Origin of the sequence: Pedobacter sp. HDW13 (assembly GCF_011303555.1) — a bacterium.
Taxonomy (GTDB): Bacteria; Bacteroidota; Bacteroidia; order Sphingobacteriales; family Sphingobacteriaceae; genus Pedobacter.
Window position 1 is genome coordinate 6,054,217 of record NZ_CP049868.1, and the last position, 57,671, is coordinate 6,111,887.

The 57,671-nt window shown below is 41.3% G+C and carries 37 protein-coding genes (1 of these 37 running past the window's edge); 21 read left to right on the forward strand and 16 right to left on the reverse strand.

What is annotated here, in order from left to right; genetic code table 11:
* Together G7074_RS25140 and G7074_RS25145 are read right to left on the reverse strand one after the other, a co-directional pair.
* Window positions 1-2,692: the 5' portion of a SusC/RagA family TonB-linked outer membrane protein gene (locus G7074_RS25140; protein WP_166211965.1), read on the reverse strand. The gene continues 419 nt to the left of window position 1, outside the view; only the first 2,692 of its 3,111 coding nucleotides appear in the window; the start codon lies at window positions 2,690-2,692; the stop codon falls past the left edge of the window.
* Between the two features lie 76 nt (window positions 2,693-2,768).
* Window positions 2,769-3,653, reverse strand: a complete 885-nt coding sequence (locus G7074_RS25145) for an ROK family protein (protein WP_166211967.1) — start codon at window positions 3,651-3,653, stop codon at window positions 2,769-2,771.
* 284 nt (window positions 3,654-3,937) lie between these two features.
* Here G7074_RS25145 and G7074_RS25150 point away from each other — a divergent pair, with 284 nt between their 5' ends.
* From G7074_RS25150 to G7074_RS25180, 7 genes are all read left to right on the forward strand, one after another.
* Window positions 3,938-4,579 (forward strand): RNA polymerase sigma-70 factor, encoded by a 642-nt coding sequence (locus G7074_RS25150; protein ID WP_158674030.1) that lies wholly within the window; start codon window positions 3,938-3,940, stop codon window positions 4,577-4,579.
* Between the two features lie 52 nt (window positions 4,580-4,631).
* Window positions 4,632-5,654 (forward strand): FecR family protein, encoded by a 1,023-nt coding sequence (locus G7074_RS25155; protein WP_166211970.1) that lies wholly within the window; start codon window positions 4,632-4,634, stop codon window positions 5,652-5,654.
* A gap of 30 nt (window positions 5,655-5,684) precedes the next feature.
* Window positions 5,685-8,786, forward strand: coding sequence for a SusC/RagA family TonB-linked outer membrane protein (locus G7074_RS25160; RefSeq protein ID WP_166211974.1), 3,102 nt, complete (start codon window positions 5,685-5,687; stop codon window positions 8,784-8,786).
* 3 nt (window positions 8,787-8,789) lie between these two features.
* Window positions 8,790-10,388 carry a SusD/RagB family nutrient-binding outer membrane lipoprotein gene (locus G7074_RS25165; RefSeq protein ID WP_124559832.1) on the forward strand — a complete coding sequence of 533 codons (1,599 nt, stop codon included), beginning with the start codon at window positions 8,790-8,792 and terminating at the stop codon, window positions 10,386-10,388.
* Window positions 10,389-10,456: 68 nt separating this feature from the next.
* Entirely contained in the window at window positions 10,457-10,606 is a 150-nt protein-coding gene (locus tag G7074_RS25170) for a hypothetical protein (RefSeq protein WP_158674029.1), read from the forward strand.
* Window positions 10,607-10,833: 227 nt separating this feature from the next.
* Complete coding sequence (locus tag G7074_RS25175; RefSeq protein ID WP_124559831.1) at window positions 10,834-11,688, forward strand: helix-turn-helix transcriptional regulator; 855 nt, start codon at window positions 10,834-10,836, stop codon at window positions 11,686-11,688.
* 444 nt (window positions 11,689-12,132) lie between these two features.
* Window positions 12,133-13,458, forward strand: coding sequence for an amidohydrolase (locus tag G7074_RS25180; RefSeq protein WP_124559830.1), 1,326 nt, complete (start codon window positions 12,133-12,135; stop codon window positions 13,456-13,458).
* Between the two features lie 93 nt (window positions 13,459-13,551).
* Here G7074_RS25180 and G7074_RS25185 read toward each other — a convergent pair whose 3' ends face one another.
* Together G7074_RS25185 and G7074_RS25190 are read right to left on the reverse strand one after the other, a co-directional pair.
* The gene (locus G7074_RS25185) at window positions 13,552-14,193 is read right to left on the reverse strand and encodes a response regulator transcription factor (RefSeq protein ID WP_124559829.1); all 642 of its coding nucleotides are present in this window, start codon (window positions 14,191-14,193) and stop codon (window positions 13,552-13,554) included.
* On the reverse strand, window positions 14,186-16,198 hold the full coding sequence (locus tag G7074_RS25190; RefSeq protein ID WP_166211977.1) for a sensor histidine kinase: 2,013 nt from the start codon (window positions 16,196-16,198) through the stop codon (window positions 14,186-14,188). The genes G7074_RS25185 and G7074_RS25190 overlap by 8 nt, the downstream gene beginning before the upstream one ends.
* A gap of 172 nt (window positions 16,199-16,370) precedes the next feature.
* Between G7074_RS25190 and G7074_RS25195 the strand changes: the two genes are divergently transcribed.
* Entirely contained in the window at window positions 16,371-16,841 is a 471-nt protein-coding gene (locus G7074_RS25195; protein ID WP_166211980.1) for a hypothetical protein, read from the forward strand.
* Window positions 16,842-16,930: 89 nt separating this feature from the next.
* On the opposite strand, the gene G7074_RS25200 is transcribed toward G7074_RS25195, so the two are convergent.
* Window positions 16,931-18,235 carry a carboxypeptidase-like regulatory domain-containing protein gene (locus G7074_RS25200; protein WP_124559826.1) on the reverse strand — a complete coding sequence of 435 codons (1,305 nt, stop codon included), beginning with the start codon at window positions 18,233-18,235 and terminating at the stop codon, window positions 16,931-16,933.
* A 471-nt stretch (window positions 18,236-18,706) separates the two neighbouring features.
* Here G7074_RS25200 and G7074_RS25205 point away from each other — a divergent pair, with 471 nt between their 5' ends.
* The 8 genes from G7074_RS25205 to G7074_RS25240 all read left to right on the forward strand — a co-directional run bounded on the left by G7074_RS25205 (window position 18,707) and on the right by G7074_RS25240 (window position 31,067).
* A complete protein-coding gene (locus G7074_RS25205; RefSeq protein ID WP_166211983.1) occupies window positions 18,707-19,423 on the forward strand; it encodes a hypothetical protein in 717 nt (238 codons plus the stop codon).
* 505 nt (window positions 19,424-19,928) lie between these two features.
* The gene (locus G7074_RS25210) at window positions 19,929-21,332 is read left to right on the forward strand and encodes a S41 family peptidase (protein WP_124559824.1); all 1,404 of its coding nucleotides are present in this window, start codon (window positions 19,929-19,931) and stop codon (window positions 21,330-21,332) included.
* Window positions 21,333-21,400: 68 nt separating this feature from the next.
* Window positions 21,401-21,991 carry an RNA polymerase sigma-70 factor gene (locus G7074_RS25215; protein ID WP_124559823.1) on the forward strand — a complete coding sequence of 197 codons (591 nt, stop codon included), beginning with the start codon at window positions 21,401-21,403 and terminating at the stop codon, window positions 21,989-21,991.
* Between the two features lie 267 nt (window positions 21,992-22,258).
* Window positions 22,259-23,287 carry a FecR family protein gene (locus G7074_RS25220; protein WP_124559822.1) on the forward strand — a complete coding sequence of 343 codons (1,029 nt, stop codon included), beginning with the start codon at window positions 22,259-22,261 and terminating at the stop codon, window positions 23,285-23,287.
* Window positions 23,288-23,449: 162 nt separating this feature from the next.
* A complete protein-coding gene (locus tag G7074_RS25225; RefSeq protein ID WP_166211986.1) occupies window positions 23,450-26,701 on the forward strand; it encodes a TonB-dependent receptor in 3,252 nt (1,083 codons plus the stop codon).
* A gap of 381 nt (window positions 26,702-27,082) precedes the next feature.
* Window positions 27,083-28,384, forward strand: a complete 1,302-nt coding sequence (locus G7074_RS25230; RefSeq protein WP_166211989.1) for a hypothetical protein — start codon at window positions 27,083-27,085, stop codon at window positions 28,382-28,384.
* 97 nt (window positions 28,385-28,481) lie between these two features.
* Window positions 28,482-29,570 (forward strand): hypothetical protein, encoded by a 1,089-nt coding sequence (locus G7074_RS25235; protein ID WP_124559819.1) that lies wholly within the window; start codon window positions 28,482-28,484, stop codon window positions 29,568-29,570.
* 159 nt (window positions 29,571-29,729) lie between these two features.
* Complete coding sequence (locus G7074_RS25240; protein ID WP_166211992.1) at window positions 29,730-31,067, forward strand: hypothetical protein; 1,338 nt, start codon at window positions 29,730-29,732, stop codon at window positions 31,065-31,067.
* Window positions 31,068-31,190: 123 nt separating this feature from the next.
* On the opposite strand, the gene G7074_RS25245 is transcribed toward G7074_RS25240, so the two are convergent.
* From G7074_RS25245 to G7074_RS25295, 11 genes are all read right to left on the reverse strand, one after another.
* Window positions 31,191-32,093, reverse strand: coding sequence for a metallophosphoesterase (locus G7074_RS25245; RefSeq protein ID WP_124559817.1), 903 nt, complete (start codon window positions 32,091-32,093; stop codon window positions 31,191-31,193).
* Between the two features lie 375 nt (window positions 32,094-32,468).
* A complete protein-coding gene (locus tag G7074_RS25250; RefSeq protein WP_240916413.1) occupies window positions 32,469-34,325 on the reverse strand; it encodes an alkaline phosphatase in 1,857 nt (618 codons plus the stop codon).
* Window positions 34,319-35,842 (reverse strand): RagB/SusD family nutrient uptake outer membrane protein, encoded by a 1,524-nt coding sequence (locus G7074_RS25255; protein WP_124559816.1) that lies wholly within the window; start codon window positions 35,840-35,842, stop codon window positions 34,319-34,321. Before G7074_RS25255 ends, G7074_RS25250 begins: the two co-directional genes overlap by 7 nt.
* Before the next feature lie 13 nt (window positions 35,843-35,855).
* On the reverse strand, window positions 35,856-39,158 hold the full coding sequence (locus tag G7074_RS25260) for a TonB-dependent receptor (protein WP_124559815.1): 3,303 nt from the start codon (window positions 39,156-39,158) through the stop codon (window positions 35,856-35,858).
* 139 nt (window positions 39,159-39,297) lie between these two features.
* Entirely contained in the window at window positions 39,298-40,242 is a 945-nt protein-coding gene (locus G7074_RS25265; protein WP_124559814.1) for a FecR family protein, read from the reverse strand.
* A gap of 230 nt (window positions 40,243-40,472) precedes the next feature.
* Complete coding sequence (locus G7074_RS25270) at window positions 40,473-41,030, reverse strand: RNA polymerase sigma-70 factor (RefSeq protein WP_124559813.1); 558 nt, start codon at window positions 41,028-41,030, stop codon at window positions 40,473-40,475.
* Between the two features lie 465 nt (window positions 41,031-41,495).
* Complete coding sequence (locus G7074_RS25275) at window positions 41,496-42,986, reverse strand: TlpA disulfide reductase family protein (protein WP_124559812.1); 1,491 nt, start codon at window positions 42,984-42,986, stop codon at window positions 41,496-41,498.
* A gap of 78 nt (window positions 42,987-43,064) precedes the next feature.
* Window positions 43,065-44,453, reverse strand: coding sequence for a RagB/SusD family nutrient uptake outer membrane protein (locus G7074_RS25280; RefSeq protein WP_166211995.1), 1,389 nt, complete (start codon window positions 44,451-44,453; stop codon window positions 43,065-43,067).
* 10 nt (window positions 44,454-44,463) lie between these two features.
* Window positions 44,464-47,757: a SusC/RagA family TonB-linked outer membrane protein gene (locus G7074_RS25285; RefSeq protein WP_158674027.1), complete on the reverse strand. Its 3,294-nt coding sequence runs from the start codon at window positions 47,755-47,757 to the stop codon at window positions 44,464-44,466.
* A 285-nt stretch (window positions 47,758-48,042) separates the two neighbouring features.
* The gene (locus tag G7074_RS25290; RefSeq protein ID WP_166211998.1) at window positions 48,043-49,197 is read right to left on the reverse strand and encodes a FecR family protein; all 1,155 of its coding nucleotides are present in this window, start codon (window positions 49,195-49,197) and stop codon (window positions 48,043-48,045) included.
* A gap of 100 nt (window positions 49,198-49,297) precedes the next feature.
* The gene (locus G7074_RS25295) at window positions 49,298-49,891 is read right to left on the reverse strand and encodes an RNA polymerase sigma factor (protein WP_124559808.1); all 594 of its coding nucleotides are present in this window, start codon (window positions 49,889-49,891) and stop codon (window positions 49,298-49,300) included.
* Between the two features lie 159 nt (window positions 49,892-50,050).
* Between G7074_RS25295 and G7074_RS25300 the strand changes: the two genes are divergently transcribed.
* From G7074_RS25300 to G7074_RS25320, 5 genes are all read left to right on the forward strand, one after another.
* Complete coding sequence (locus G7074_RS25300; RefSeq protein WP_124559807.1) at window positions 50,051-50,728, forward strand: response regulator transcription factor; 678 nt, start codon at window positions 50,051-50,053, stop codon at window positions 50,726-50,728.
* A 136-nt stretch (window positions 50,729-50,864) separates the two neighbouring features.
* Window positions 50,865-52,097 carry a HAMP domain-containing sensor histidine kinase gene (locus G7074_RS25305; RefSeq protein ID WP_240916414.1) on the forward strand — a complete coding sequence of 411 codons (1,233 nt, stop codon included), beginning with the start codon at window positions 50,865-50,867 and terminating at the stop codon, window positions 52,095-52,097.
* A gap of 34 nt (window positions 52,098-52,131) precedes the next feature.
* Complete coding sequence (locus tag G7074_RS25310; RefSeq protein WP_166212001.1) at window positions 52,132-53,403, forward strand: TolC family protein; 1,272 nt, start codon at window positions 52,132-52,134, stop codon at window positions 53,401-53,403.
* Window positions 53,404-53,413: 10 nt separating this feature from the next.
* On the forward strand, window positions 53,414-54,505 hold the full coding sequence (locus G7074_RS25315) for an efflux RND transporter periplasmic adaptor subunit (RefSeq protein WP_124559804.1): 1,092 nt from the start codon (window positions 53,414-53,416) through the stop codon (window positions 54,503-54,505).
* A 28-nt stretch (window positions 54,506-54,533) separates the two neighbouring features.
* Entirely contained in the window at window positions 54,534-57,665 is a 3,132-nt protein-coding gene (locus G7074_RS25320; protein WP_166212004.1) for an efflux RND transporter permease subunit, read from the forward strand.
* Window positions 57,666-57,671: the final 6 nt, after the last annotated feature.

The following is a 57,671-nucleotide window of genomic DNA, read 5'->3' on the forward strand; positions in this document are numbered from 1 at the left end:
AAAGCACCTTACCACCAAACTTACCATCTACTAAAAAGCTTAAGCTGAAATTTTTATAGTTAAAGCTGTTATTCCAGCCCAACTGAAATCTTGGATTTGCATTGGCAATTAAGCTGTAATCGGTACTCTTGATTGGAAAATACGGATTAGCTGCAGTTCCATCGCCACTAAATACAATACGGCCATTGGCATCTTTTTGCAAGGTATATCCGTAAATATCACCATACGATCCGCCTGCGGCAATACGCGAAATATAAGCGTTGTTACCTCCACCAGTTAAATCAATTGAATTTAAGCCTTGTGATTCTGCTACATCGATAATTTTGTTTCTGTTTAACGATCCGTTAATGGCTGTATTCCAGTTCAGGCCATCTCCTTTTAATACATCGGCACCTAAAGTAAACTGAAAGCCCTGGTTCTGAACATCGCCCGCATTTAAATAACCCGTTGCCACAAGGCCCGATGGTGCAGGTTTAACCGGAATGTACTGGTTTTTGGTGTTGGTTTTGTAATAAGTAAAACTAAAGTTTAAACGGTTAGCCAGAAAACGCATATCCGTACCAATCTCGAAAGATTTTGTTCTTTCAGGCTTTAACTCTGCAAATGCACGGTTGGTATTAATGGTTAATGCACCTCCGTTACCCAAAGTGTTTTGAATAAAGGTTAAATAAGCTGGCACGGTGTTACCCACTTCGGCATAAGTACCTCTTATTTTAGCAAAAGTAATGGCTTCAGGTAGTTTAACCATCTGCGATACGATGAATGATAAACCTACCGATGGGTAGAAATAAGAAACATTAGGCGTAAATGAAAGGTTCGAAGACCAGTCGTTTCTGCCTGTTAAAGTTAAGAAAGCCCAATCCTTATACGAAATATTGGCATTCGCAAACACGGCCTGCAATTGGCTGTGGAAAGCGTCGCTGGCTTTTGTGGTGCTTAATACATCAGAGGTGTAGTTACCTGCAGTTGCTACAATCGTATTATTTGGGGTAAATAAATCAACAGCAGCAAGATCGCCGGCTAATGATAAACCCGAAGTTTTCTGATCGTTAATGCTACCACCAATTAATCCGTTAATTTTAAAGTCCGATCCTTTCATAGGTACAGTAACATTTAAAATCGCGTCGGCATATTTCTGAATAAAAGTTTGGGTGTTTTGCGATAAATAACCTCTTCCGTTAGAGTTGAAGTTTCCGTTGATACCCGAATAACGTCTGTTCTCAAAATCATCAGTACTGCGGTCAATATTACCCCTTACCTGCAGGTTTAACCACGATGTAAATTCATATTTAACGTTACCACTCAATAAAAAGCGGTTTCTGACGGCTGTATTCGGATTTAAATTGGTTAACCACCAGGGGTTCTGATTAATATCTGCACTTCCGCCCAACCAGTTCTGGCGCGCTGTACCCACATTGTTTGCCAACAGGTAATTGTTTTTATATGGGGTAATATCTACTCCACGAGGGAAAAGATACAAACCAACTAAAGGATTGTTGTACAAACCAATTGAAGGACTGTTGTTAATCCTTTGGTTAATGTAGTTCACGGTTCCATCAACCGTTAATTTATTGTTTAAAAACTTAGCTGTTTCACGTAGGTTAATGTTATGCCTGTTTAACTTGTTACCTTCCTGTATGCCACTTGCATAGGTATTGGCATAAGAAAAATAAGTTTGGGCAATTTCCGATCCGCCCGAGAAATTGATGGAGTTAGTGGCATTTGTTCCAGTTTGGAAAAACTGATCCAGGTTATCGGTACTGTTGCTGATAGCTCCACCCCAGCTGTCCCTTGTATTGGTAGATGCAGGGCCGTAACTATTTTGAAATTCAGGTTTGTAGGCAATTTTATCGAAAGTTAAACTCGAAGAAAAACCAATTTGTGTTTTGCCTGCCTTACCTTGTTTTGTAGTAATTAAAATTACACCATTTTGAGCCTGACTACCATAAAGTGCTGCCGCTGAGGCACCCTCTAATACAGTTAAGCTCTCAATATCGTCGGGATTTAGGTTTGATATACCATCTCCTCCATCCTGACCGCCACCAAACACGCTGTTTTGCTGCGCATTGGCATTACCGTTATTGCTAATCGGAACCCCGTCAATTACATACAAAGGCTGATTATTTCCACTTACCGAGCGGCTACCCCTTAAAATTACCTTGGCCGAGCCACCCACACCCGAAGTACTCGGACTGATCGTCATACCGGCAACTTTACCATTTAAGCTGTTTACCAGGTTAGGGCTTTTTACTTTGTTCAGTTCTTCGCCACCAAGCTGCTGTGTGGTATAGGTTAGCGATTTTTCCGAACGTTTTATACCTAAGGCCGTTACCACAACGGTTTCCAGTTCTTTCGAATCGTTGGCCAGGGTTACATCGATAGTTGTTTGCGTACCTACAGTAACTTCTTTGCTTTGGTAACCAATAAAAGAAAATACCAGCACATCGCCGGCTTTGGCAGCAATGTTATATTGCCCGTTGGCATTGGTTTGCGTATTTACCTGTGTACCTTTAATGTTTACCGTTACGCCCGGCACGGTTAAGCCCGATGCATCTTTTACGGTACCCTTAATCTGTTCCTGGTAATGCGCACTAAGCGAAGTTAGCGGCAATGCATTATTAACTGTTTCAGCGGCATATAAACCTGCCGATGCATACAGTAATAAGCATGTGAGTTGTAGTGATCTTTTCATACTCATTGTGATAAGATTTATTTATTATTTGGTTAATTGTTATGCTTTATAATATTTAGGCGTTCATTTTAAATTTTTAGCTGGTTACCGCCAGGTTTTCCCAGCAACTGGCTGCGCCGGCAATAGCAGCCCGCTCTTTCAGTTCTGAAATGCGCAGGGGTACCTCGATGCTATTGGCTTTAAACGCTTTCAATACGTTAGGTAAAAACCGTGGCCAGGCATTGCTGATATTACCACCAAGCACAATAACGTCGGCCTCGGTATCTTGTAAAAACAGCATTAAAAAGGCGGCAAGGTGCTGCGAAAATTCATCGAAAATGGTCCTGATGGTTTCGCTTTCATCGTACAGTTCGGTCAAACTTTTTACATCAATAATATTTACACCGGTAAGCTGGTAATACCGTTTTAAGAACCAGCGGGTAGACAGGTAATCTTCGGCAATGCCATCCTGAAACGATGAGCACCAGAGGTTGGCATCGCGGGTATTGCCATAAGCGGCCACAGCCGAACCCAGGCCAGTACCTAAGGTAATCCCAATCACGTTGGCATAATCTTTAACAGCGCCTGCAAACATTTCGCCGGCTAAAAAGCAGGCTGCATCATTTTTCATTAAAATATTGCCCGCCTCAATGCCTAAAGCGCCGGCCAGCATTTCTTTTACGTTTAAGCCGTAAAAAGCTTCGTATTTATCGTTACCGGCAATGTGCGATATCCCGTTTTCATAATCAAAAGGCCCTGGCATGGCAATCCCAATCTTATCTATCTCCAGTCCTGCTTTGCCGTAAGCTAAATCAATAGCCGCTTTCCAGTTGTTAATAATTGTTGCTGGTTTTCCATGCGCATCAATGCGGCAACGGGTATAAGAATCTTCAAGTATAAGCCTGCTTTCCATATCCATTACCGCCGCAGTAATGTGCGAGCCGCCGATATCTACACCCAGAACATATTTATTTGTTGTCATTTATTTTGTTTAATGAGGTAAGCAATTAAAAGTTTTAGCAACTTTGGTAAATCCTTTTACCAGTAAAGGGCCAATGTACCTTGCACGATCATTTTGCGCTTTATACATGATTAAGAGGGGTTTATATTGGTTAAAACAGTTTTACAATTAACATTAACCGCCAAAAACTTTAGCGGCATTATTAACAATGATCTGTTTTTACGAAAAACTGCCTACAGGCAAATGCATTTTTTGATAATTATTTTTATTATTACTTTATATTTAACCAAATAGCGTCGCAGAAATTGAAAGTAGCCAAGCCAGATTTTCTTGTTTTATGGACCAGGATTTGTCTCGAGGATGATATTAAATCTTTCGAAGCGCTCTACCGCCATCTGTATAACAGTCTGCATAAACTCGCGCTTTATTACGTGCGCGATCAGGAAGCTGCCGAAGACATTATAGCCGAAATTTTTGTGAAATGCTGGGAGAACAGAAAGGCAAGTACCCATGTACAGCAGCCCGAAAACTATTTCTTTGTAGCCGTTAGAAACCAATCGTTAAAATACCTCAAAAAAAACTCGGGGAACACTTTTATCGATCTGGCCGAAAATGAGGCACACCATCCCGTCGAAACCTATACACCTGAAAGTTTATTGGAGCGAAAAGAACTGCACCAAAAACTCGATAGCGCCATAGAAACACTGCCCGCACAGGCTAAACTGGTATTCAGGTTAATTAAAGAAAACGGTTTGAAGTATAAAGAAGTGGCCGATATTCTGGAGATTAGTCCGCGAACGGTACAAACCCAGCTGTTTAGGGCCATAGCCAAACTCAGGCTGGTTTTAAAAAGCGAAAAGCCAACTGGTTTCAATGCCGAAATAGGCGAAAAGCTCATTAGCGTAGTTATCTTATTGGGAATGATCACTTTTTTAAATATGTTGTAGGCAATTTTTAAATCTTTAAGTACTATATTAATACACAGAGGGTAAAACACAAATGACAGATCAAAGATTTACAGAATTGCTTGGCAAACAACTCGCTGGTGAAATTTCACCTGAAGAATCGACCGAATTTAAAACGCTGCTTGCATCAAACGAAAGTTATCAGCAGGAGTATCAATCTTTAAGTACTTATTTTTCGAAAAAAGAAGCGCCAGGCCAAAATGTCGACGAAGTTTTCAATCGCATCACTACAAAGATCAGCACGAAAGAAGGACCGGCAGTACAGCCCTTAAAAGCTTCAATGAATTACAGCATTTGGTTAAAAGTTGCAGCTGTAATCGTATTAATCGCTTGTGGTTTCTTAGCTTATAAAACCTTTTTAACTACAACCCAACCTGCTGCTGAGCTGGTTTGGAAGTTGGCCAACACACCTGCCAAATCGGTTAAAAAGCTTACCCTGGCCGATGGTACCACAGTAACCTTAAATGCCGTATCCGAACTAAAATACCCTGCAAACTTTACAGGTAATACCCGCGAGGTATACTTAACAGGTGAAGCCTTTTTCGATGTACACAAAGATGCAACACACCCTTTTATTATCCATACCGATAAAATACAGGTAAAAGTTTTAGGAACTGCCTTTGATGTTAAAGCCTATAAAAACGATGCTTTTACAGAAACTACCTTAATTAGAGGTCGTGTAGAAGTGCGGTTAAATGATAACAGCAACCAAAAATTCGTACTGCAACCCAACGATAAATTTGTACTGCACAACCAGAAAAAAGAGGCCAGTATGGAGCAGTTACATTATTTTGCAGGACAAGATCCCGCTACAATTATCGAAACCTCGTGGACCAATAACAGGCTTACATTTAAAAACAGTGATTTCGCTTCCATTACCAATCAGTTTGAAAGATGGTATGGCATAAAAATTATGTTCGAAAACGAAAAGCTGAAGAATTTGAAATTTACCGGCCAGTTTACCCAGGAGAGTATTACCGAAGTGCTCGATGCGCTAAAGATGATTGAGCATTTTAATTATAAAATAAAAGATCAAACTGTTTACATTTACCACTGATGTTGTTAAACCGGGGGCTGATCTGTTGTTATGAGGCTGATTTCGAAATTACTTTTTTTATTATGCCTGTTCTGTTGCCTCAATAGTTATGCTCAAACCCGGGTTAGCCTCAATGTAAAAGCAGTAAGTTTCGAAAGTGTAATCGATTCCATTCAGCATCAAACCAGCTACCGCTTTGTTTTCAGCGAATCGAAAATCCCGCAACACCTCATTACCCTAAAAGTGCAGGATGCCGAGGTAACCAATGTTTTAACCCGGCTATTAAAAAATACAGGCTATACCTATGCCCTGTTGCCCAATCAACTTATTGTAATTAAGCAACTCGAACATCGTGGCGGCTTTATCGATACAGCCACCAATCTCAAAGAGGTGGTAATAACTGCTCTGGGTATTAAAAAAGACAACCGTAAAATTGGCTATGCCGTAACAGTAGTGCCCGGCGAAACCTTAACCCAGGCACGCGAATCTAATTTTATCCTATCGTTACAGGGCCGTGTTGCCGGTTTAAGCATTAATGGTACTAACGGCGGGCCTTCCTCTTCAGCCCGGATTTTACTGAGAGGGGTTGCCAGTATGAGCGCCGCTTCGCCCCTGTTTGTAATTAATGGCCTGCCTATCGATAACAGCATTCGCGGCAGTGCCAATGAGTATGGTGGTGCCGATTATGGCGACGGTATCAGCAACATCAATCCCGATGATATTGAAACGGTTACCATCCTGAAAGGTTCGGCAGCCTCCGCTTTATATGGAGCCAGGGCGGCAAATGGTGTAATCCTTATTAGCTTAAAGAGCGGAAAAGAAAATGCCACCTCATCGTTCGAATATAATTCCAACCTTTCTTTCGATAGCCCTGTAAACAACACCGATTTTCAATATGTGTATGGTCAGGGAGCACAAAACAAACGCCCGGCCGATTTTTATGGGGCAACTTCTACAGGCATTTCGAGCTGGGGAGAAAAAATGGATGGCAAACTTTCGCCACAGGTTGATGGCTCATCGAAACCTTACCTGCCTGCTAAAAACAACATCAAAAATTTTTACCGCATTGCACCTGCCTTTACCAATACCATTTCGCTGGTAGGTGGCACAAAACGTAGCATTTACCGCCTTTCGGCCTCTAACCTCGATCACAGTTCTATTTTAAAGAACGGCCACCTAAACCGTAAAACATTTAATGTTTACGGTTCTTTCGACCTGTCGAAAAAGCTTACCATTGGTTTTAACAGCAATTACATTTACGAAAACAATAAGAATAAAAGCTACCTGAGCGATGGGCCATTAAACGCCAATTATGGCATCGCAGCATTGGCTACCAGTTTAGACGAATCGTTGCTGGCACCTGGATACGATGATACCAATGGAAACGAAAGCCGCTGGAATGCCGATGAATATAAAACCAACCCCTATTTTTTGCTCAACCGCCAGGCCGATTACGCCAAACGCAACCGCTCCATTTCGTCGGGCTCTGTAAAATACCAATTTAATAACTGGCTGGCCATACAGGGCAGAATGGGCTACGATGTTAGCAATGATCAATTACTTAGTATTTTACCAACAGGAACAGCTTTTTCGGTAAACAGGCAGGGCGGTATTAACAAACTCGACACACTCCATACTTCTGAATTTAATACAGATTTTTTGCTCACCGCAAACCGAAACATCAGCAAAAACATCAACATGGATGTTTCGCTTGGTGCAAATTACCGTGAAAGAAACGGTGCTACAGATAAAACAGTGGGCTCACAGTTTATCATCCCTTACCTATACACTCCTGAAAACCTGGTTACCAAAAGCAGCATCCATGCCATTTCAAAAATAGTAACAGAATCGGCATACTTTACTGCCGATCTGGCCTATAAACAACTGCTAAATTTCTCATTAACGGGCAGGTACGATGTATATTCTACCCTACCTTCAAACAACAGGGGTATATTTGTTCCCGGTATTTCGGGCAGTTTTATTTTTTCAGATTTGCTTTCCATCAAAAACCTAAGTTTTGGTAAACTCCGCTTAGATTATGCCCGTACCAGCGGCGAACCAACCACCCCTTACACCACGCAGATTTACTACGCTTCGAACGATAACATTAACGGCGTACCTCTGGGCGATTTCGCTAAAGATTTACCCAATTACAACCTAAAACCCTTTACCCTCGATGAATATGAAGCCGGCCTAAACCTGAAGTTTTTTGAAAGCAGGCTAACTTTCGATTTAACTTATTACCACCGAGTAACCAATAACGAAATCATCAACGCCAAACAATCCGTAACCACCGGTTTTACCTCTGCCTATGTTAATCTGGGTAAAACGCGCAATACCGGAATAGAAACTGCGATTACTTATACCCCTATTCTTCAAAAAAATAAGAAATGGGATATCGATTTCAACTTCACTTACGTTAAAAACACATTGTTATCGATAGATGGCAATAGCAATTACACACTAACGGGGGCTTATCGCCCGCTAAATGCCAATACCGCTTTGGTTGTGGGCAAACCGATTACGCAAATAATGGCTTACGATTATAAAAGAGATGCTTCAGGAAATATTATTGTAGGTAGTGACGGTATCCCCAAACGAGGCGATTTTGTGCCCATGGGTACCACCATCCCGCCCTTTTACGGCGGACTTAACAACCGCTTTACCTTTAAGCAGTTCCAATTCTCTTTCCTGATTGACTTTAGGTTTGGCAATAGAATTTTATCGGCAACCGAAAACTATTCTTATGTAAACGGCTTAAATAAAGCTACACTGGTTGGTCGCGAAACAGGTATAGTTGTAGATGGCGTTTATGAAAACGGCACCAAAAACACCACTAACGTGCCGGCATATAGTTACTATCCTGAACTGGCCAGTAACATTTCGGCCTTATCAGTATTAAACGGCAGTTTTATTAAATTCAGGCAGGCTACACTGGGTTATGTTTTTAATCCGAAAGCTTTGCTTAAAACCCCGTTTAAAAGCATTTCTATTGATTTAGTTGGCCGTAACCTGTTTACGTTGCTTAAATACACCAAAAACATCGACCCCGAATCTGAGTTTTCGCCCATACTGGCTTATGCTGGTATTGAAGGCGCTTCGTTACCTGCTACACGAACATTTGGTATCAATTTTAACTTCAAATTTAAATAACAGATGAAAAACAACCTCATTTACATTGCACTGATGGTTTGTTTCATCATTTCGGGATGCTCCAAAGCACAGCTCGATGAAATTAACACCGATACCACCAAAATTCCGGAAAAAGATTACGATCCCAACGAACTGCTTTCTACAGCGCAATTAAAATATGGCAATATTGGTTATTATCAGCTGGTTTACCAAAGTACCATGATGCAGTTGCTGGCTTCAACCTATTATTACTATAACAACGGCGATAAATACATTAACGTAGCCAACTTTACCGATTACCAGGGGCGTATTTTTGAAGAAGGTTACCTGCAGCTCTCGGTAATCCGCGAAATGCAGCGTTTGGCCAACCTTAAAAACCAGGAAACCAACAGCAACCTAATCAACATTGGCGATATTATGGCTATCCTGATTTTGCAGCGCATAACCGATACTTATGGCGATGTACCTTACTTTGATGCTGCCAAAGCCATGCAGGGCATTAAATATCCGCGGTACGATAAGCAGGAAGATATTTATGATGCCATGCTCACCGATCTGGAGAAAGCCATTCAAAACCTCGATCCGCAAAAACCCAAACCCACCGCCGATCTGTTTTACCAGGGCGATATCCAGAAGTGGAAAAAACTGGGCTATTCTATTTTGCTGCGCATGGCCATGCGCCTAACAAAAGTTAATCCCGAAAAGGCCAAAATATGGGCCGAAAAATGCGCTGGCAATACTTTTACCAGTATTAATGATAATGCCATCATCGTTACCGATGCCTCATCTTTTAACAGCCAGAACGGAACTTCGCTGGCCTTAAGAACCTTTTCTGATTACCGCGAAGTACGCTGGAGCAAAACATTGATTGATCAGCTCCGTAAAACCAACGACCCACGTTTAGGGGTGATTGGCGAAGTGCCACAACCCGGACTGGCCAATAACGCCGATCAAAAATTATCGGGCAATAGTGATCCGGCGGTACAATTAGGCCTTCCCAATGGTCTCGATTTGCAGGAAGGACCAACAGATGTGCGCAACTCCATTGGCTACCCCGGCGGTACAGGAAACGGTGCCGATTTTGCCCCTCTCGGAAAATATTCGCGACCGAAAACAGCCATGTACCTTAAATTGGGTGGTCCGATTTTTATCATGACTTACGCCGAAACAGAACTTTTACTGGCCGAAGCTAAAGTAAGGGGCTGGAATATAACGGGTACAGCCGCAGCTCATTATGCCAACGGGCTTACTGCAGCGCTACAATCGCTGGCACAACTAGATCCGGTAGGAAGAATAGCACAGGGCACTATTGATAGTTATGTTTCGCTTAATCCTTTGGATGAAAGTAATGAACAAAACAGCCTGAATGCCATTAATACCCAATACTGGCTGGCCACCGGTACTAATTTTAACTTTATCGAATCGTGGTTAAACTGGAAACGCAGTGGTTATCCGCTACTTACACCTGTAAATTATCCCGGTAATACCACCAATGCAACCATTCCGCGGCGGATGATTTACCTGTCGACCGAGATTTTGAACAATACCAGTAATTATAAAGAAGCGGTTGGCCGTTTAAACGGCGGCGATATTTTAACAGCCAGAGTATGGTGGGATAAATAATTTAACATTTCGGATATTAAACCATAAGGTTAATCTGTAGTCAGACTTACTGTATTAAGAGATTACCTATGGACTACATGTTAAATTGGGAGAAGCAGAAACAGGAAAATATAGAGGATAGCGATAAAGACAAACAGGAAAGCAGTGAGTTTAAATCGATGATTATCTTTATTCTGGTAATTTCTGCTTTATTAATTGCAGTGCTTTTGTTGCGGTAAATAACGGTTGGTTTTATAGTATGACTAACAATATCTGGGGACTACCAGTGTCCGGCACCCAATTCAGTCCGTCACCCTGAACTTGTTTCAGGGTCTCTTTGTAACAAGCACAAACAAAAAGAGATGCCTTGCTGCAGATGACAGCGCTGCCTTAAGTATTACGCATCCAAACTTCGGACCTCCGACTTCGGACTCCAGACTAAAGACTTTTTCCGTAACTTTCGCCCATGCCCGCTGCACCGCACTTTCCAATCCTCGATATCAACGAATTTTCTCCTGATCAGCAGCCGGGTAGTGATTTATTGTATCATTATATTGAAGGCGAAAGGCATATTGAAAAGCCCCATAAACACGATTTTTTTCTGTTTATGCTTTTTGAGCAAGGCAGCGGGAGCCACAGTATCGATTTTGTGGATTACCCCGTTGAAGAGTACCAACTGCACCTGCTTTTTCCGGAGCAGATACACCAATGGAAACTGGGTATCAATACTGTTGCACACCAGATTATGATTAACCGGCAAACTTTTGAAACGCTGGCCAATTCATTGCGGTTTTCATTAATGCTGTACCAAAACTACCCGGTTATTAAGCTCAGTAAGGCAACATTTGAGCAGATTTTATACGAGATTAAACAGGTAAAAACCGAACTGGAAGCTGCAAATAGTTTAGCCGAGATGATTACGACCAGGCTCCGGCTCATTGCTTTAATGATTAGTCGCGAGGCAGAAACCATTTTCAACAAGCAAACCGTTTACCAGAGCAAGCCGGTTTTATTTAAATACCTGGCACTCATAGATAAACATTATAAAAGCGAAAAGCTGGTTTCGTATTATGCCAGTCAGCTGAATATTTCTGCCAATTACCTCAATATCCTTTGCCAAAAGCATTTCCATGTTTCGGCTACTGCACTGATTCACGAAAGGTTAATTCTCGAAATCAAACGGATATTACTCACCACCGAAAACCCCATTAAAGCCATTGCTTTCGATCTTGGCTTTTATGATATGGCCTATTTCTCTAAATTCTTTAAAAAGCACACGCACATTAGTCCGAGACAGTTTAGGAATCATTTAAACAATTAAGCAGTTTTCAGTTACCACTACCTCGGCTGCAATACCAGGGACACCCCCAATAGAAGAATCGTCATTGCGAGGAGGAACGACGAAGCAATCTTACAACGATTGCTATTTGAAATTGAAGAGTAATGCTTTTAACCAACCCGTAGTAGTAAGATTACCTGCCTGCAGCAGACAGGCTTCGTACCTCGCAATGAGCGGAAGCAGTGTACAAAGTTTTCCCGCAGATTACACAGAAAAGAAACGCAGATTTTTATTAACAAATAATTAAAACAGATCGATATTAAGCGCTTACGGTTTGGCCTGAAGCAATCTGTCCGGTACAGTTAACCGATTTCAACAATTAACCAGTTAACCTCCAAAGTAATAAATGATACAATTTTTAAGATAAATATTACGCTTAAAAAAATCAGCGGTGTGCTATGTTTGTAGTTCAGATTTTAACCGTATATGACACCACAATCCATCACGCGAAAAAACTTTATTAAAAGCTCTTCTATTTTATTGGCAAGTAGCTGTTTGCTTTCTGCCGGAGAGGCCGATGCTGCAGAAAATACACTCAGCAAACCTTTGGGCAAAAGCTACACCCTAAAAAATGTAAGGCTCGAAACTGGTTTCGACTACGATGGTGAAGATGTGATACATACCAAAACAGAATTGTTTATGGTTGAGATTGAGGATGGCAAAATTAAAAACATTGCGCCCAACCAAGCCAATGCAAAAGCTATCGATGCCAAAGGCTGGCTAATGCTGCCTGCTTTTAAGGATATGCACATCCACCTCGATAAAACTTATTATGGTTTACCATGGCAGGCACACCTGAAGAAAAACAGGAGCGTAAAAGATATGATTGCCTTTGAGCAACAGATTATACCTGAACTGCTAAAAACCTCTGTTACGCGCACCGAAAAACTAATCGAACTGCTGCAATCGTACGGAACAGGTTATGCCCGTTCGCATGTTAACATTGAGCCCACATCTAAACTCGATTCCTTAAAACACCTGCAAACGGCTTTAGCAAATAAAAAAGATTCGTTTCAGGCCGAACTGGTAGCTTTTCCGCAGCATGGGCTTTATTATACCCAATCAACCGAGTTGATGAAAGAAGCAGCTAAAATGGATATCGATTTTATTGGTGGTCTCGATCCAACCAGCATTGATGGCGGCATAGAAAAACACATGGATTTTGTCATCCAACTCGCACTCGATCATGGTAAAGGAATCGATATCCACCTGCACGAATCGGGCGAACCGGGCATTAAGACCATCGAATACCTGATTGCCAAAGTAATGGAAAACCCGGTATTGAAAGGCAAAACCTTTGTAAGCCATGCTTTTGCTTTACGTTATTTAGATAAAGTCAAAACCGAAGAAATTGCCGAAAAACTAGGTGCAGCTAAAATGGGAATTGCCTCTACCATCCCAATGTCGGGCACGCCTATGCCAATACCCACTTTATATAAATACGGTGTAGATGTTGTGGCCGGTAACGATTGTATTGTAGATCATTGGAGCACTTTTGGCACCGGTAGTATTTTACAAAAAGCAAACCTTGCAGCGCAGATTTATGGTTACCGTACCGAATTCGATCTTTCGCGTATTTTAAAACTGGCTACAGGAAACATTGTGTCGCTAAGTGATAAAGGAGACAGACAATGGCCGAAAGCAGGCGATAAAGCTAACGTAGTATTGGTAGATGCCAGTTGCTCAGCCGAAGCCGTATCAAGGGTTTCGCCGGTTAAATCGCTTATTCAGGGCGGGAAAGTGGTGTTTTAAAAGTTGGCGGTTATCAGTTAACAGTTGGCAATTTATAGTTGGCAGTTAACAGTTATTAGTAAGCAATGAACAATTGACCAATGAACCAACAAGTTAAAGCAACAATTGCTCGCGTGAGATCTTAATCAGCTCGAGTGCGTTTTTTACGCCGAATTTCTGCATCAGGTTTCTGCGGTGGGTTTCGATGGTTAAGGGGCTAACAAAAAGCAGATCGGCCATGGCAACCGTGGTTTTACCTTCCTCAATTAGTTTTAAAACCTGTTTTTCGCGTTTTGTGATTTTTGGCCTTGCCCCCAGTTCGTTTACAGATGGCTTAAGCATAATGGCTTTTACTTCTTTGCTAAAAGCCATTTCGCCTTTTAAACAATCTTTTATACCATTAATAATCTCATCAATCGGTGCATTTTTAAGCAGGTAACCCGAAGCTCCATGCTGCAACATCTGCATCATTAGCGTTCTTTCGGCATGGTTGCTCAGGGCCAGCACATCACATTGTGGCAAAAGCGACTTTATTTTTAAACACAGGTCTACCCCATTCACATCTGGCAGCGAAATATCCAGAATAGCAATATCGGCTTCATTTTGAGTTAAAAAAGCCAATCCCGCAAGGCCCAAAGCAAAGGTGCCGATTACTTCAAAATCTTCTTCCCTTGCCAACAGGCTTTCCAATCCGGCCGAAACTAAAGGGTGGTCATCAATGATAATAATTTTGGTCTTTTTTGCGGTATCAAACATCAAGCTCTATATTAATGGTAGTGCCCTCGTTAATGGTCGATGCAATATCCAGGCGGCCATTAAAATACTCTACCCGCTTTCTGATATTGGCCAATCCGAGGCCATTTTTGAGATTACTCCTTTCCACATCAAAACCTTTGCCATTATCTTCAACGGTGATGTAAAAACGATGTTGGTTTTCGCTGCATTGCAATAAAATTTCGGTAGCACCAGCATGTTTCAAAATATTGGTCAGTATTTCCTGTACAATCCGGTAAATACTAATCTGTTGCGATAGGCCAATATCCTTACCGATATTAATCGGCTGAAAATCGACCTCCAGCTTGCGGTCTATAACACCCTCGCAAAGCTCTTTCAAAGCCGCTTCCAAACCATAATTTAACAAGGTTTGCGGCATCATGTTACGGGCAATATTCCTTAGCTCATTAACCGATCCATCTAACTGACCAATAATACGTTGTAGTTCAAAATCCTGTGTTTCCATATTTTTATTATACTTTGCCCAGCTTAATAAATTAATTTTTACTCCGGCCAGCATTCCGCCCAAGCCATCGTGCAGGTCTCTTGCCACCCGGTTTCGTTCATTCTCTTCAGCATCGAGCATCGCCCGGGTTACTTCTATCTCTTGTTTTTGCGCCTGCTCAGTAGCCTGTTGCCGCAGGTTTATTTCACGCTGTATAGCCAGTTTTTTATAGCTCCGGTAGTAAAAGAAAATAAATCCGGCCAGTACCAGCAGCAATATGATGGCTGCCATAAGCAACCAGTTGGTTAAGCGCTGATTTTTTAACGTTAACAGGTTCTGTTTCTTTTCGGCATTTAAACCGGCTATTTTTTTCTCGTTCTCGGCTGCATGGTATTTTATTTCGAGAGTATTGATATCCGTTTTAAGTTTACCTTCATTAATACTGTCGCTTAGTGCATTACTTTTTTTAAGCCAGTGGTAAGCCTCCTTCATATTACCTGTTGCCTGATAAAAATCGGCCAGCTTATTGGCAGTTTTCAGGCGGTTATCGGCCAGTGCATGGATTTCCTTTTGGCTGGCTAAATGCAGCAACAAGCGCTCAGCCTCCGCATATTTATGCCGGGCAAATAAAATATCGTAACGATTAAAGGCCAATGCCTGCAACGAATAATTATTTTCTGTTTTTTTAGCCAGTTCAGTTCCTTTTGCAATACTTTCCAGCGCAGCATCATATTGTTTAACTTCGATTAAATGCCAGCACAAAACCTCGTAATATTTGAGCCAGAATATTTCCATATTCGAATGCGAAACCACTTTTTCTGATTTAGTGAGCACACCTTTGGCCAGATCGAGGTATTTTTTGGTTTGCCTGATATTATCAAGATGGTAATAACTTTCGGCAGTGGTGAGGTAAGCATTTACCAATAGATAAAACTGCCCAGGTGGCGTATGCTGAAAGTACTTAATTCCGTTTTCCGCATATATTACCGCCTTATCGTATTGCTCCAGATTCATAAAAATGGTCGAAATAGAAATGTATTCCGTACCCAACATCACTTCGTCGCCTCCCTTTTGAGCCAGGGGCAGCACCCGTTTAATTAATATTTCGAGTGTTGCTTTCAAATCATCCTCGTGCTGGTGCAACAAGGCATAATTATGCCAAAGCATGGCGCGTTGTTTGTAAGCACGTTTGGTAGTGAAACCTGCCAGTTCCTTTTCGGCTTTTAAATAGTTGACTTCGCTTTTTGCAGGATCCTTTGCAGCATAATAATCGGCCAGCAAGTAGTAATAGCGCCCCCTCAGGTAAGCATAAGGCTGTCCATATTTAATCCCTTTATTTAAATAGCCGATCGTTTTAACCGAATCGCGATCTACCCAGTAATCAGAAAGCGTAAAATAAAGTTCGGCCCGCACACTATCCGATTTGGTTTTAACAGCCAGCTGGTTCAAACTATCCAGGTATTTTTTATCCTGTGCCGATAATTGAGCAGATAGATGGAGGCTGGAAAGCAGAAACACGATCAGCCAGCTTATTTTTCTCATACGCATAAAAGTGCGGCCTTTAAACCGCAAACTAAAATTTCGTTAAAAAATACAGGAATACCAGTAGAAAAAAATACTGTTTTATACCGATTGATGCATCTTTAGCTATTCTCTTACTTTGTATCGATAAGTGTGAACACTACCATTTGATTAATAATTAAAAACAAAAACCATGAAAATTCAGAGAAAAATAACACAGTTTGCTTTGGCCATGATTGCCGTAACCGTGCTGTTTTCGTGTAAAAAGAAAAGCGACGATCCGGCTGCGAATGGCGGGAAAAAAGCAAAAATCACCATTACCCTATCCGGCGATTTTAAAAAGGCCGAAGGCGATTATTTTGATGTAGACGTTGCAGGTGGCCGTACCGATGCTTCATCAATTGATTGGCTGGTAAATGGTGTAACCAAAAAAGGTACCGTAATTACAGTAGGTACTGACGATTTTAATGGCGGAAAAACCATTGTACTGGAATCGGCAAGCAACTTTTTTGCAGGCAGCGTTCAGTTTGGCGGTTTCGAATTTGGTGCCACACCTTTTACTGTTGATTATAAAATTGAAGTAGATGGCAAAGTGATAGACCAGGGTACAGAAAGGATTGTAAAAGATAGAAGTCCTATATATACCAAGTCTTACCAGCTTTAATATTTAGCGCTTTCATAAAACCGGTTCATCAAAATGGACCGTTTTTTTTATGTCCCATTAAGCTGCTTTGTCATTCAAAATCCAAACTTTTAGGGGCTGTAAACAAAATCGAATGGCAATTGCTCCGCAAGCCGCCTGTTCCCCATATCGCCACTTGCCTGCAATATATTCGGAATGCCATAGCCTGCTGAATCTATAATAATATCTTCTTTACTGTTTAAACAGATCAATGTTTTTAAGAATGCAACCGAGTGACCATGACCATGCCCATTAGCCACATGTGACCTGGTAAGGTTGGCAATCTGATCATAATCGCGCTTATACACAACCATCAGTGTATCGCTTAACTTAAAGATCATTTTGTTTTTTACGCTATCAAAAGACAAGTACTGCTTGTAATCTACTTTGGTAGTATCCCATTTTAAAACATCATTTTGCAACAGTACTTTTCTATAATATTCAGCTGTATCCCGATTATCCGATAACTTTATATCCTCCTCTTTTACACCTTTTGCTATTTCATCAGCCTTATACCGCTGTACCCTTATAAAAACATTTTCTTTCACTGTATTCTTAATCGAAGTATAACGGTAAACTTCAAAATTTTCCTCATTTAACGTCTGCGAATATAAGCTCCTGTAGAAATGCATCTTCGAGCCTAAATATGCCATTTTTATAATTATCGGTTTGTATTTATTAAAACCGGTGTTTAAGTTTTCGTAATAAGTACCAACACTGTAACTAAGCGCATCATTAAGAAAGTCGTACTTAAACTCATTCATATCCAAATGTAAGGTATAACCAAGCGCCTTATTTTCTATCAAAATTGGCTTATCCGAGCTTGCTTCCAGGTAATGTTCCTCTTCGTTGTAATAGAATTTAATATCCTGTGGATTTAATATTTTACAAGCGTTAAAATTATGCGAATATTTTCCCAGTAAAATACGCGAAAACAAGGTTCCCCATTTCTTCCAGTCTTTTTTACCCGCCCGTACCGTAACATCCATTAAAGTACTGGTTTTCGCTTTTAAATAAATTGTATAGTTGGTATGATTAACCGAAGTGTTAACCATTGTACTTTCGTAACCTACCGCCGAAATTACCAACTCGTTATAGAGCCTTTTAGCTTGTATTTCAAATTGCCCCTTATCATTGGTAGCAGTACCAATCTGGGTGTTGCCAAAGTACACGCTGGCGTGAGATATAGGCTGTTTAGTTGCTGCATCTAAAACCCAGCCCTGTACAATACTCTGGGCATAGGCTCCCCCTGCTATACAGGTAAAGCATAAAAATAAGATCGTTTGTTTAAGAAGCGTTTTATACATGATTGCCGAATCTCTGATGATTTTCGCCAATGCAGCATTGAGGCCGCTACCTTTTAAAAATTTGGTCATGAGAGCTAGTTTAAATGAGCATAATTTAATTTACTACAACAATAACATTTTTATGCTAAATAATAAGAAACTGTTTAAATTTCTGCGAAATATCAAACGGGCGGTGGAGACACCGCCCAAAGCACTCGCTGGTTGTCCCTATCCACCTGACAGACCTATGAGTTTTTCATTCTTTTTTAAACAGCTTCTAATTAGACATTTTTTTCTCTTCGCTAGAGGTGGGTGTCCCCACCCACCTCATAGACCAGTGAATTTTTTATTCTTTTTTGAACAGCTTCCTAATAGCCATTTTTATTGTATCTGTTAGCCTACCATACTTTCCCTGCATAGAAACTCAAGTTCACTCCCCATGCGAATAAACGTTGCAAAAAAACAAATTCACTTAAACAACTAAGTTAATAGTAATAAGTATAAAATCTTTGCGTTACAGCATTAATTAACCAATTATAAATCTTTTAAAAATTTAAAAAAATGAAAACACCAGACAGTGGGTTTGCCAAAAATGTTGCAAACTTCGAAAACATCATTTCGCGCGTTCAGGCCTTGGGCGCCAGTTACAACCCCTCGCGCGAGGCCATACAGCTGGCCAACCTAACCGACAAGTTAAACCTTGCGCGATTGGCATTAAGCAATCTGCACGAACAAATGGCCCAGCAAAAAAATGCCATTCATGCCCGCAGTGCAGCTTTTGAGCCTTTAAAAAAACTGAACACCAGGTTATTAAGCGCAGCCAAAGCCATTAATATTATGCCACAGCAAATTGAAAACCTGAGTAGTTTAAACCGAAAAGTGCAAGGTGTAAAACTAAGCAAACCAAAAACTGTTGTAGAGACCGAAAAGCCTGCCACCGATGAAGAAAAAAAGGTAGCCGACGAAAAAACGCCTGTTACTGTTTCAAGTGCCCAGCTCGGTTACGACAGTCAGCTTAGTAATTTCGATAAAGTAATTAAGCAGCTTGCCGTTATACCAGATTACAAGCCCAATGAAGATGAATTAAAGACAGAACAATTACAAGCCTCCTACACCGATATCTTAACCAAAAACCATCTGGTAATAGAAGCCAATACTGCCATAAGCAATAGCCGTCTGGCAGCAGGGGTTAAAAACTATGTAAAATCGCTTTTGGGTACAACGCACCCGCAATATAAAGCGATTAATAAAATCCCAATCAGAACCAATATGGATTAAAATCATGAAAAAAATCATCCCATTTTCCCTAAATTACTAACAGCTGCCGTAAGCCAAAACAAGCAGCTGTTTTTTTTATCCCGATCAATCCTTACACCACCTAATCAGCCTCGTGTTCCGCGCCGTGCCCTTAGCGCAATCTTTACCGGTATTTGCCCTGCCTAACCAATGCTTACTTACCTAAAGTTGTAAAACAAACCAATTACTGCGGCTAATCATATTACTCCCGTTACCCTACAATATACTTCCGTTACCAATCAAATTCCCTCCGTTATTGTCCAATTCAGCTCCGTTGCCGATCAAATTGCTTCCGTTATTATTCAATCTAACTCCGTTATCAATCAAAATGCTTCCGTTACGCATCAAATAGCTACCGTTACTGATTATTATTCACCAGCACTAACTCAATTTCGATCATCTTTTAATTTTAGTCATTAAGCTTTCCAAAACTTAATCCCCTGTTAACACTAGTAGCTTTAAGTTTGCATATCAATCTGGAAAAACAATGGCTCAGTCTCTCTACGCTTCCTGCATTAAAAAGCTATTTTTCATACTGTTATGCAGCAGTTTATTGTTATCGTGCAAAAAAGGCAGCTCAAAAGCCGATTACCCGGCAGGCAGTAACGAAAATATCAACACCTGGATACTCGATAGCCTGAAAAGGTATTACTATTGGAATGATCAATTACCAGGCAATCCATCAATAGATCAATCGCCGCTTAATTTTTTCAGTTCAGTGCGCAATGCTGCCGATCGTTTCTCTTACATTACCTTACCCAATGATGCCGCAACAGCGCCTGCAAGCAACAGGAATTTTGGTTTCGACTACACCATCATCAGTGACCAGAACAGTGATAAAGTTGTTGGCTTAATTAAAGTAGTACTAAAAGATTCACCCGCTTCACGGGCCGGTTTAAAACGTGGCGATTATATCAGTAAAATCAATGCAAAAACCATAACGGCAGCTAATGCCCAGGCTTTGCAGCAGGAAATTTTAAGCAACGACCGCTTTACACTTACGCTTGCCGAACAAAGCAATGGTAACTGGGCAGATACCCGCTCACTGGAACTGGCCAAAGGTATAATACTCGATCAACGCGAAATAAGTAAAGTAATAGAAAGCGATGGAAAAAAAATTGGTTACCTGTATTTTATCGATTTCACGCCAGGTTTGGCCAGTTCGCTCAGTACTGTGTTCAGCAATTTCAAGAGTCAGGGAGTATCCGATCTTATTTTAGACCTGCGCTACAACTCCGGCGGACAGGTTGCCGAAGCAGCTGCCATATGTGCTATGATTGCACAAAATGTTTCCTTCGACAAGCCTTTTATCATTTACAAAGGCAATAAAAATGGGGGCACAAAAACCGAATCGATTGGCAGTGCCGCCACTTTCGACCGCACCGCAAACTTTAATACCCTTTTGCAATACAACCTGGGGCTAAGCAGGGTTTATATCCTTACCACTGCTGCTACCGCTTCAGCGTCAGAGGTGATGATTAACAACCTGAAGCCTTTTATACAGGTGCTACAAATCGGCGAAAAAACAAGGGGAAAAGATGAAGCCTCGTTTAAAATTTTCGATTCCCGCACACCTAAACAGGTTAACTGGGAAATGCACCCCATTGTTTACAAACTCTTTAATGCCAGTGGTAATGGTGGCTATAGCGCTGGCATCAATCCTGATATAAGCATTAACGAACTCGCTGTGCTGCCGCTCCTTCCCTTTGGAGATACAGCCGACCCGATGGTTAAGGCTGCCGTTGCGCGTGCCACCGGTAAAAGCCTAACCGCTGTAGTTTCGCCCAAAATTAGCTTAAACAAGAGCTTTGAGGCAGGTGTGGTACTAATGGATTCGAGGGCAAATGCTGCCCACAATAGTATGGTAATCACCCACCGTCAGCTTCGATAAGAAAGGTGTTATTCGCTTAACATTAACTTCAAACACGAGGCCTAAATTGCCCTTTATAACCGCTACTCATGGAAAAGTTAGATGATTTTAAGAAAAAAAAGCTTCTAAATGCAGTAAGGACCGGAGATTCGGCTGCCTTTAACGAAATATATCACCAATACCGTCAAAAAATACATGGTTATGCCTATCATTTTACCCGTAACCGCGAAGAAGCTGAAGAACTAACACAGGATACTTTTGTGAGGCTATGGGAGAACAGAGATAAAATAGATGCCGAAAGAAATTTTGAAGCCTTTTTATTTACCCTGATCAAAAATAATTTCCTGGGTGCATTGCGGAAAAAGGCGCGCGAAAAAAGTTACCAGAACGAAAGCATCAAACAAGAACAATCGTTTAATGCCATAGAAGAACAGCTCGATGTTAAAGAATCGAAGCGTATTGCACAAGAAGCCATAGAGCACCTTTCACCTCAGGTAAAAAAAATCTACCTCCTGAGCCGGAACGACCACCATACACACGAAGAAATTTCGCAATTAATGGGTATCTCTAAAAATACCGTTAGCAACCACCTCAAAAAATCGCTGGGCATTATGCGCAGGTATTTTAAAACCTATTCTCCCGAAACGATATTATTACTTGCGCTGATTGTGTTTTGTTAATTGGTTCATTAGTTCATTTGCCATTGGTTCATTAGGCTAACCCATAGTTTAACCCGGTCCAAACTCATTACACACAACTTAAACACGATTGTCACCCTGAACATAGTCGAAGGCCCGTTTGATAATTGTTTATTGCATATTGGTTATTATTTAAGTCCTCTTTCGAAAAAAATAAAAAAAAATCTTCTCCCCCTATAGCCGTATCACTCCGCTCAAACATATATACTATAGCTCAGCACATTGGGCATTTAGTATACAGCATAAAAAGTGGAACAGAACGACAACATAAAGCTTTTATTTAAACGCTACCTCGAAGGAAAAACCGATCAGCAGCAGGAAGACATCCTTATGCGCTATCTGGCCGATCCGGCAAACCAGGACAGTGAATTTCATGCCCAAATGGAAACAGCATGGAACCAGCAAAAAAGCAGCACAGATTATTCGCCAGAAGCCACACACGGACTAAGTCAAATCTGGAATAAAATAGAAAAACCAGTTGCCAAAACCCGAAAATTATACCCGGGCTTAAAATATGCCGCTGCCATCCTGATTATCGTATCGGCAGCCTTTGGTTGGTACAGATACAAACAACTGCAAAGCCCGGCCGCCCAAACCATCGCCTTATTAAGTAAAACCACACAAAAAGGTGAAAAAGTAAAACTTGTTCTTCCTGATAGTTCCGTTGTTTACCTGGGTGCAGGCAGTAAGCTTACCTGGCCTGCACACTTTGTAAAAGGTACGTTGCGCAATATCAAACTGGAAGGAGAAGCATTTTTTGAAGTAAAGCGCGATACCACCAGCCCCTTTATTGTACATAGCGGGCAAATGCAAACCCAGGTGCTCGGCACATCGTTTAACATTTATGCCTACCCTAAAGATGGCACGTTTAGCGTAGCGGTGCGTACCGGAAAAGTTAAGGTTTCGGCGCTAAACCAGGGGAAATTAAAAGAACTCTCGCGTCTTACCCCTGGCATGATAATCAGTTATAACCTGAAAGAGCAGCACCATACCATTAGTACAGCACCAGTTGAAACGGTAAATGCATGGATTAAAAACACATTTGCCTACAAAAATGTAACACTGGCCACAATGCTTAAAAGTTTAGAAAGATATTACAATGTGCACTTCGACTTAAAAGACTCCAAACTGGCTTTTTGCACTTTTAACGCTACTTTTTCGAACAAAAGCATTAACGACATTATGCAGCAGATCAGCATCATGAGCGGCAAACATTTACACTATAAAATAAACACCAATAACAAAACAATTACCGTATGGGGGGAGGGCTGCCAATGATAGGTTAGCTACAATTATAGCGCAATAAGAAGCGCAACACTACCAGAAATACCTATGAAAAACAATTACTGCTAAACATGAACAAGAGCCAGACTGCGCTAACAGTCCGGCCCTTAAAACAAAAGTTTTTAACACGTGAACATTAAAAAATCTCTTGAACCCATGAAATTAGGGTTTTATGCCTACATAAAAGAATATATTCTCAATTTTGATTGCAGATTTGCAGCCACTACCCTGTTAATGTGCCTGTTGCTGTTTAAACAAGGAACAACCTATGGCTCAATACAAACACCTGCCAAACCAGGTTTAAACCTGAGCATTAGTAACCTGAATATTCCTGCAGCACTGGCCCTATTAGAAAAAAAAGCAGGCTGTTCTATCAATTACAACCGATCGATTTTTACCGAAAAGGAAAAGATTAACCTCGAGGTAAAAAACATGCAGGTAAATGAAGTATTGAAAAAAATACTTGCGGGTACCCGGGTAACTTTCAAATTTGCCGATGCCAACACCATTTTGCTTTATAAAATGGCCGATCCGGTAAAACCCGGAAGGATATCGGGAAAAGTTTTTGATGAAAAAGGCGAAACACTGCCAGGTGCATCGATTAAAATTATCGAAACAGGAAAAGCTACACAAACCGCCAGCGATGGCAGCTTTACCCTGATTACCGAACCAGGAAAGTATACGGTCGAAATCAGTTACATTTCTTATGCTACACAGCGCGTTAGCGAGGTAGAAGTAAAAGCTGATAAAAGTACACCGCTAAACATTGCCCTGAAACCCGATGCCAAAGGCTTGCAGGATGTGATTGTAACCGCCAGCTACAAAAAAGCTTCAGTTGAAGGTTTGCTGACCCGGCAAAAAAATGCATCAGAGATTAGCAACGGGATCAGCGCCGAGCAGATTGCCCGAACGCCTGATAAAAACATTGGCGAAAGTTTAAAACGAATTAGCGGGGTTAGTACGGTCGACAATAAATTTGTCATTGTTAGGGGAATTGGCGAGCGCTATAACGCCGCACAGCTTGATGGGGTATTGCTACCCAGTACAGAAGCACAAACACGTAATTTTTCTTTCGATCTGATTCCTTCAAATCTGGTTGATAACGTAGTGGTAAGCAAAACCATTACTGCAGACATGAATACCAGTTTTGGAGGGGGTTTGGTGCAAATTAATACAAAAGATATACCTACCGAGAATTTTATGAGTTTTACCGCTGGCACTTCTTATAACGACCAGAGTACCGGAAAAGATTTTTTAAGCCATAAACGAGGTAAATATGACTACTTCGGTTTCGACGACGGCAGAAGAAACTTTCCTGAAGATTTAGTACACACTGATAGAGGAACAGTTCCAAATATTGGATTATCGACTGCAGAATACCAGAAAAAACTCGACGATCAGAGCAAGAAATTCACTAACGACAATTTTAGCATCTATAAATACAAAACGGCCCCATCACAAAACTACCAATTTACCATTGGTCGCTTAATTAGTCTTGATACCGTCAGGAAAAACAGACTTGGTTTTACCGGCTCGTTAACCTATAGAAATACCCAGAATATTAATCAGTTTGATAATGTACGCAGGAGTGATTGGTACTACGACTACAACAATTATGGCAGTAAATATAGTTTTAACACTACAATTGGTGCCTTATTTAACATTGGCTTACAATTGGGGCAAAACCGCTTTAGCTTACGCAACACCTTTACCCACCTGTATAACAACGAGTTGGTAAGAATAACTGGATATGATGATGCAAACGGCACTTCAGACATCACAGCAGGCATGCCACCAAACCGTATACAGGAAGTAGACGATCCTACCTTTACAGGTCTTCTACAAAATAAATTAAGCGGGCAACACCAGTTAAACAAAATAAAGCTAGAGTGGAACGCAGCCCGCACCACTATAGACAGGAAAGAAAAAGATATCGGTATTGCCACCAGCACACCACATAAAATAGGTAATGAATATCTGTATTTTTACTATACTTCTCCCTTAATTCAAGGCAATATCCTACCCACTTCGCGTCATTTTTACAGCAACAGCGAACACCATTACTCCTGGAGTGTAGATGCCAGTGCACCATTTACTGTTGCAGGTATAAGGAATACAGTAAAAACCGGCTATTTTGGCGTTAACAAAAAAGGTAAGTTCGATTGGCAGATTGCCGCCCTGGTAAACAGCCCGGCATTGGCCGATAGCTTAAGGTATATCCCGATAAGCGAAATGGCTAATCCTGCAAACTTTGGCATAAACGGGTACAATTACGCCATCAACGCTTATTACCTCAATGGTTATGAAGGAACCAGCAATACCCATGCAGCCTATATCCTGTTCGACAATCGCTTTACCGAAAAAATCCGTTTGGTTTGGGGCCTCAGAACAGAGTATTATAAATATACCGAAATACGCAATGATATCAATATCAATGGTAAAAGTGAATTTAAGCTTCCGATCGAAAAAACCTGGCAATGGTTACCATCTGCTAACCTAACTTACAGTCCCACAGAAGACATTAATCTAAGGGCTGCTGCCTCAAGTACCGTTATCCGCCCCGAACTAATGGATAATAGTCAGTTTTTTAGATTCGACCCTAATCTTGGTGCCTTGTTTGGTAACCAGGGTTTAAGTAGTACCCGTATCAACAATTATGATATTAAAGCAGAATGGTTCCCAGGCCTGGGCGAGATCATTTCGGCAGGTGCATACTACAAACGTTTCGATAAACCAACCGAACTTACTTTTATACTGGTTAACGGCAATATCAATTACTACATCAAAAATGCCGATGAAGCCAGCGTATACGGCGTAGAATTCGAATTAAGAAAAAGTCTCGCTTTTGTAGCTGAAAACCAACTGTTAAAAAACATTACGGTATATGGTAACCTTACCTTGCAAAAATCGAGCGTAGTGGGCACATACAATCTTCGTAACCCGGATCCGAAACTTCCTGATATTTTAGCCCCAATAAAACAAAAAAGACCCATGTACGGCCAGTCGCCCTATTTGATCAACCTTGGCTTGCAGTACACAGGAGAAGATTTCGGGTTCAACATTGTGTATAATAAATCCGGTTACAAAACCTATATCGTGAGTTCGCTTTTTAATCAGATAGAATATGAACAACCACGTGCACAGATCGATTTACAACTTAGTTATAAATTTCTAAAGAAAAAATTTGAGGTCAAGGTAAATGTAGGAAATCTGCTAAACAAAGCATCAACATTTTATGTAAACACGGCAAGCTACGAAGTGAATCCGGATCGTAATGTGGCCGATTTAAGTGATACAGGTTTACGCTTGAAACCAGGTTTTAGCGACAAATACGACGAAGGTGATCAACTCAGACTCAGACAAAAATTCGGTCGTACTTATAGCTCTTCTATTACATATAATTTTTAAAGCAACATCATAAAAAAAATGATAAGTATCGTTACACCATTTAGCAAGAAAGGAGGAATATCGTTTCCTGTCTAGCCATAAAAAAACGAAAGGTTGTATCAGAACCCTTCGTTTAAACCGATCATTTCTCTTAGAACGGCAGATCAGGACAAAGCCCAAATATTTTAAAAACCTAAGTTAAAAACCAAGGGATTTTAACGGCAATGCTTAGTTAAATCGATAAGAAACACTAAGATAAAAAAAATCACCCCATTTAGGCATAAAATGTATTTTATTTCAAAAAAACATAAAAATTAAAATAGAACTGCCTTAATGATTTAAAAAAATCAACCTAGAAAACATGGATATGAAATAATATCCTATGAAAAACAAAAAACGAAAATGAAAAATTTCAAAAGTTTAATCGGTCTTTTATCAATTGTTGCTGTTTCATTTACAGCTTGTAAAAAAAACGAAGGTGGTAATGATTCATTTGCTAACCGCAGCACTTCGGCAGCAGATTATTCACAATCATCGTTGCCAGTAGTGGCTGTTAGCGGAGACATTACCAGCTCTGTTACCTGGACAGCAGGAAACGTTTACGAATTAAGCGGTGTAGTAACGGTTAGAAACGGTGCAACCTTAACTATCCAGGCAGGTACTTACATCAAAGCATCTGTTAATACTGCTGGTGTACAAAACGGTGTTTTGGTTATCGCAAAAGATGGTACAATCAATGCTGTGGGTACAGCTGAAAATCCGATTGTATTTACAAGCCGTCGTTTATTAGATGGTGATGCAAGCACATTAGGCATCCCTGGCGATTTTGGTGGTGTAATTATTTTAGGTAATGCAAAAATCAATGTTGGCGATAAGCTGATTGAAGGTTTAGCTAACGAAGATAAATACCATTACGGTGGTAACAATGACGAAGATAGCCGCGGTACTTTCCAATATGTTCGTATTGAATACGCTGGTTTCCAATTGGCACCAAACGTAGAAGTTAACGGTTTAACTTTAGGTGGTGTAGGTCGCGGTACTACTATCGATCACGTACAGGTTTCTTACGGTTTAGATGATGGATTCGAATTTTTTGGTGGTACAGTTAGCCCAAATAACCTAATTGCTTTAGCTTCTGATGATGATCAGTTTGATTTTGACAACGGTTTTACCGGATCATTAACTGATGCAGTTGCCATTGCGGATAAAAATTCTACACACAGCACAAGCGGCGGTAGCAGCGATTCGAACGGTATCGAATCGGATAATAATGCACCTGCTGAAGACGGTACTTTTAGCTTATTACCTAAAACGCATCCAATTTTACAGAATGTAAGCGTTTTCGGAACCGAAAACACCAGCGGCATAGCAGGTTTAGGTTACCGCAATGGTATCCGTGAACGTAGAGGTTCGGAAATTTCTTTGATTGATGTAATTGTTTCTGGTTACCCAAGAGGTATCGTTTTCGATACTGATGCAAACGCAAGTCTTTCCGATATCACAAATACATCTGTTCACGGTTTCACCAGCTCAATTACAGCAGCAGTTGGTGCTTATGTTGATGGTGGTGGTAACACTTTGGTAGTTAACGGAACTAACGCAAGTTATTTTGGTGTAAGCCAGCCATGGTACAACACACCAGGTACTCCGGCCACAGTTACTTTACCAGGCTGGGCTGCCGGTTGGTCGAAACTTGTTTATTAATTTTCTCTCTTAATCAAAGAGGCTGTACCCGCAAGGGTATAGTCTCTTGATTATAAAAACAGGATAAACCTGTTTTTAAATGCTAATTACCCTCAACATGAAACTAAAAATTTTTACCCTTTTCTTTTTTTCTGCAGTTATTGCCTTAAGTTTTTCTTGCCGCAAAGCAGAACTTCTTCAGCCAGAACCACCAAAAATTATCCAGTTAAGCATTACCGGAAGCACTACTGTTGATCTGGAATACCTGTATAAAGACAGTGTTGTAGGCGATACAAAGGCAGGCACCGGTGGCATTAACCTTAAAACTTTACTTTCAGTAAAAGATCAAAATGCGGTCTTAATGGTTAGAAAAAAGGGCGCAACTGAAATATTACTCAGCAAAGCTATAACTGCAGTTCCGTTCGATCAGAACATTAGTATTTTTTACGATGGCACTAAAATATATAATAATTCCGTTACGTTAGAAATTAAAGGCTTCGCGCTATCTGGCGAGCTCGAATTTTTAGTGGATGGAAATGTGTTTGCTTCTGGTACCGGTAAGATAAACAACGTATCGCCTATCCTGATTGATAAAGGTACTACGCGCGAAATCACTGTACGCAAAAAGGGTGAAACAGCTGTTCTTTTGACCAAGACAATCGAATCGGCTATTCCACGCCAGAACATCAATTTCTTCTTTGATGGAATCAAAATAGCAGATAATGTAAAGCTCGATCCGCCAGTAAATACAGCCAATATGATGGTTAAGGCTAAATTTGAAACTACATTTCCTGTACAATTTAAAAATGTTGATGTAGATCTTGTTTTTTACACCAGACTTAAACCACTGTCAACTGCAGCATATGCTACTGCCGGGACAAAAGTAATGCCCGAACTTAGAGTTAGTTTGCTTAAAGATGGATCTTTTAGCCAGATAGAACTTCCACCACTACCCAATGCCGATTATATTTACAGTTTTGATATTGTTGAAAAAGGTACCAATACTGTCCCCTACACTACAACCAGTGCCCCTTTTGTATTGGCTACCTTCCCGTTTAAACCAAACGATGGCCGTTATGGTGAAATTATTTTTGATGCGGGTAAGTCGAAATTATTTGTGATAAATGATTCTAAAAATGTTTTGGCGAGTACAAGAAGCACTTATTTTTCAGGTAAAATAACCGACTTATCACAATATTTTCAATAAAGAAATCAAAGGTGTTATCACCATTTATTATATCAAAATCAAGCAAAAAGGCAGGAAATTCCTGCCTTTTTATTACCAAAAAGCCTGATTATGTTCTTTTATCTGCTATAGTATTCAAACACACCAGAGCTCCTCTCACTAGCAAAAAAATTTAAACCTATGAAAAACGTTAAAAATTTAATCAGTCTATTATCCATTGTAGCGGTTTCTTTTACTGCCTGCAAAAAAAATGAACCTAATTCTGCAGCATTTAATAAGCGTAGCACTTCGGCTGCTGATTATTTTCCGCAATCAACTTACCCTGTGGTAGCAATAAGTGGCGATATTATCAGTAATACGACCTGGACAGCAGGAAATGTTTACGAATTAAACGGCGTAGTAACCGTAAGAAACGGAGCCACCTTAACTATCGAGCCAGGTACTTATATTAAAGCATCGGTTAATACAATAGGCGTACAAAATGGGATATTGGTTATAGCAAAAGATGGTAAGATTAATGCTGTTGGTACCGCTACTGATCCTATTGTATTTACCAGCAGTTATTTGCTGGATACTAACCCCGCTACGGCAGGTACACCCGGCGATTTTGGTGGTGTTGCCATTTTAGGTAATGCACCGATAAACACTGGCACAAAAGCCCTTGATGGTTTGCCAAACCTACCCCAGTTTTATTATGGTGGTACGAATGCTACAGATAATAGTGGTACCTTCCAATACGTGCGTATTGAATATGCGGGTTTTACTTTAGCTCCAAATCAGGAAATTAACGGCTTAACCCTTGGGGCTGTTGGCAGTGGTACTACCATCGATCATGTACAGGTTTCTTATGGCTTTAACGATGCATTCGATTTTTTTGGTGGTACAGTTAATGCGAATAATTTAGTGGCTCTGGCTTCTTTTGATGATCAGTTCGATTTTAACAACGGTTATAATGGAACAATACAGTACGCCATTGCGGTTGCAGACAAAAATACACTGCACAGCATTAGTGGAGGCAACAGTGATTCGAATGGTATCGAATCGGATAACAATACACCTGCAGAGGATCCTACTTTTAGCCTATTACCTAAAACACATCCAACCTTAATTAACTTAAGCATTTTTGGAACAGAAAACACCAGCGCTATTCTGGGTTTAGGTTACCGTTTTGGTATACGTGAGCGTAGGGGCTCGGAAATAGATTTATACAATACAATAGTAAGCGGCTACCCCAGAGGCATTGTTTTTGATGCAGATGCTTCCGCAAGTCCTTCAACCATTACCAACACTGCTGTTCATGGTTTTGTTAGCTCAATAACGGTATCGGTGGGTGCTTATACCGGCGGGTTTAACACGCTGGTCGTTAATGCGAGCAACGCCAGTACATTTGGTGTTATCCAACCCTGGTATAATACACCTGGTTCTGCTTTAACACTTGATTTTACGGGAGGAAGTAATGGTGCAATTCCTACGGGTACCGCGAACTGGACAAGCGGCTGGACCAAATTTGTATTCTAATCTTTCAGCTTTCTTAATGATTACTTTCATATAGGTTTATTGTAAAAGCAGAAAGGCAGGAGGATTCCTGCCTTTTGCTTTATTTTCAGTTTCAAACCCCTGACTCGCGACTTCAGACGCTAATCAATAATTCACATAACTTTCTTCAAAACTGCCATCTGCAAAAAGATCAATTAGGCCATAACCCGGTGCCGTTTCCCTCCTGTTCCCATTCCACCAGGCGCCTGATACTGCACCATTACATAGATAAGTTACCTCATTATACACTACCTTATCGCGCATGTGCAGGTGACCACTCAAGCAAAGCTTTACATTGGGGTGCTGGTAAAACAGATTAATGATCTTAGCCGTATCGGTATGCATATCGCCGCCCAACATCGTCCACTTGTTTACAATATCATCTTCTATCATCAACAACGCTGTTAGTATAGGTATGTGCGACATAACAAGCACTGGTATTTCCTTAGGTGTAGCCTTTAGTTCATCGGCCAACCAGTTAAACTGCTCTTCGCCCAATTTGCCAATGTACCAGGTATTATCGATATCTAAATGCGTGCTGTCTAACACGATAAATTTCCAGCCTGCTTTTAAAAAACTATAATAAGGTTTAGCCAGATGTAGCTTATCCATCGAATACTTTTTGCCATAAAATGCATCCGCTTTGCTGGCTTCATTCCACCAGATGTCGTGATTGCCCAAACAGTATTGCGTTTGAATAGCCGATTCGTTTTTAACGGTATCCATAAACAATTTCCATTGATCGTTTATCGTATCGATACGTTCTTTGTTCATATCGAATACCATATCGCCACCGTTTAAAACCAGGTTTACCTTTGGTTCCTGTTGCTGCACATGGTGCAGGCATTTAGTAAACTTTTTAGGAGCCCCCAAATCGTTCTTTAAATGAATATCAGTAAGGTGCGCCACACGCAGTACGGGTGCTTTAGTTGCAGTGCCGGCAGCGATACTTATTGAAGGGAGTAAAAATAATCCGCCTATGTTTCTTAATGCTGTTCTTCTTTGCATGGTTCAAATTTAGTTTTTGAATGTGTATTGAATGTTAAATCAAGCCTATCGTCATTGCGAACTGATGCCAGGGATTGAGCGGAGGCGTGAAGCAATCTTTCAGGATAGAACAGAAAACAAAAAATAGCATGAAAGATTGCTTCGCCACTGAAAAAGTCGACTCGCAATGACGGCCAGAAATAAATTCAGGATAACGATTCTAAATGAGTTATTCATTCCGTGCGCTCCGTGATTCCGTGGCAAAACATAAATTATTATATTCTTACTTTACCAGCCACGGAAACACAGAAAACACGGAGAAAAATACAGTGTTAATCGTATGGTCTGGAAATGTTTTCCAGACCATACGAGCTGAGGATTTTCAATCCTCCAGGCCTACTTCAACTGATAAGCCTTTATAATTTTGTTAAAAATCGTATTGTTCGGATACACCCCCATAAAAGCGGTAGCACCAGGTCCGTAAGCAAATACAGGCACCATAATATTGGTATGGTCGTCGGTACTGAAATTGCCCCTTACCATTCCGTTTTTAAAAGAAGCATCTAAAAGCGATAAGCCACCAGTTTCGTGATCGGCAGTTACAATTACCAGCGTTTCCCCATCCCGATCAGCAAATTTGATGGCCTCTCCCACCAAACGGTCGAAATCCTGTTGTTCGGTTACCGCGAAAGGAAGATCGTTGGCATGGCCGCCATGATCTATCTGAGCACCCTCAGCCATGATAAAAAAACCTTTAGCATTAGCCGAAAGCAGCTGGATGGTTTTTAACAAAGATATTTTAAGCATTTCGCCTCTCCCATCCAACACCCTGCGTGTTACCGAATCAGCCAAAAGCACTACCTGCTTCCCCGCCTTGGCTGCTGCAAATTCATCCAATGTTTTACGGTAGGTATATCCCTTTTGAGCCAGTTTATCCATTAGTTTGGCATCACTGTTTTCGGTAAAGCTTTTGCGGTTCGAACCCACCAATATATCTACATGACTGTTTTCCAAATCCGCAGCAATCTCTTTACTCATCGTTCTTTCTATCTGGTGTGCATAAAAAGCCGCAGGTGTAGCATCGGTAATATCGCCGCTACTGATAATGCCACTTTTGATACCAAATTTGGCCAGCGTATCGGGTATTGAAGTTAGTTTATTACCTTGTACATCCACACTGATGTAACGGTTATTGGTTTTATAACCAGTAGCCATAGCAGTTGCACCAGCCGCCGAATCGGTAAAATCAGAATTGGAAGCCTCAGTACGTGAAAACCCGATATGCTTTAAATTAATCATATTCGATTGGCCGAAGTTGGCACTCAATCCGGCCTGTATCTGCGCTAATCCCATACCATCGCCAATTAAAAGGATTACATTCTTTACCTTCTTTTGTATGCCATCGCTTTTATAGGTAGGCAGATAAGGATTGTAAGCTGTAGGGCTGGTATATTCGAGCTTGCTTCTGTTCTGGTAAAAAGCTTTTAAAGCCTCGGGGTGGTCGGTACCTACCCAATCTACCCCCATTTTCTCTAGTTCTTTCCAACTGTTCGGACTGTCTTTGGTGTTCCAGAAACGAAATGGTTTACCCATTTGGTGCACTTTAGCCACTACATCAGTCAGTTTTTTCAAATCGGGTGGTGTAGGCGTGCCTTTTCCATTCCATACCGCATAATTTGCCAAATCATCACTAATCATGGCAATACGGGTTAACTGGCTTGTAGTATAACTTTTATACGGACGACCATCAAAAGAGATGATTTCAGCATAATCCTGAAACCGATCGGCAGCAGGCACATCGCCACTGATGACAACGTTTATGGCATCGGGGTTTTGTTTCCGGTCGAAGATAGGTCCATACGCCTTGAGCTCAGCAATCAGTTCAGGCAGGGCGTGTTCGTGATCCTCCTTAATATCAATTACCAGTTGCAGTTTCTTTTTAGCATCGGGATAAGCATGATTACCGTTTTCTTTAAACAATGCCACCAGCGGATCGATGTAAAGTTTCTTCAAGGTACGACCGGGCTTAATCTCCGAATGTTCGTGCGCCACAAACAGTTCGCCATTTTGATAAAATATATCGGCTTCAATTGAGCCCATACCTGCATAATAAGCAGATAATAACGGTATTTGCTGTTTGTAATCGTTGTGGCTATGCGCCTGATTGGCGGTTAGTTTCTGTTGGGCAAACAGGGGCTGAAAACCCAACCCTGTAAGCCACAATAACCAAATTAATTTACTTCTTTTTACCATCCTGCATTTTGTTTGATCGTTCCGGCGCTGTTATCGATCTCTCTCTGTGGAACCGCCCAAACATCATGTACCTGTGGGTTGAAATTTCTGGCTGGCCAGATAACGCTGCCATCCAAATTGTGCAAAGGTTTGGCATAAGCCGCCTGTGCATCTCCCCATCTTACCAAATCGCGGTGACGGTCGGCCCATTCACCAGCCAACTCATTACGTCTTTCGCGTTTTAAATCATCAATCGTCATACCCGATTTTGTAGTAAGCCCTGCCCTCACCCTGATTTTATTCAGTTCGGTATCGCCCGCACCTGCACCACTTAAATTAATTGCTGCTTCGGCCTTGATTAAAAGTACCTCTGCATAACGCATTAAAGGTACATTTAAATCAGTAGTTCCGTTATCGCCATTCGGGTTAACGTGCGTAGGAATCGGATTGGCATAAGTAAATGGCTCCATGTATTTTTTAAACTGGTAATCAGAAGTTGCCCCCGCATCTTTGGTAAAACTACGCTCGCTACCAAAAAACATAAACTTATCGCCTGGTTTTAAAATGGTAGCCTCACGACGTTGATCTCCAACTTCGTACGAATCGTAAAGTTCTTTTGTAGGCAGGTAATAACCCCAGCCATTGTAAATACCCCAGGCTTTGTTGGTAAGCATTACCCCCGGTAATTTACTGCCCCAACCAGTACCACCGCCGCTAGGCGTACACACTACCGACCAGATGTACTCTTTTGACCAATTGTTTGAAGCTTTAAAAACATCAGCAAAGCTGGTCGTAATTAAATCGTGCTGACCTGAAGTGATTACCATATCGGCATATTTTGCAGCATTGGCATAGTCTTTTTTGTACAAATACACTTTCGATAAATATGCCCAGGCAGCCGTTTTATGTGCTTTTCCATAATCTGTAGCTTTCATATCTTTAAAATATGGCAGGTTATCGGCCGCTTTTAACAAGAGCCCAATAATGTAATCGTAATTTTCATTTACGTTTTTAGCGCGAGGTACGGCCATGGCAGGATTGGCATCAGGAGTAACAATGGGCACACCGGCTTTATCGTTACCATAATTAGCTGCCAGCTGGAAATACACCAAACCAGCGTTAAAGTAAGCATCGCCAATGATCTGCTTTTTAAGCGTTTCATCCATTGTAATGCCGGGTACATTGGTAATGATATCGTTAGCCCTTTTAATAATGGCATAACGCATGCTCCATTGCGATTCGGTATAGCCACCGCCAATATAACTCCGGTTAAAGTTTTTAATGTTATCGGCTTCCGGCTTGTTACGACCAGTTACCATATCATCGCTGGCATTGATAAACCAGAACATTCCACGACCATAATAATCTTCTTCGTTGTATTTTTCGAACATGCCGGCTTCCGCTTTAATGGCATCTTCTTTGGTTTTCCAAAAGTTTTGTGCCGATGGCGAACCTTCCGGTACGATATCGAGCTGTTTGGTGCACGAGGCGAAAATGGTTACGGCAAGTACAGCCAGGTATTTTATATTCGTTTTCATTTTTTGTGTGAGATTAAAGATTAACACTTAAACCAAGGATAAAGCTTCTGGCCTGTGGGTAACGACCAACATCCAAACCATTGTTATCCATCCCGATTTCGGGGTCGAAACCTGAATAATTGGTAATGGTAAACAGGTTGTTGGCGGTTGCATATACCCTGATGGCACCTGTTCTAAGTTTACTGGTCAATTGTTTTGGCAGGCTATAACCCAGGGTTACGTTGCGGATGCGTAGGTACGAACCATCTTCGATGTAAAAATCAGATGCGTTAAAGTTACCGTTGCTGTCGCTGGTTGAGATAATCGGCACTTTACCTCCAGGGTTTTCTGGCGACCAGGCATCTAAAATACCTACCAGTTTGTTGTACGATGGTCCACTTGCGCTGTAGGTAGTTCTTTTTACCGCATTGAAAAGCTTGTTGCCTTGTACGCCTTGTGCAAAAATGTTAAAATCGAAGTTTTTATAGCTGGCGTTAAAGCTCAATCCGTAAGAAAAATCGGGATAGGCACTACCTGCAAAATAACGGTCTTTACTATCAATTGAACCATTGCCGTCTAAATCGGCAAATTTAAAATCGCCGGCTTTCGCATTCGGCTGGATTTTTTGTCCGCTCGCATTTTTATAGTTATCGGCTTCGGCCTGCGACTGGAAAATCCCTTCAGTTTTTAACACATAATAGCTATACAAAGGTTGACCAACATTGATCGAAAGTGGTGCAAGCTCGTTACGGAAATTGGTACCTACTGCAATGTTCTGCAATCCATCACCAAGGTTGATTACCTTGTTGTTTATTTTAGTGAGTGTTGCATTAACCGAATAGGTAAAAGCTGCATTTTTATCGCTGTTATAAGTTAAGCCTAATTCTATCCCCTTATCTCTAACTTTACCTGCATTGATGGTTTGCGTACCTAAACCCGCTGTACCTGGAAGTGTACGGGTTAAAATCATCTTATCAATATCTTTAATAAAATAATCCGCTACTAAACTCAATCTGTTCAATACGGTAACATCAAGTCCGAAGTTAGTTTGTTTACTCTCTGCCCATGTCAAACCGGTATTGGCTAATATGGTCGATACATAACCCGTTTGTAGCGTTGGGGTTTGTCCGAAATAACTTTGAGTTGCCGCCAGCAAAGGATTAACAGCCGTTTGAGGAAGACTACCCAGGTTACCCAGTATACCGTAACTGCCCCTTACTTTCAATTCGTTTAACCAACTGGCATCTTTAAGAAAATCTTCTTTGGTGATTAACCATCCTGCCGATGCAGAAACATAATTACGGGTTCTGTTATCTTTTGCCAGTAACGATACACCATCACGACGACCAATTAACGACAACAGGTACTTTTCACCATAATTATAGTTTGCCCTTAAAAACAACGATGATACCGCGTTGGCATTATAATAACTTGATGAAGGCTGGATTACGGTTGCATTGGCCAGGTAACGGTACTGCGGCGATTCGTCATCAAAACCAGCACCTGACGTACTCAATCCGCTGTTTTTTGTCTTTTGGAAAGTATAGCCACCAGTAACATCTAAACTGTGCTTACCGAAAATTTCTTTATAGCTCAATACCTGCTCAGTAAGAAAGTCGCTTGATTGATCGCTGCTTTGTTGCAGGCTATTGCTCAATACTGGCTTACCTACTTCGGGTCTTTTCGGAGTGAAACTCTTATAGGTGGCATCTCTTTTGGTAATGCTCAGATTTGACCGGAAAGTTAAACCTTTGGCCAGTTTTAAGGTTACATAAGGATTTACCACCAATACGTTAACGGGATTGTTAACATCAATACGCTGTAATTCGGCAACAGGGTTAATAATATCGCCATAATCGCCTGCATACTGACCGCCAGGTAAACCTGCAAAACTACCATTGGCAGTGTAAGGTGTACCATTTGTGGGGTAATAAATGGCTGATAAAAGTGCACCAGTATAATCGCTGCTGGTGTTGGCGCCATTGCCATTGGTACTGCTATATGATAGGTTCTCGCCCACTTTTAACCAAGGTGCCAACTCGTGCTCAGAATTGATTCTAAAATTGTAACGCTGGGTTTTGGTGTTCAATACAATTCCTTCCGCATTACGGTAATTGAAGCTCAGGTAAAAATTCGATTTTTCATTTCCACCGTTTATGGCTGCATTATAATCCTGCAATAATCCATCTCTAAATACCTCATCCATCCAGTTGGTACGGGTAACCTGTCCGTCAGGGTATTTGCTGGCATCAAAAGCTGGTAAAATGGTTGTTCCACCATTCTTAGCTGCAGTTGCGGCTACTTGTGCGCGTTGCTCGGCATTTAACGGTTCTAACTTTCTCCAGGCACTTTGCTGCCCTAATTTGGCATCAAAACTAACCTGCATTTTACCGCTCTTTCCTTTTTTAGTAGTTATCAGTACTACACCACCCGATGCACGCGCGCCATAAATTGCGGCTGCCGCATCCTTTAATACTGAAATCGACTCAATATCATTCGGGTTAAGCTGTGGAGTACCTAAAAAGATCGATCCATCAATTACATACAATACACTTTCTCCGTTAAGTCCACCCGATCCACGGATATTGATCCGCGGCGTAGAAGTTGGGTCGCCACCTTCATTGGTCACAATTACGCCGGGCGATTTACCTGCAAGCACATCGCCTACGCTGTTTACCGAACGTGATGATAACTTATCTAACGAAACAATGCTAATGGCGCCGGTTAAAGTCTCTTTCTTTTGCGTACCGTAACCTACCACTACTACCTCTCCCAGGTTCGATCTTTCTTCAATTAGCGTAACATTAATTATCGGGTTTTCGCCCACGGTTACTTCTTTGGTTCTGTAGCCAATCATGGAGAAAGACAAAACCGTTTGCGCACTGGCCTCAATCCTGAAAGCACCATTGGCATCGGTAATGGTACCGCTTTGCGTGCCCACTACTTTTACCGAAACCCCCGGAAGCGTAACGCCGCTCGAATCTTTTACCACACCGGTTACAATGCGATCGGGTTTGTTGAAAGTAGCATTGTTCAGAATTACATAATCGCCTTTTTCTACAACGCTAAGTCCTAATTTATCTAAAAGTGAGCGAACAGGCTCCATTTTAAAGTCGCCGCTTACAAAAGTGTTTCTTTCCTGAAGCAAATCGGGATTGTAAACGAAACTTAAACCCGATGCGGCCTCTATTTCTTTTACAATTTCGTTAAGCCTGCGGCCTTTACTAATTTTAATGGTTACACTACTTTTTTCTAAGCGTTGGGCCATGCCAGCTGATGCCAGTAGTGAACTGCAGAATATGCAGATAATTGAAAATGTTAAGCATGAATATTTCATGATCCGATAAAGGTGTGATGTCCTCTTGGCTGAGGTTGTTTTCATTTGTTTGATTGATTGTATTGTTTATAATGTGCTTTAAATTATTTCTGGCCTGAACGCAATCGCAAACCAGTCTGTTGTTGGCTTTATGTATTCATTATGGATATATTTTAAATGTTTTATGGTTTTTAGCGGCGCTGAACCTCAGATGGTGCAGGCTGCATAGGATATCGAGAATTTCTTCAGGGCTTTGTTTGCTGGTAAAACTGGCGCGGCATTTAAGGCCGGTAATTGTTTTATTGGTTAAAACCACTTTAACGCCATATATGTAACCAATTTTTCGGGCTACCTGTGCCAGCGTTTCGCCATCGAAGCTGATTTTTACGTATTCTTCGTGTTTGCTTTGGTGGATGGCCGCATGTCCGTTCGCCTTATTGTATTCGAGTTGTTGCCCCTTTACCAGCGTTCCCAGTAATTGCTGTTGTTTACTGATAGCCACTTTACCAGTTGCCACAGTAATTTTCACCTTTGGATTATTCGCGTAAGCACTTACCCTGAACGAAGTACCCAACACCTTAACATCGAGCCCCGATTTAACCTGTACCGTAAATGGCCGGTTTTCTTCGTGGGCAACCGAGAAAAATGCTTCGCCTTCTACCAGTGCAATTTTACGGCTGTTGACAGCAAACTGTTTTGGATAAACCACGCGCGCCGAAGGCCCTAGAGTAATTTCAGATCCATCGCTCAATAAGATCGTTTTCTGCTCACCCGCTTTTGTGGTAATTACAACCTGTGGATTGTTGGGAGTAACGCTGTTTAGTTTCCAAATGGCGAAGCCAATAGATACCACTATGGCCAGCAATGCCGCTGTACGCCACCAGATCGATTGACTAAATATTTTACGGGTTTTAACTTTCCCGTTCATTGCTGCCCTGAGGTTAAGGAACATTTCTTCGCCAATAGCAGCTTTACGGCTGGCAGGTAAATCGAGTTCTTCCTTTTGCAAAAGGTTGTACCATTCTTCTACCTGTCTGGCCTCAGCTGGTTCAGCGTTTTCGTCTAAATATTTTTGCAGCAATTGTTTTGCCTGTTCTTCTGCCATTTGATTAGATGTCAATCCAAATGCAAAAGGGTACTAACCAAAGATGTTACGAGTAAGTTAAGTTTTGGTTAACTGTTTTAAAGATTAACTGATTAATTGTTTTAATCGGTTAATTGCTTTAAAGGTTAATTGTTCAAACTGGTTAATCGGTTAATTGAAGGTCTGGCAGTAAAAGATTGTTTTGGGACCGGGCAGTTAACCAGTTTATATAATTTAAACAGTTAACCTAATTAAGAGATCAGAAAGGCCAGAAACAGAATATACGAAAGGTTTTTTCTTAAGATTTTCATTGCAGCTGTAATCTGGTTTTTAACGGTTTGTACCGAAACATCCAGTTCGCTGGCAATTTCTTTAATTGTTTTATCTTCTTTTCGGCTCATGGCTATTACCAGTCGCATGCGATCTGGCAGCTGTGCCAATGCCTGCTCCACTTCCCTGTTGGCATCTTGCATCATCAGTTCAGAATCGGCAGCAGCGGTATGTTTCCCCTCCATTAAAAAGGCAAATTCGGTCTGATGTCCATCGCGCATGGCCACTGAGCGAAAATGGTTAATTACCCTGTATTTTACGGCGCCATGCAAGTATGCGCCCAGTTCGCCCTGAATTTCGATGGTTTTACGGTTTTGCCAAAGGGTGATAAAAATCTCCTGAACAATATCCTGAGCTATGGCTTCATCGCCAATTCTTTTAAATGTCGCATCGAAAACCGATTCCCAATGGGCATGGTAAATCTGCTCCATGGCCCGGTGATCATCTTCTTTCAGCGATAAAAACAGTGTATTACTCAAGGGTGCAGGATTTACCCAGCAAAACTAGCGCACCTATATTCACTTAATATTAACAAATCTTAAACACTGAGGTTTTAGCTATTTAAAAGATCGTCACCCTGAATTTATTTCAGGGCCTTACAATAGATGTTGAAATAAATCTTAGCTCACGCTCGTTTCCAAACGAGCGTTGGATAACAAAGCGTTTTTAACGCAAAATGTGCTATCCTGCACTTCCGTGGCAAAACCATAAACAAATAGCCACGGAGACTCAGAAAGCACGGAAAAACAGACTTTGTGTGCTTAATGCCTCTACTTCACTTACCGTCTTGCTGAATTTATTTCAGCATCTCTTTGATGTATTTCAGCATCTCTTTGACGATTCTCTTTTCCGTGCATCCGTGGCAAAACCATAGACAAATAGCCAAAAACACTAAGGGCTATAAACAACAAAGTCAGGCTTTAGAGGCCTGACTTTGTTAAAATTTAAGATTTGGCCTTGGCCATATCAATCATCATGCTCAGCTCATCAACAGCGGCTTCGTTACTCCCATCAAAACCGGTTAATTTAAACCTTACATTTCCGGCTGCATCAATTACAAATTTAGCTGGGATACCGTTTACCTTGTAACTGCTTACCACTTTATTTACCTTGGTTTCCGCATCTTTAACATCCATCAATACTTCGAACGAGTATTTCATACCTTTAATGTAATCACCAGCATCTTTAACCGGATCAGCTACTTTTTCCCAGGTATGGATAAAAAGGAATTTTACGTTTTCATCATCTTTGTATTTATTTACCGCCATTTGCATTGCCGGGAAAGAAGCTTTACACGGACCGCACCAGGTAGCCCAGAAATCGAGGATTACAATTTTACCTTTATAATCGGCTAAAGAAACTTGTTTACCATTTAAATCGGTCAGCGTGAAACCTGCAGCAGGTTCTTTTACCATATCTTTGGTTAATTGTTTGCTCAGGTTTTCTAAATAAGCCTTCCTGATGGCTGCAGCATACGCATCGAAACCACTTTCATTACCCTTTACTTTTACATAAAGCTTTTTAAAATCGGCAGCCATTTCTGGTGTGGCTTTACCTGCTTTAACTACTTCTTCCAGCTTATCGTATGCTTCCTGGTTTTTGTTCAATCCCATTAAAATTTGCGCATAGCGGTAGTTTAAGCTTGGGCTTAAGCTCGTCGATTTTTTATAGGCCATTTCCGAATATTTCAAAGCCTCAACATACTTTTTCCTTTCGAATAAAATATTGGCATAAGTACTGGTTAAGCCCGGATAACCCGAAGCCGAAAATTTAGCCCAGTTCTCATTTCCTTTTTTTCCATCTATGTAAGAAAATGCATTATCCATTCCTTTTTTGGCATAAATTTCGGCATTGGCCAAATCGCCATTTTTATAAAAAGCATTGGTGAGCCCTGAGTAGGCATTACCTTTCCAAAAATCAACTTCGAGCATGTTAGCATATTCGTTTGCTTTGGCTACATTTTTTTCAGCGGCAAACTTACTGGCTACATTAGCTCTAACATAATCGTAAGCCAGGCGGTCGTCTACCTGAGTATTTTCATACATTGCTGGCGGAAACTTTTTAATCCAGGCTTTGTAAGCCGTTTCAGCTTCTGCAGCAGTTTTGAGCAGATAAAAATCTTTCGAGGCCGCACTTCTGGCCTGCGTACCCAATGGGAAACGTGTAGCGATATCGCCATAAATCGCTTCTGATTTCTTGGTATCACCTATACGGTAGTAATAGTTTGCAGCTGTTAGCACTTCCTTTTCAGTTTTAGCACCCGATAAATCAGCTAATCTGGCTCTTAACACTTTTTTATCGGCCGAATCTTTAGATACGACAAGTTTGTTCAGATATTGAACCAGTGTATCGGCAGGTTTGCTGTTTTGCGCCTGTGCTGCATTGATAGCAACTACCGATAACAGTACCGAGCAGGCGGTTTTTAATAATTTCATATGGCTTTATATTTTATCTTTTATGAAAACATCAGGCTACCTGAAATTGAAATTCCAGGTAGCCTAAATTTAAATTAGTTAGTTATAACCCGGGTTTTGGGTCAATTTGTTGTTGAGTAAAATCTGATCTGCTGAAATTGGCAATAACTGCGCGGTTGTTTTCCAGGTCGGTTTTAATGCACCTAAAACAGCATCAGCAGTTCCGGTACGCTTTAAGTCGAACCAACGGTTTCCGTATTCGCCAAAAAGTTCCAGTTTCCGTTCTTTGGCAATGGCAGTTAAAAGGGTGCTTTGCGTTGCAGCAGTAGTATTGCCCAAACCTGCACGGGTGCGAATTACATTGATATCATCCTGCGCACCGCTGATATTCGATTGCTGTGCCCTGGCTTCTGCCCTGATCAGGTATTGTTCGCCCAAACGTAACAACACCGTGTACTCATTACCCAAAGTAGCCGCTGTGGCCGCTTGTACCTTATATTTGTTAATCCGGTAATATTTAACGGCATTAAAAGTGGTCGAATCAACCCAAGAGGTTTTACGGTTGTCGTTCAGCTCGAAATCTTTAGTAAAATTATTATACAACACATAAGCCGGTGGTGCTACGTTAGCAGCCGAACTCGTTGTACGGTAAGTACTAAATGCCGATGCACCAAACAAGGTTGATAACTGCAAAATGGTTTCGCTACTGGTATTGATAAAGGTATTCGACAAAGTAGCAATGTTGTAGGTACCCGAACCAATTACTTTGGTAGCTTCGGCCTCGGCATTTGCGTAATCTTTATTATACAGGTAAACTTTAGCAAGCAGTGCTGTTGCTGCCCATTTATTTACCCTAACCTTTAATGCTGTGCTACCTGCATAGGTGGTAGGCAACAGGTTTTGCGCATCTTTTAAATCGCTGAAAACCTGTGTATAAATCTCGGCAGCTGTAGCCCTTGGTTTAAAAGCATTATCCAGTTCGTTAACTTCTGAAGTAATGGGCACCCCACCGTAAAAGTTTACCAGGTTAAAGTACATTAAAGCCCTGAAAAATTTAGCTTCACCACTTAACTGGTTTTTCACTGGTGTAGTCATTCCGGTTGAGCGGCCGATACCATCCAAAATCAGGTTGCAATATCTGATGGTTTGATAAGAATAACCCCAAACATTACTTGTAGCCACATTATTAGTTGGTACCACCACATTTTGCGAAAACTGAATTAAATCAGCATTTGAAGTAGTATTCTGCAACTCATCGGCCAGTAAACCGCCCAACCAGGTCGTATTGCGTAAATTATCTAAAGTTGAAAAATATGAGTATAGTGATAAGGTGGCACTGGTTGCCGAATTATCAGTGGTAAAAGCATCTTCTTTAGCGATGAGGTTATTAGCCAAATCGGCTTCAACGAACTTTTTACATGATGACAATGCCATTAAAACCAAGCCTAATGCCATTATTTTTTTGAAAAACATATTGTTAATTTTCATGATTCCTTGATTAAAATGAACAGTTTAAACCGAATACAATAGTGCGCACCTGCGGGAAAGCAATGTACTGGCCTGTACCTAAACCAGGCCCTGTGCCAGGTAATGTAGTTTCAGGATCGTAAGTGTATTTCTGCTTGGCCCAGGTGTAAAGGTTTTGTCCCTGCACGTAAACACTCAGGTTAGACAATTTTAACTTGCTGGCCAAAGCTTTAGGAAACGTATAATTTAAGCTTACCGTTTTTAATTTTAAGTAAGAAGCATCGCCCCAGTTAATATCAGAAGAAGTTAGGTTTCCGTACGATGGATCGTTAACAGTAGTAGCCGCAGGGAAAAGTGCCACATCGCCTACAGCTCCCCAGCGATCTAACAAGGCGGTACTCATATTGGTATAGTTAAAACCAGCCGGATTCGAACTTAATGTCGAATTTAATACTCCATAGCGGTGGTTATACTGGAACATAAAATCGAGTGCAAAACCTTTATAGCTAAGGCTGTTGTTCATACCTGCAAAGTAAGGGTGACCATAATAGCCCACATACCTGTCGCCGGCAAAACTAATGCTGCCATCGCCGTTTAAATCCTGGTAAGTTGGCAAGCCTGTAGCTGGATTAACACCTGTGTATTTATAAAATTTTCTGATATCAGTTGGTTGTCCGATAATGTAAGAGCTGGCATAAAAGGTATTTTCCAGATTATCAAAAGCCAGTAATTTATTCCGGCTGATGGTTAAATTCAGGTTGGTATTCCACTTGAAATCACCCGCAATTACGTTAATCGTGTTCAGCTCAAATTCAAAACCTTTAGTTTGTACCGTAGCGTCTAAATTAGCGGTATAACCTGTTGAACCTGTTTGCGAAGGAATGGTAATGAAATTTAACAGGTTAGAAACGCGGTTGCGGTAATAATCTGCCTTTAACAAAATCCTGTCGTTTAAGAAACCCAATTCTACCGCGATGTCCAGTTTCTTGTTGGTTTCCCACTTTAAATCGGGGTTTTGAATATTACCGGGAACATAAGTACTTACGCCATCGTAAACATTGCTTGAACCAGTTGACGTATAAAGTGATAGGTATCCATAATTCGGAATCTGATCGTTACCTGTAATACCATAACTGGCCCTTAATTTACCAAAGCTTAAAAAACCAAGATCTTTCATAAAATCTTCCTGGGTAAAAATCCACGAAGCCCCTACTGCACCAAAGTTCCCGAATTTATTGTTACCACCAAAACGCGAAGAACCATCTCTTCTGTACGTACCATCTACAATGTATTTACCTTGCCAGTTGTAGTTTAAACGGCCAAATACTGCGGTGTAGCTATATATTGCATCTGCACTGTAAGAGGTAACTACCGACGAAGCACTGGCCAAAGAGTTGATCAGTTTTTCGTTGTTGAATCCTGTACCGGTTAAAAAGATTCCGGTTGCTTTAGTTTGCTGAAAAGTGGTACCAATTAAAGCTTCCAGATTACCTTCGCCAATTTTAGTGGTGTACACCGCTTGTGGCTCGATAATGTAATTGTTGTTGTCGTTATCGGTGTATCTTAAAGAGCTTACTTGAGCCGTTGCCGGGTTTTGCGAGCTGGCAGGATTAATTTGTTGCTGTTTTAAACGGGTTGAAGTATAACCCAAATTGGCTTTAACCACCAAACCATCAATGATGCGATACGACAGGTTTACGTTGCTAAACAAATTGGTGGTTTGTGCATTGGTTGTTTTAGGGTTGTACGAAAGCGGGCTGGTGTTGGTCCAGTTTACACTGCCATTGGCGTTGTACAAAGGATAGTTAGGTGCCAGGTTGTAAATGGTACTCAAATCGGTAGATGGCAAAAGATTTTTCATATAGGTATAGTTTACCGAACCATCTATATTAAAACGGCCATCGCTGCTTTTATGTCCAGCATTTAACCTGCTCGAAAAAGTAGTTGCGCCAAAATCGCCTTCAAAAACGGTGCTTTGCTTGCGGTAAGTTGAAGAAAACAAGAAAGAATTCTGTGCATTTCCGCCTGAAACTGATCCTGTTGCATTAGTAGTATGGCCTGTATGACCAATAAAATACTTTTGCCAGTCAGTATAGGCATTTTGATCCCAAACAGTTAAATCCAATGCATTGGCAGCTGTTGGGGTAACACCCGAGCGCGCAAAGGCAGCCCTGCGGGTTGCCAGATATTCCTGCGTATTCATCATCGGAATGTAGTTGGCCACATTGCTTACGCCCGAATTTACATTAAAGTTAAAGGCTGTTTTACCTTTACTACCTTTTTTAGTGGTAATCAATACCACGCCATTCGATCCGCGCGAACCATAAATAGCTGTTGCATCGGCATCTTTCAAGATATCGATCCGCTCAATATCTTCAGGTGCAATGATACTAAACGGACTCACACCACCGTTTGCAGCGCTTACTCCGTTTGCATTCAGGTTATCGGTGGCCGGTTGTGCCCCGTTAAATAAAGTAAAAGGAACCCCATCAATAATGTACAATGGAATATACCCTGCACCTGATACGCCACTGTAAGCACCACGAATGTTCATCCTCGCGCCTGCACCTGGCAAACCATTGTCTTGCGTAACCTGCACGCCTGCAATGCGCCCTTGCAAAGCCAACAGTGGGTTTTCTACAGTTTGTTTACCAATTTCCTCAGCGGTAATCGAACTTACAGCACCTGTATTATTGCGTTTGGTGGTGCTCCCATAGCCAATTATCTGCACCTGATCTAATGAAGAGGCAGCCGGACTCAATTTAATATCCAGTAAACTGGCTACGCCACTCTGCAATAAGCCTCGTGATATTTTCAGTTCTTTGGTTTCGTAACCGATGTAAGAAATAACCAGCACATCATTTTCTTCCAGGTCAAGCACAAATGATCCGGTTGATCCGCTTACGGCATATTTTTTACTGCCCTTAACAGTAATGGTTGCACCAACAAGCGGACTATTATTTTCATCTACAATTCTGCCATTAAAGCGCGAGGAAGTAAAAACCGAAGCAATTTTATCGATAAATGAGCGCTCCTGCTTCTTAATCAGTACGGTGTTCTGCTCAATGTTATAGGTTAACTGCTGGTCTTTTAACAGGTATTCAATTACGTCTTTAAGCGGTGTATTTTTAAAGTTTACGCTCACCTTCGCTGCGTCGTTCAGCGTACTGGTGGCATACAATACTCTATAGTTGGTTTGCTTTTCTATTTCTTTAAAAACCTGATCTACGGTTATGTTTTTAGCCGCATAGGTAAGTTTTTGCGAGAAACTACTGGCACTAACATGCATGAGTAAGGTCGTCATGATGATGATGGTGAGTTTCATAATAAACAGGATTTTTTTAGGAAGGCACGCCAGATGCCTTCCTTGATAAAAAGGATAAATATTCATACTTTCGTTTGTTTGGGTTAATGCGTAAATGGACCTCAGAATTCGTTTTTAAAGGATTAACTCAGATATAGCCATGGTTGTGCTTCCAACACTTCCATGGTTTTTCTTCTAAACCTATTGTGTTATTAACGCTGCTCCGGTAGTGGTTTCTTCATTTTTTTCTGGTTTTAGTTGATTTATTTTTATTAATAAACAGTGTGGTTAAGGCTGTTAATGGTATTACTTTACGGTTACCACCTTACCGTTTATATAAAATTTAATACTTCCTGTTTCTTCGAGCATTTTAAGCACTTCAGAAATGTTATCGAAACGCGATACCGACCCCGAAAAAGAAGGCATTTGCTCAGAACTGATATTCATTACAAACTGAACACCATACCACCTTGATAGTTTCTGTATGATGCTTGGTAAACGCTCGTTCTTAAACCGAAACTCACCGTTTTTCCAATCGATGGCCAATGCCGGATCTACCGCATTTACCTCAATCTTGTTGGCATATAACATTGACTGCTCGCCAGGGGCAATTATTTTTTCGTCACCTGCTCCCCTTACTTTTACCGAGCCTTCTAAAAGTGTTGTTTTAGTACCCAGGCTTGCATCGTAACTGTTAATATTGAAGTGCGTACCCAAAACTTCTACCTCTTGCTTACTGCTTTTAACAATAAAAGGGTGTTTTTTATCTTTGCTTACTTCAAAATAAGCTTCTCCATCAAGTTCTACCTGCCTGTTTTTCCCGTTAAAATGGCTTGGAAAACTGAATTTCGTTTCTGCATTCAGCCATACCAATGTACCGTCGGGCAGGTTTACCTGATATTGTCCGCCTGCCGGGGTTGTTATACTGTTGTTTTTACCTTCATCATTTGCACCGCCATTATTGATAACCGAAAAAACCAGCAGGCCGTTTGCAGCCTTTTTAACACTAAGGCCATTTGTAGTAGCCAGTTCGCCAGTTTTACTGTCGGTTAAATCTATCTTGCGGCCATCAGCAAGTGTTAAAACAGCTCGGTTACCACCAGGTGCTACATCATTGGCGTAGCGTTCCGAGCGGTCTTCACTCCTGTTCTTTACAGCAAACAAGCCACCTATTACACACAGGGCCAAAACTGCTGCCGAAGCGGCAACAATCCAAAGACGCCGGGTAATTGTTTTAGGCCTTAATCGCAAATTTTCACTAAGTTCTTGCTCCTTTAACCGTTCGGCATCAATCCGTGCTTTCAGCTTTTTACCAAAAGCTGCTTTTTGCGCGTCATTAGCAGACCAGTTATTTTCTAATAGTTGCTGCTCCACAAAAGAATCAACCAAATGGGTTTCTTTAGCCGAAGCAGTTCCATCTAAATAATGCTGTATTAATTGTTTTGCCTGTTCGGTTTTCATAGGGTTTTGAAGCGCATTGAGCGTGCCTTACAAATGTATATTCCGAAAAAACCGTTTTGGTGGTAGATTTATTTTTAAAAAAATAAAAAAAGGCCTTTTATCACTTTAAAAGATGTAAAAATATAGCCATCATGGTGGCCGAAAGTTTCCCGTTTAACGAGTCCGCGATTATTTTAAGCGCATTGCTTACTTGTTTTTTAACAGTTCCTTCAGCAATATTGAGTTTTTCTGCTATTTCGCGGTACGACAGTTGCTCATCGCGACTTAGAAGATAAACCTCCCGCATTTTTTTTGGCAATTTGGCAATCCCCAAATCAATATTCTCCTGTAATTCTTTTAACGAAATACTTTCTTCAATATTCAGGCTGTTATCTACAGCTTGTTCGGTTATTTTATCTAAAAAATTATCGGTGTGGATATTTCTTTCGATATACCTTAAACATAAATTGCGAGTACTGCGGATGAGATAAGCGCCTAAAGTACTTTTAATCACCAAGGTAATCCTTCTGTTCCAGATCGATACAAAAATTTCCTGTACAATATCGGCTGCCTCCTCCTCAGATTTGGTTAGCCGCACGGCATATGATGCCATTTTTTCCCAGTAGCGGTTGTAAATTTCGGTAAATGCCTGTTCCTCTTCCTGGTTAATCAGCAAGATCAGTTCGTGATCTGGTACATGGCTTAGGGATGGCATAGTTTATAAAAACGAATATAGAAGAAAATATAAAATAATGGAGTGTAAATTGATGCAATAACGTAGTAAGAACGATTAATACCAACTTAACCTGTGCTGCTAAATGTACCGCAAACTATTTTTAATCTCATTTTAAGATGGTATCGTTATTTTTGCCCTATGCAAAAAATTGGCATAGCCGAAGATGATCCGAAAATTGCCGCACTGCTCCAATCTGCACTTGAAGAAAGCGGCTACGAAGTACTCACCGTAAATAACGGTAACGAGGCCCGTAACCTGTTTCTGCCGGGCGAATTCAATCTGCTTATCCTCGATATCATGATGCCGGGTTTAAATGGCCTCCAACTCTGCAAATACATTCGCGAACAAGGCGATGACACCCCAATTTTAATGCTTACCGCAATGGGCACTGTTGAAGACCGGGTAAACGGCCTCCATATCGGTGCAGACGATTATCTGGTTAAACCTTTTCACCTCAGAGAGCTTTTGGCAAGGGTTTCGGCATTGCTGCGAAGACAGCGTAGTAAAACTATAAAAGCAGCAGAACAACTGTGTTTTGAAGACCTTTGCCTAGACATGCGGAGCAAAAGCGTAACCCGAAATGGCCAGCCAATAACACTAAGTGCCAAAGAATTTACACTGCTGGAGCTCTTTTTAAAAAATCCCAACAGACTTTTATCGCGGCAGTACATCGCCGAAAAAGTTTGGGATGTTCATTTTGAAACGGGTACCAATGTAATTGATGTGTACATTAATTTTTTAAGGAACAAGATTGAAAAGGGCTTTGACCGGAAACTGATCCATACCAAAATTAACATGGGCTATATCCTTAAATAATGAAAATAAAAGACCGCATTGCACTTTACTTTACGCTAATCAGTACTGCGATGCTGCTGGCTGTGCTCTGCGTAATTTATTTCACATTTATGAGGTTTTTAAAGGCCGATTTTTTGAGCGCCTTACCGACCGTACGATGGTTACGGCCAAACTTTACCTTGAGGCCGACGAGATTAGCCGCGATGCCGTAAGCAAAGTGCGCCACCAATACCTGCAGAAACTCAATAGCGAGGTGATCAGGATTTACGATGGAAAAGACAGGGCCACTTTTATTGGCGATTCAGCTCAATACTGGACCAAAGAAACCATTGAAAAAGTACGCAAACTTGGGCGTTTGCAATACACAGATGGCGAACGCCAGGTAGTAGGCATTTATTACCGTGATAACCAGGGCGATTTTGTGATCCTGGTTTCAGCCAACGATCAGGGCTCGCACAACAGGCTTGCCAAACTGCTCAAAATCATGATCGTTGTTTTCGTTTTTATTTCGGTTATTCTTTTATTGCTAAGCAGGTGGATTGCCGAAAAAATGCTGAAACCCTTAAACCGGTTTATGCAGGAGGTACAGCAAATCGGATCGGGAAACATGGAAGCCCGCGTAGCAGTAACCCACAATAAAGACGAAATTAACCTTATTGCACAGAGTTTTAATCACCTGATGGAAGAACTCGAACATGCTTTTATCCTGCAAAAAACCTTTGTAGCCAATGCCTCGCACGAGCTGAGAACCCCCATTACCCGGATGATGATGCGTGCCGAGCTGGCGCTGGTGAAAGAAAGGGCTACCACCGATTATCAGCAAGCTCTTGCCGAAACAGTAGAGGATGCCGAAAAAATGGATCATATCATTACCGGTTTGCTGGCTTTAGCCAAAATGGATCTCGAATTGATTAATTCGCAGCTTTCGCCCATTGATCTGGATACTTTGCTCGATAAAATCAGTCAAGACTGGAAAAACCAGAAACAACTTAATTTCATTGTACAGAAAAACATCAAACAAAAGGAAGCTTTGATTTTGGCTAATGCTGTTTTACTCCAAATTGCCCTTGACAATGTGATTGCCAATGCTTTTAAATTTTCGCAGGGTCAGGAAGTTAAAGCCCTGCTTACCGATAAAGGTGATTCATTGCAAATTTACATCAGTGATAAAGGTCCTGGTATTCCACTTGCACAACAAGTTGAAATATTTAAACCTTTTTACAGCAAGGCAAAAACTATGGGTTTTGAAGGCGAAGGCATGGGCCTTTACATGGCTCAGAAAATCATCGATCTTTTTAAAGGATCAATCGAAATCAGTCAACAAACAGGTACTGGATGCACCTTTATTATCGCCCTGCCCCGAATTAATCCCGTTTTAATTTCGATTTAATTCCGCTTTAATCCAGCAAAAATAGCTTTGCCGAATGAGAAGAATTTACTTTTTGTTCCTATCCTTTTGGCTATTGGCTACGCAGGCTTCATTTGCCCAAACCGGTACCTTAAAACTAAATCTTAAACAAGCAGAACAGTTTTTTTTAACCCGAAATTACGATTTAATTGCTGCTGGTTACGATGTAGAGCGTGCCAGGGCGGATGTAATAACAGCCAAATTGTTTGATAATCCTGAACTCCAGTACGAAAACCTGTTTTACAATCACGAAACCAAAAAATTCTTACAAACCTCCTACCAATACGGGCAGTATGCAGCCTCCCTATCGCAATTGGTAAAACTAGCTGGCAAGCGCAATAAAAACATTAAACTGGCGCAAACGGGCACTAAACTGGCTGAATTTGAATATTTTGATTTACTCCGCAGCCTGAAATTTGAACTGCGCAGTACCTTTTACAAAAGCTATTTTTCAGCTTCATCAGTTGCAGTATACCAGGAGCAGATCCGTTCTACCGAACAACTTTTAAAGGCGTACGAGTTACAACTGAAGATGGGTAATGTAGCCAATAAAGATGTAATCAGAATCAAATCATTGCTCATCGGGCTAAAGGCAGAACTGGCTGGTCTTTTAAATGAGTTGGAAGACAATTACAAAGACCTTAAACTGCTGTGTGGCATTAATGCAGTTACCCCGCTTGCCCTTGTTTTAAATACTGAAGCCATTGAACACCTGACAGCCGAACAGTTGCCTTACAGCCAGTTACTCGATTCGGCGCGTTTAAACCGCAACGATTTAAAACTCGCCAAAACCAATCTTGAGTATAACGAGGTAAACCTTAAACTCCAAAAGGCCATGGCCGTCCCTGATGTAGAAATATCGCTGAGCTATGATCTTAAAGGTAATTACCCTGAAAAATATACCGGACTAGGATTAAAAATCCCAATCCCCCTCTTTAACCGGAACCAGGGTGAAATTAAAAAAGCCAAAATCGGAATTGATGCTGCCAATGCCAACATTCAAAAACAAGAGCTACAACTAGAAAACGATGTTTTTAATGCCTATCGCACAGCAATACGCAATGAAAAATTGTTAAAAGATATCGATCCGGCTTTTAGCAGCGATTTTAACAAGCTCATTTCCGGACTGATTAAAAACTTTAAAGAGCGGAATATCAGTTTAATCGAATTCCTTGATCTGTACGACGCCTACAAAGCCAATACACTCCAGCTAAACAAACTACAACTGGAACAAATGAACTCAAGGGCCGAACTCAACTATGTAACCGGCACCAATATTTTTAAATAACGTACCCGATATGATGAACAAAAACTTAATAAAAGTGATCATTTTTCTGCTTTTAGGTTTAAGTATGGCCTGTAGCGAACATAAAACCGAAGCCCAAAAAGAAAAATTTACCATAACCGATTCTTTACTTCAACGTTTGCTTATTGATACCGTACAACAAGCCAGCGGCAAAACCGAAATTATTTTCTCGGCCAAGATCAGTGCCAACGAAGAACGTCGGTCGGAGCTTTTTCCTATGGTAAGCGGTACAGTAAACCAGGTAAATGTAAGGCTGGGCGACCGGGTAAGCAGCGGACAGTTACTGGCGCGGGTAAACAGTGCAGAAATGGCCGGTTTTGATAAGGAAGCAGTATCGGCCGGCGCCGAGATGCGCAGTGCAAACCGCGCTTTAAAACAGGCCGAACAACTTTACGCAAGTGGCTTATCATCAGCAAAAGAGCTCGAAGAAGCTAAAAACGAATACCAGATAAAACAAGCCGAACTTAAAAGGGCTACTGCCGTACTTAAGCTTAATGGCGGCAGCAAAAATGGCTCGTATGCTATCAAATCGCCTATCAGCGGTTTTATTATCGAAAAAAACGTGACCGAAAACATGCAGCTGCGCGGCGATAACGACAAAAGTTTGTTCACCATTGCCGACCTATCGAGTGTTTGGGCAATGATCAACATTTACGAATCAGACATTTCGCGCGTACAGCCTGGCAATGCAGTTAACCTGTCTACCCTGGCCTACCCCGACCAGATTTTTACCGGCAAGATCGAGAAAATATACAACCTGGTAGATCAGGACAGCAAGGTGATGAACGCGCGGGTGGTAATTGCCAATCCAAACTTTTTGTTAAAACCGGGCATGCTTGGCACGGTTAAAGTATCGGCCAGTTCGGGTGTAGATTTGCCCGTGGTGAACTCGCGCGCTGTTATTTTCGACGAAAACAAAAATTATGTGCTTTTGCTGGATGCCACAAACAAAGTACATATCCGCGAAATAGAAATCGGGCACAAAACCGCCGATAAAATCTACGTCAAAAAGGGTATCGATGCCGGCGACCGTGTAATTGCCTCGAAACAGGTTTTTCTGTTCGAAAGCCTTAAAGCGCAATAAGATTTTTTCATCATTAAGCTTTTCCTAAATGAATAAATTCATTAAAAACATCATAGGCTTTGCCTTGAAGAATAAATACTTTATCTTTTTTGCCACTTTTATCCTTATCCTGGCAGGCTATTTCAGCTTTAAGCATACCACTATCGATGCATTTCCGGATGTAACCAATACCAACATCACCATTATTACCCAATGGCCTGGTAGAAGCGCCGAAGAGGTAGAGAAATTTGTGAGCAGACCGCTCGAAATTGCCATGAACCCAACAGAAAAGCGAACCAGCATCCGTTCTTCATCGCTATTTGGATTATCAATTGTTAAAGTCAGTTTTGAAGACGATGTAGATTACGCCGCTGCAAGGGTGCAGGTAAACAACCATTTGGATGAAGCCGATCTGCCCGATGGTATACAACCCGAAGTGCAGCCACCTTATGGCCCAACAGGCGAGATTTTCCGTTATACCCTTACCAGCGATAAAGTATCAGTACGCGAACTGAAAACCCTGCAGGATTGGGTGGTTAAACGCGAACTCTTATCGGTTTCGGGCATTGCCGATGTAGTTAGTTTTGGTGGCGAAGTTAAAACCTACCAGATTACCGTCGACCCGCAAAAAGCCATACAATATGGTGTAAGTGCGACTGAGCTTTTCGAGGCAGTTTCTAAAAGCAATATCAATGTGGGTGGCGATGTAATTGTACAAAGCGGACAAGCCTATGTGGTACGTGGTATTGGTGTGTTAAACAATATCGATGAAATTAGAAATGTAGTAGTTGATAACATAAACGGCACTCCTGTTTACGTAAAAACCATTGCCAGTGTAGCCGAATCGGCCTTGCCTCGTTTGGGCCAGGTGGGCAGAGACCAGGACCCCGACGTGGTAGAAGGTATTGTGGTGATGCGTAAGGGAGGCAATCCGAGCGAAGTTATTGCCCGGCTAAAAGAAAAAATAAACGACATTAACCAAAACCTATTGCCGGGAGATGTAAAAATCAAACCTTTTTACGATCGCGAAGACCTCGTTAACTATTCTGTACATACCGTAATGGGCAATATGCTCGAAGGGATTTTATTCGTAACCCTGATCGTTTTCCTTTTCATGGCCGATTGGCGCACTACGCTCATTGTCTCCATCATTATTCCGCTGGCTTTGCTTTTTGCCTTTATCTGTCTAAAAATAAAGGGCATGCCAGCCAATTTACTCTCAATGGGTGCCATCGATTTCGGGATTATTATTGATGGTGCGGTAGTAATGGTCGAAGGCATTTTTGTAGCCCTCGATATGCGGGCGAAAAAGGTCGGTATGGCACGCTTTAATAAAATGAGCAAGCTTGGTTTCATCAAAAAAGCCTGCATGGAAAATGGCAAAGGCATCCTATTTGCCAAACTCATCATCATTACCGGACTGCTTCCCATTTTCACTTTCGAAAAAGTGGAAGGCAAAATGTTCTCGCCACTGGCCTGGACACTCAGTTTTGCATTATTGGGTGCCTTAATTTTAACTTTTACGTTGGTACCAGCTATGGCTAGTCTGCTGTTAAAAAAGAATGTAAAAGAAAAACACAATATCTTTTTAACCTGGATGACCAAAGCTACCCTGAAATTTTATGATGTATGCTTTGATAAAAAACGTTTGGTATTTTCTATCTCCATCATGGTGCTGATACTTGGAGCTTTTAGCTTTAAGTTTCTGGGTACCGAATTTTTGCCCAGTCTGGATGAAGGCTCTATTTACGTAAGGGCAACCGGTCCGCTAAGTATTTCGCTAGATGAAACCAAAAAACTCTCAAACGAGATGCGAAAAATCTTTTTAAGCTTTGAAGAAGTAAAACAGGTAATGTCGCAAACTGGGCGCCCTAACGATGGTACCGATGCAACCGGCTTTTACAACATGGAATTTCATGTAGATATTTACCCTAAAAAAGAATGGAAACGCAAGCAGACCAAAGAACAGCTTATTGAGCGCATGCAGGAGAAGCTAAAAAGTTTCCCGGGCATTAGCCTCAACTTCTCGCAACCCATTTCGGATAATGTGGAAGAAGCAGTTTCGGGCGTAAAGGGCAGCATTGTGGTTAAACTATTTGGCGAAAATTTCGAATATATCGAAAAAGAGGAAGAAAAGATTGAAAAGATCCTTAAAACGGTTGACGGCATAGCTGATTTAGGGATTCTACGCAACCTCGGCCAACCAGAACTGCAGATTAATCTCGATCAGAAAAAGATGGCCCTTTACGGCGTAAGTACGGCCGATGCCAATGCCGTAATTGAAATGGCTATTGGCGGTATAGCAGCTACACAGATTTTTGAAGGCGAAAGGAAATTCGATCTGGTGATCCGTTACCCCGAAGATTTCAGGAACGATGAAAGCTCGATCAGTAAACTGCGCATTCCTACCCTATCTGGTTCTAATGTACAACTGGGCGAAATTTCGAGCATCAAAAAAATAACCGGGCCCAGTATGATTTACCGCGACAAACATAAACGCTACGGAGCCATTAAATTTTCAATCCGCGGTCGCGATATGGGCAGTGTAATTGCCGAAGCCCAGGCTAAAGTTAACGCACAGATTAAATTGCCCAAAACCTATCAACTGGAGTGGGCCGGCGATTTCGAAAACCAGCAAAGGGCTGTTTCCAGATTATCGCAGGCGGTGCCCATTAGTTTATTGCTTATCTTTTTTATCCTCTTTGTATTATTTGGCAACATTAAAGATGCCTTGCTGGTGCTAAACAATGTACCCTTTGCCATGATTGGTGGTATATTGGCGCTTTTAGTTGCAGGTGTAAACTTTAACATCTCTGCAGGTATTGGCTTTATTGCCCTGTTTGGCATCTGTGTACAGAATGGCGTGATATTAATTACCAAATTTAAAAGCAACATTACTGAATTAAAACACCTTAGCAACTGGACCTTTAGTGATGCCATGCGCGATGGCGTAGCCAGCAGGTTCAGACCGGTATTAATGACCGCACTCATGGCTGCAATTGGTTTAATGCCAGCGGCACTTTCTACCGGAATCGGGTCGGAGGCTTCGAAGCCCCTTGCCATTGTAGTTATTGGCGGACTGATTACCAATACCTTGTTTAACCTCTTTGTATATCCCATCGTTTTCTACTGGGCCTATCAAAAGAAAGCCAAGGCAGAATTGCCAGCATTTTCAAACTAAGGCTTT

Coding starts and splice junctions, on each gene's coding strand:
- G7074_RS25145 (WP_166211967.1), bottom strand. CDS start 3,653: ATGACAACAAATAAATATGTTCTGGGTGTAGATATCGGCGGCTCGCAC.
- G7074_RS25155 (WP_166211970.1), top strand. CDS start 4,632: ATGACAGATCAAAGATTTACAGAATTGCTTGGCAAACAACTCGCTGGT.
- G7074_RS25160 (WP_166211974.1), top strand. CDS start 5,685: ATGAGGCTGATTTCGAAATTACTTTTTTTATTATGCCTGTTCTGTTGC.
- G7074_RS25165 (WP_124559832.1), top strand. CDS start 8,790: ATGAAAAACAACCTCATTTACATTGCACTGATGGTTTGTTTCATCATT.
- G7074_RS25170 (WP_158674029.1), top strand. CDS start 10,457: ATGGACTACATGTTAAATTGGGAGAAGCAGAAACAGGAAAATATAGAG.
- G7074_RS25175 (WP_124559831.1), top strand. CDS start 10,834: ATGCCCGCTGCACCGCACTTTCCAATCCTCGATATCAACGAATTTTCT.
- G7074_RS25180 (WP_124559830.1), top strand. CDS start 12,133: ATGACACCACAATCCATCACGCGAAAAAACTTTATTAAAAGCTCTTCT.
- G7074_RS25185 (WP_124559829.1), bottom strand. CDS start 14,193: ATGTTTGATACCGCAAAAAAGACCAAAATTATTATCATTGATGACCAC.
- G7074_RS25190 (WP_166211977.1), bottom strand. CDS start 16,198: ATGAGAAAAATAAGCTGGCTGATCGTGTTTCTGCTTTCCAGCCTCCAT.
- G7074_RS25195 (WP_166211980.1), top strand. CDS start 16,371: ATGAAAATTCAGAGAAAAATAACACAGTTTGCTTTGGCCATGATTGCC.
- G7074_RS25200 (WP_124559826.1), bottom strand. CDS start 18,235: ATGACCAAATTTTTAAAAGGTAGCGGCCTCAATGCTGCATTGGCGAAA.
- G7074_RS25205 (WP_166211983.1), top strand. CDS start 18,707: ATGAAAACACCAGACAGTGGGTTTGCCAAAAATGTTGCAAACTTCGAA.
- G7074_RS25210 (WP_124559824.1), top strand. CDS start 19,929: ATGGCTCAGTCTCTCTACGCTTCCTGCATTAAAAAGCTATTTTTCATA.
- G7074_RS25215 (WP_124559823.1), top strand. CDS start 21,401: ATGGAAAAGTTAGATGATTTTAAGAAAAAAAAGCTTCTAAATGCAGTA.
- G7074_RS25225 (WP_166211986.1), top strand. CDS start 23,450: ATGAAATTAGGGTTTTATGCCTACATAAAAGAATATATTCTCAATTTT.
- G7074_RS25230 (WP_166211989.1), top strand. CDS start 27,083: ATGAAAAATTTCAAAAGTTTAATCGGTCTTTTATCAATTGTTGCTGTT.
- G7074_RS25235 (WP_124559819.1), top strand. CDS start 28,482: ATGAAACTAAAAATTTTTACCCTTTTCTTTTTTTCTGCAGTTATTGCC.
- G7074_RS25240 (WP_166211992.1), top strand. CDS start 29,730: ATGAAAAACGTTAAAAATTTAATCAGTCTATTATCCATTGTAGCGGTT.
- G7074_RS25245 (WP_124559817.1), bottom strand. CDS start 32,093: ATGCAAAGAAGAACAGCATTAAGAAACATAGGCGGATTATTTTTACTC.
- G7074_RS25250 (WP_240916413.1), bottom strand. CDS start 34,325: ATGGTAAAAAGAAGTAAATTAATTTGGTTATTGTGGCTTACAGGGTTG.
- G7074_RS25255 (WP_124559816.1), bottom strand. CDS start 35,842: ATGAAAACGAATATAAAATACCTGGCTGTACTTGCCGTAACCATTTTC.
- G7074_RS25260 (WP_124559815.1), bottom strand. CDS start 39,158: ATGAAATATTCATGCTTAACATTTTCAATTATCTGCATATTCTGCAGT.
- G7074_RS25265 (WP_124559814.1), bottom strand. CDS start 40,242: ATGGCAGAAGAACAGGCAAAACAATTGCTGCAAAAATATTTAGACGAA.
- G7074_RS25275 (WP_124559812.1), bottom strand. CDS start 42,986: ATGAAATTATTAAAAACCGCCTGCTCGGTACTGTTATCGGTAGTTGCT.
- G7074_RS25280 (WP_166211995.1), bottom strand. CDS start 44,453: ATGAAAATTAACAATATGTTTTTCAAAAAAATAATGGCATTAGGCTTG.
- G7074_RS25285 (WP_158674027.1), bottom strand. CDS start 47,757: ATGAAACTCACCATCATCATCATGACGACCTTACTCATGCATGTTAGT.
- G7074_RS25290 (WP_166211998.1), bottom strand. CDS start 49,197: ATGAAAACCGAACAGGCAAAACAATTAATACAGCATTATTTAGATGGA.
- G7074_RS25295 (WP_124559808.1), bottom strand. CDS start 49,891: ATGCCATCCCTAAGCCATGTACCAGATCACGAACTGATCTTGCTGATT.
- G7074_RS25300 (WP_124559807.1), top strand. CDS start 50,051: ATGCAAAAAATTGGCATAGCCGAAGATGATCCGAAAATTGCCGCACTG.
- G7074_RS25305 (WP_240916414.1), top strand. CDS start 50,865: ATGGTTACGGCCAAACTTTACCTTGAGGCCGACGAGATTAGCCGCGAT.
- G7074_RS25310 (WP_166212001.1), top strand. CDS start 52,132: ATGAGAAGAATTTACTTTTTGTTCCTATCCTTTTGGCTATTGGCTACG.
- G7074_RS25315 (WP_124559804.1), top strand. CDS start 53,414: ATGATGAACAAAAACTTAATAAAAGTGATCATTTTTCTGCTTTTAGGT.
- G7074_RS25320 (WP_166212004.1), top strand. CDS start 54,534: ATGAATAAATTCATTAAAAACATCATAGGCTTTGCCTTGAAGAATAAA.